Origin of the sequence: Pusillimonas noertemannii, from assembly GCF_003096595.1 — a bacterium.
GTDB lineage: Bacteria > Pseudomonadota > Gammaproteobacteria > Burkholderiales > Burkholderiaceae_B > Pusillimonas > Pusillimonas noertemannii.
Map to the genome: position 1 here is coordinate 1,017,487 of NZ_QEKO01000001.1, position 57,671 is coordinate 1,075,157.

Consider the following 57,671-nt stretch of genomic DNA (forward strand, 5'->3'; position numbering starts at 1 on the left):
ATCAAGGCCGGCGATTCTTCGCCGGCCTTGATGTTTTTACGGCGTCCTTTCTTCTGCCTTGGGCGGCCAGTGCGGCTGCCCTTATAGTGCAACGCCCTAAACGCCGTGGTCCTTGCCGGCCCGCAACAGTACCAGTACGGCGCCGCTGCCGCCGTCGCGCTCGTCGCATTCGGTGTAGGCCATTACATCGTCAAGCTGGGTCAGCCAGCGCCTTGCGGTGTCTTTCAGCACCGGCGCATTGTTTTTCGATCCGTAGCCCTTGCCATGCACGATGCGCACGCACCGCACGCCATGCTGCAGGCAAGAACGCAAGAAACCGTCCAGGCGCAGGCGCGCCTCGTCCAGATTGGCCCCGTGCAGGTCAAGGGTGGCGCTCGCGGGCCATTTTCCACGCGCCAGACCCTTCAGCAGGTCGGGTCCGTGCCCGGCTTGCACGAAATGCGAGGCGTCGGGCGCCAGAAGCGGCGAGGCGTAATGGTCTGAGACCGGGGCCGGGGCGGGGGCTTCGGTGCCTGAGGCAGCCTGCCGCCTTTCCTTCAGGATGCGATCGGGGGCAGCGGGAACGGGCGGCAGCACCGCACGGTTGGAGGGCGCCAGGGGCTGGACGGATTTGACCGCTTGGCGGAACAAGGCCTTGTCTTCGTCGGCCAGCGGGGCAGAAGCGGCGTCGGGAGCGTCTTGCACCATTTTGGGGCGCGTGCCGCCGGATTCGCGCAGCGCGTTCTTGCGGCCCGCCTTGCCGGTGCTTCCGCCGGCGCTGGCTGCATCCCGGCGCCGGGGTTCCGGCGGGGCGGAAACCGGCGCGGCCTGGGCCTGCTGGCGCAGCCGCTTCAGGTCGGCCAGGCCGGGCTTGCTACTGGTCTGCATTCTCCAGCCAGCGCTGTGCGTCGAGCGCCGCCATGCAACCGGTGCCGGCGCTGGTGATGGCCTGGCGGTAGACGTGGTCTTGCACGTCGCCGGCCGCGAACACGCCGGGCACCGATGTCATGGTGGCCAGGCCCTGCAGCCCGCTGCGGGTAACGATGTAGCCGTTCTCCATGTCGAGCTGGCCCTGGAAGATGTCGGTATTGGGCTTGTGGCCGATGGCGATGAACACGCCGCTGACGGCTATGTCGAGGGTTTCGCCATTCTGGTTGTTGCGCAGCCTGGCGCCCGTAACCCCCGAATCGTCACCCAGGACTTCTTCGAGCTCGTAGAACAGCTTGAGCTTCATGTTGCCGTTGGCGACTTTGTCCATGAGCTTGTCGACCAGGATGGGCTCGGCGCGGAATTTGTCGCGGCGGTGCACCAGGGTGACGGTGGAGCAGATATTGGAAAGATAAAGGGCTTCTTCGACGGCCGTGTTGCCGCCGCCCACGACGATGACGTCTTGTTTCTTATAGAAGAAGCCGTCGCAGGTGGCGCAGCCCGATACCCCGCGCCCCATGAAGGCCTGTTCCGAGGGCAGGCCCAGATATTGGGCCGAGGCGCCCGTGGAGATGATGAGGGCGTCGCAGGTATAGACGGCGCCCGTGTCGCCGGTAAGGGTGAAGGGGCGCTTGGAGAGATCGACGCTGGTGATGTGGTCGTGGATGAATTCGGTGTCGAAGCGCTGGGCATGGGCCTGGAAGCGCTGCATCAGGTCGGGGCCCTGCACGCCTTCGGCGTCGGCGGGCCAGTTGTCCACGTCGGTGGTGGTCATGAGCTGGCCACCCTGCTCCAGGCCGGTGATCAGGGCGGGTTTCAGGTTGGCGCGCGCCGCGTATACGGCGGCGCTGTAACCTGCCGGCCCCGAGCCGAGAATGAGTACTTTGACGTGCTTCGGTGTGGTCATTGCAGAAAATCCGTAAAAAGACATCCAGCCAATTATAATGAGTCCATGGCTAGATTACCCGCTGCTTCTTCCCGCTCTTCGCGTAACGTGCGCAACGGCCCGTCGCCGCTGCAAACCCGCCTTTCCGGGCTTGCGCGCGAAGCCCGCTGGATCCTCTTCGCCGCCCTGGCGGCATGGCTGGGCCTGGTGCTGGCAACCTGGTCGCCAGGCGATCCTGCCTGGTCCCATTCCGTCCATGCTTCGTCCATTGCCAACGGCGGAGGCATGCTGGGCGCCTACGTGTCCGACCTGCTGCTGTTCCTGTTCGGCTATTCGGCCTGGCTATGGGTGGTGCTGCTTGCCCAGCGGGTGGCGGTGGGCTTTTACCGGCTTACCAGCGTATTGCTGCCCGATTCCAAGGCTGAAACCCTGCCGCGCGTGCGCTGGGAAGTCGCCCTCGGCTTTGCCCTGCTGTTCATCGGCGCCATGGGCGTCGAGGCCATGCAGCTTACCCAAATAGGCGCCCACCTGCCCGGCGGGGCAGGGGGCGAGCTGGGCAAACTGCTGGCCGCCGGCATGGTGCAGGTCTTCGGTTCCACCGGCTGCACTTTGATGCTGCTGGTGTTCATGGCCGTAGGGGCCAGCCTGTTTTTCGGTTTTTCGTGGCTGCACGTGGCCGAGCGCCTTGGCGGCGCCATCGAAAAAAGCGTGCGTGGCCTGCTGGCGTTCAAGGCCGCGCGCGAAGACCGCCGCGTCGGCGTAGCCAAAAAGGCCGAGCGCGACGAAAGCGTGGTGGCCAAGCAAGAGCAGCTGGTGCACGAGCAGCCTGTGCGCATCGAACCTGCCATCGTCTCGGTGCCCAAGTCGGTGCGGGTCGAGAAAGAAAAGCAAAAGACTCTGTTCACCGCTCCGGCCATGACCGGTGGCGGCGGGGGCGACCTGCCGGCCATCAGCCTGCTTGATCCGGTCACCGAACAGGTCGAAACCGTTTCTCCCGAAACCATCGAGTTCACCTCGCGGCTCATTGAAAAAAAGCTGTCCGACTTCGGCGTCAAGGTGGTGGTGGTTTCGGCCCAGGCCGGCCCCGTCATTACCCGCTACGAAATCGAGCCGGCCACCGGGGTCAAGGGCAGCCAGGTGGTCAACCTGGCCAAAGACCTGGCCCGGGCCCTTAGCCTGGTCAGCATCCGCGTGGTCGAGACCATACCCGGCAAGAACCTCATGGGACTCGAGCTGCCCAACCCGCGCCGCCAGATGGTCAAGCTCTCTGAAATCGTGGGGTCGCAAACCTATTACGCCGCGCCATCGCTGCTTACCATGGCGCTGGGCAAAGACATCGCCGGCAACCCGGTGGTGGCCGACCTGGCCAAGATGCCCCACCTGCTGGTTGCCGGAACCACGGGTTCGGGCAAGTCGGTGGGCATCAACGCCATGATTCTTTCGCTGCTGTACAAGGCCGACGCCACCCAGACCCGCCTCATCCTCATCGACCCCAAGATGCTCGAAATGAGCATCTACGAAGGCATCCCGCATCTGCTGGCGCCCGTGGTCACCGACATGCGCCATGCCGCCAACGCCCTGAACTGGTGCGTGGGCGAAATGGAAAAGCGCTATCGCCTCATGAGCAAGATGGGGGTGCGCAACCTGGCCGGCTACAACACAAAAATTCGCGAAGCCATCAAGCGCGAAGAGCCCATTCCCAACCCTTTCTCGCTTACCCCCGACGCGCCCGAGCCGCTTGAAACCCTGCCCACCATCGTCGTGGTCATCGACGAGCTGGCCGATCTCATGATGGTGGTCGGCAAGAAAATCGAAGAGCTCATCGCCAGGCTGGCGCAAAAGGCGCGTGCCGCGGGCATCCACCTTATCCTGGCCACGCAGCGGCCCAGCGTCGACGTCATCACCGGCCTGATCAAGGCCAACATTCCCACCCGCATCGCCTTCCAGGTGTCGTCCAAGGTCGATTCGCGCACTATTCTCGACCAGATGGGCGCTGAAGCCCTGCTTGGCCAGGGCGACATGCTGTACATGCCGCCCGGCACTGGGCTTCCCACCCGCGTCCATGGCGCCTTCGTGCACGACGACGAAGTCCATCGCGTGGTCGAATACCTGAAGCAGCAGGGCGAGCCCAACTATGTCGAGGGCCTGCTCGAAGGCGCGCTCGAAGGCGAGACCGGCGACGGGGTAAGCAGCGTCACTGGCTTCGCCGACGCCGAGTCCGATCCTCTGTACGACCAGGCCGTCGAAGTCATTTTGAAGAACCGCCGCGCATCCATTTCCTCGGTGCAACGGCATTTGCGCATCGGGTACAACCGGGCAGCGCGTCTGCTCGAGCAGATGGAGCAGGCGGGCCTGGTGTCGGCCATGCAGGCCAACGGCAATCGTGACATTCTCGTACCCGCCGGAGAATCCTCCAATGCAGATTAAACAGCTTGTGGCGGCGGCCGCCCTGGTGCTGGCCCCGCTGGCCGCCCTGGCCGCCGACGCGCCGACCCAACTCAATCAGTTCATCGCCAACGTGGCCTCGGCTACCGGCAGTTTCAGCCAGCAGACCAGCGGGCAGGCCCAGGGGCGGCCCGAGCAGTCGGGCGAGTTTTCCTTCCAGCGGCCCGGCAAGTTCCGCTGGCACGTCAAAAAGCCGTACGAACAGCTTATCGTTTCCGACGGCGAGAAAGTGCTGCAGTACGACCCCGACCTGGCGCAAGTCACGCAGCGTTCGGTTGACCAGTCCATAGGCACTTCGCCCGCAGCCATTTTGTTCGGCTCGGGCTCGCTCGAAGAAGCCTTCGTGGTCCAGTCCCTGCCCGGCGACGACGGCCTGCAATGGCTGCGCGCCACGCCGCGCGGGGCCGACGCGGGCTTCAGCCATGTCGACATCGGTTTCCGCAACGACCTGCCGGCGCGCCTGCTGCTGCTCGATGCCTTCGGCCAGACCACCCGCATCGATCTTTCCGGCATCAAGGCCAATCCCGAGCTGCCGGCGTCCCTCTTCCAGTTCACGCCCCCGGCCGATGTAGACGTCGTCAAGATGCAGTAGGGCGCATGGCTGATCTTTTTTCACAAGAACCCGTGGCGCCGCTTGCCGAGGCATTGCGGCCCCAGGCTCTCGACGAAGTCATCGGGCAGTCGCATTTGCTGGGGCAGGGCAAGCCTCTCAGGCTGGCCTTCCAGTCGGGCAAGCCGCATTCGATGATATTGTGGGGCCCGCCGGGCGTGGGCAAGACCACGCTCGCGCGGCTCACGGCCAAGGCCTTTGATTGCGAGTTCATTGCCCTGTCGGCGGTGTTTTCCGGTGTCAAGGACATCCGCATGGCCATGGAGCAGGCCCAGCACAACCTTGCGCTGGGCAAGCACACCATACTCTTCGTCGATGAAATCCACCGTTTCAACAAGTCTCAGCAAGACGCCCTGTTGCCCTATGCCGAGTCGGGCCTGGTCACTTTCATCGGCGCAACCACCGAGAACCCGTCCTTCGAAGTGAACTCGGCCTTGCTGTCGCGCGCGCAGGTGTATGTGCTCAAGCCGCTCAGCGACGAAGAATTGCGCCAGCTCTTCGACAAGGCTGCGCAAACCGCGCTGGCTGATCTCGATTTCGACGAGCTGGCCATCGATACGCTGATCGGCTATGCCGACGGCGACGCCCGGCGCTTCCTGAACCTGCTCGAACAATGCGGCACGGCGGCGCATGCCAGCGGCACAAGCCGCATCGACGCGGCCTTCATCGAGAACGCCCTGACGCTCAATGCCCGGCGCTTCGACAAGGGCGGCGACAATTTCTACGACCAGATTTCAGCCCTGCACAAGTCGGTGCGCGGCTCGCATCCTGATGCAGCGCTTTATTGGCTGACAAGAATGCTGGATGGCGGCGCCGATCCCCGGTATTTGTCGCGGCGCATTGTCCGCATGGCCTGGGAAGACATCGGCCTTGCCGATCCAAGAGCCATGCAGATAGCCAACGATGCCGCCCTGACCTATGAGCGGCTGGGAAGCCCCGAAGGCGAGTTGGCCCTCGCGCAGGCCGTGATCTATCTTGCAGTGGCGGCCAAGAGCAATGCCGGCTACATGGCCTACAACCAGGCGCGGGCCTTCATCAAGAAGGACAAAAGCCGCGAAGTGCCCGTGCATTTGCGCAATGCTCCGACAAAGCTCATGAAGGAGCTGGGATACGGGCATGAATACCGCTACGCGCACGACGAGCCGCATGGCTATGCGGCCGGTGAAACCTACCTGCCCGAGGGCATGCCCGCGCCGGGCTGGTATCGGCCGGTGGCGCGCGGCCTTGAATCGAAAATCGCCGACAAGCTGGCTTTTCTCAAGAGCCTCGACGACGAGGCGGGCGGGAAGGGGGCCTGAGCGGGTAAAATCCAAAATGCACTTATTACAACTCATACTGGGTACATTTGAGCCCGGCAGCCCGACCTGATCGCACTGCAATCGGGCTGTGCGCTGTGATCAGATCGAAACGCCTGGCGGCTGATATTGGCTCCCCGTTTCATATAAGCGTTTTACGGGCGGGTGCCGCTTTTTATTTATTCCTCACACAATTTCAACATGCTAGACCCCAATCAGCTACGCAAAGATCTTCCCACCGTGGTCAGCGCGCTTCAACGCCGCGGCCTTTCCTTTGACGTAGAGCGGTTCAACGCGCTCGAGGCCCGGCGCAAGGCGGTCCAGGTCGAGACCGAGACCTTGCAGGCGCGCCGCAATGCGGTGTCCAAGCTGATAGGCCAGCTCAAGTCCAAGGGCGAGGACGCCACGGCCGAGATGGCCGAGTCGCAGGCCATACCGGCCCGTCTCAAGCAGCTCGAGAGCGACCTGGCCCAGGTGCAGGAAGAACTCAACGGCTGGCTGATGACCCTGCCCAATCTGCCGCACGAAAGCGTGCCGGCGGGCGAATCCGAGGTCGACAATGTCGAGGTCAGGCGCTGGCTGCCGGGCCAGGCGGGCAGCGACGGCAACCCGCCCGCGTTGGGGTTCGAACCCCGCGACCACGTCAGCCTGGGCGAGCCGCTGGGCCTTGATTTCGAGGCTGCTCGCAAGCTGTCGGGCGCCCGCTTCATGATGCTGCGCGGCCCCATCGCCCGCCTGCACCGCGCGCTGGCGCAATTCATGCTCGACCTGCAGACGGGCGAGCACGGCTATCAAGAGTGCTACACGCCCTATATCGTCAACAGCTCGACCCTGTTCGGAACGGGCCAACTGCCCAAGTTCAAGGACGACATGTTCTGGGTGACCAAGGGCGGTGACGACGAAGAGCAGCTCGATGAACAGGGCAAGCCCATCGCGCGCGAAGACCTTTACCTGATCTCCACCTCGGAAATCACACTGACGGCTTCAGTGCGCGATTCGATCGTGCCGCTGGCCGACCTGCCCCTGCGCCTTACCGCTCATACGCCGTGCTTTCGCTCCGAGGCCGGCAGCGGCGGGCGCGACATGCGCGGCATGATCCGCCAGCACCAGTTCGACAAGGTCGAGATGGTGCAGATCGTCCACCCCGACGATTCTTATCGTGCGCATGAAGAAATGGTGGCGCACGCCGAAACCGTGCTGCAGCGCCTTGGCCTGCCGTATCGCGTGGTGCTGCTGTGCGGCGGCGACATGGGCTTCGGTGCCGCCAAGACCTACGATCTCGAGGTATGGCTGCCGGCGCAAAATACCTGGCGCGAGATTTCGTCGGTATCCAATTGCGAGGCCTTCCAGGCTCGCCGCATGCAGGCGCGCTATCGCCCCGAGAAAGGCAAGCCCGAGTACCTGCATACCTTGAACGGCTCGGGCCTGGCCGTGGGCAGGGCTTTGGTTGCCGTGCTCGAGAACTACCAGCAGGAAGACGGCAGCGTGAGCGTGCCCGAGGCGCTACGGCCCTATATGGGCGGCGCGCAGCGGCTGGAACCGGCTAAGAATGCCTGAAATGGCTTGAGCGGTGGGCGTGCTTGCCTTGGTGGCGGGACGCCCATTTTTCTCGCAGGCCGGCCAGCTGTATGAGCAGCAGAAGCCAGATCAGCAGCGAGACCACCGTGGCCAGCCCCCCATTCAGGCTGCCATAGCCGGTTGCGGCGGAGGCCTGGATGTGCAGCAGATTGGCCACCGGAGGAATGCCCCCCAGCAGTTCGATGACCAGGTTGCCGGGCAGCAGGTACAGCCACGCGAATATGTGCCAGGCTTCGGCCAGCGTGATGGCGCCGTCGTGATTGGTGTCGAGCACCAGGTTGAAAGATTCGATCCACATGACAACCTCCGTTGAAGAGTTGCCCGGCACGGGGCCGGAACACACGGGGAGACGCGCAAGGCGTTGTTCCCCTCTGTGCCGCCGTGTGTCACAAACTTGTTTCAGTAACCACTATAGGCCTTCGGGCGAGAGCATTCAAGGGCTGACTCTGGCGGGCGGAACAAGCGCTCCAGGCTTGGCCGCGAATCCAGGCGGTCCCGCGACGATTCAGCGCATCGCTTGGGCCGGCTGCGCCGCGTTAACATGTGGCAATTCTTGCACGATGACACCATGAACGAGAACGCTGCTCCCGAAACCCAGCCCGATGCGCCGGTCCAGGCGTCCACTGTGGCCCATCGCCGATGGATATTGGCCGCCCTGATGCTGACCATCGCCCTGGCCGCCATGGACATCACCATCGTGGCCACTGCCGTTCCCCAGATCGTGGGCGACCTGGGCGGCTTCGAACGGTTCAGCTGGCTTTTTTCCATCTACCTGCTGGCGCAGACCGTTACCATCCCCATCTACGGAAAGCTTGCCGATCTTTACGGGCGCAAGCCGGTGCTGCTGGCAGGCACGGCCTTGTTCCTGGCCGGCTCCGCGGCCTGCGCCGCAGCCTGGGGCATGATTCCGCTGATCGTGTTCCGCGGCATCCAGGGCCTGGGCGCGGGTTCCATCATGGCCACGGTCAATACTTTGGCCGGCGACCTGTACTCCACCCGCGAACGAGCCCGAATCCAGGGCTGGCTGTCCAGCGTGTGGGGCATCGCCGCCATCCTGGGGCCCACGTTGGGCGGGGCCTTTGCCGAGTACGCCACCTGGCGCTGGGTCTTTCTCATCAACCTGCCCATCGGCCTGGCGGCCATGGGTCTTATTGCGCGTTTCCTGAACGAACAGGCGCCAGTGCGCCATCACATCATCGACTATCCAGGCGCCATCCTGATGATGATGGCCGGCTCGGCCGGCGTCTTCGGCCTGCTGCAAGGCGGCAACGCCTGGGGCTGGCTCTCAGCGCCCAGCCTGATCACCTTTGCCGTGGTGTTGATATTGGTCGTCGCCACGGTCGTGCGTGAACGCACTGCCGCCGAGCCCATTATGCCGGGCTGGGTATGGCGCCACCGCGTAATGCTGGGCTCCAACCTAGCCATGGTGGGCATGGGACTGGTCATGATGGCGCCCGGCGCCTATCTGCCCGTCTTTGCCCAGGCGGTGCTGGGCCTGGGGCCCATTGCCGCGGGGCTGGTGCTGGCCAGCATGAGCGCCGGCTGGGTGACGGCGGCGTCATGGTCGGGGCACCTGTATCTGCGCATTGGTTTTCGCGACACCGCCTTGCTGGGCGCCGCATTGATGTTCGCCGGGGTTGTGGGCTTCATCTTGCTGCCCGACAGCCCTTCGTACTGGCTGGTGGTGGCCGACCAGGTTCTTCTGGGCGCCGGCTTCGGGATGCTGTCCACGCCATTGCTGGTGGGCGTGCAATCGATCGTGCCGTGGAATCAGCGCGGCGTGGCCACCAGCACCAATATGTGGTCGCGCTACCTGGGTCAAAGCCTGGGGGCCGCCATTGCCGGCGCCATCTTCAATGGCGCCATGCGCAGCCAATTGCAGGACGCCCCAGCGTCGCTGGCCGGCACGCTGCCCGAGGTCAATGCAGTGGTAGGCGCCCTGCAATCAGGCAGCCTGGGGTCCGACGGTACGCGCTTCCTGCAGTCGGCGTTTGACGCCGCCACGCATCATGTCTATTTGGGCATGGCCTGGGCGGCGGCCCTGACCATATTATTGGTGCTGCTGGTTCCCCGGCGGCCTCAAGAGAATATGGGCGGTTCATAGGCCAGGCGGGTGCCTTGCCGATGGCGCGACCGGATGCGGCTTGTTCATCTGCAAGGCGGCGTTCGACGGTGCGCAGCCCTGTCGGTTCAACCGCGCACGAATATGTCGTCAAACTGCTTTTCCAGTCTGTCGCGCTCGTCGAGCGCTTCGTCGACGTCGATGAAACGGATGTCGTCGCGTTGCAGCGGAGAGGCCACCTTGATGTTGCTGGGAATATTGTCCAGGCTGGCCATGATCTCCTGGCCCTCGCCAAGCAGATATTCATAGAACAACCGTGCGGCATTCGGATGAGGCGCGTCACGCATTACGCCGGCCGCCGTTGCATAGGCTAGCGCCGGCGGCAGAATGACCCAATCCAGGGGGGCGCCCGAGCGCTTCAGTTGTACCGCCTTGTATTGGTACACATTCAGCGCCAAAGGCACTTCGCCGGCTACCACCAGGTTGGCCAGCAGAGAGTGTCCGGTGCGGACGGAAGCATCGTTGTGCTGCTTGATCTGGCGGAACAGATCCAGGCCCGCTTCGCCGCCCAGCGACTGCACCACTACCTGGAACCAATCATAGTCGGTGCTTTCGACGCCGAGCTTGCCCTTCCATTTTGGGTCGAGCAGATCGTTATAGGTTTTGGGCAGGTCTTGCTTGTCGAGCAGGCGGGTGTTGTAGGCCAGCACGAACATGGTGATCTGCGCCACGGCCCATTCCTTGTGCTTGGGATAGGCGCCGGGTATCAAGTCGTTCAATACGGGAAGGTCCATGCGTTGGAGCAGCTTCTCGCGCGAGAGCGCCTCCATGTTCTGTATCTGGATCTGGACCAGGTCCGCCTTGTGGGCTCCTCCTTTGGATTCGGCCATTACGCGTTGCAGGACGTTGTCGTCGCCCGAGCGCCAAGAAGTGACCTTGACGCCATATTTCTGCTCGAAGTCCTTGATCAGCTTTGCCGAATCGTTCTGGGTGAGGCTGGTGTACCAGACCAGTGAACCCTCGTTCTGGGCGGCCGTGACCAGGGCCTGCCTGTCGGTGTTTGAGGGCTCTTGAGCTTGGGATACGGCGGGCAGCCCAAGACATAGGGTTGCGCCGAGCCCCAGCAGCCATTTGCCTAATGAGCGATTCATGTTTGTCCCCTTGCGGATGGATTTGTAGTTTTGCGGTCTTGCGTACGGCGTCTAGCCAGCGTCGGGGCCAAGCCGTGCGATGGCTTCGTCGATCGTCATGACGTCGCCGAAGAAAAGCTGGAAGTTGTTCAGCGTGAAGGCGTGTTCCTCGTCGTGCCGGGTGGCCGTGGCATCGGAAAGCATGGCTACCCGATAATCCAGCATCATGGCGTCGCGCGCGGTGGAATCGCAGCATACATTGGTGGTGGTGCCCGCGATCAGCAAAGTGTCGATGCCGCGGCTGGACAGGGTTTCGTGCAGCCTGGACGAACCGGGCACCAGGGCGCTGAACATGATTTTCTTGATATACAGATCGTTTGGCTGGGTCTGCAGCTTGGAATACAACTGAAAGCCGGGCGAGTCTTCCGCCAGGCTGGCCAGGCGGCGGTCACGCACGGCCGGCAGCAGGCCATGGCGATGGTGGTTGCCCCAGTGATCCAGTGCGCCTTCGGCGGTGGTCTGTATCCATGCGACCGTGCCGCCCGCTGCACGCAGGGCATGGCTCATGCGATTGATGTTGTCGACGATGCCGCGTGCCGGTGCGGCTTCGGACGGAGAGCCTTCGGCCACGAAATGGTTTTGCATGTCGATGACGACCAGGGCCGACCGCTGAGGCTCGATGGCGTCGAGGCAAATCAGCCGCCCCTTGCGGCGCAGGACGCGTTCTTGGACAGACTTGGGAACGGCATAGGGATGCATGGTTGTCGTGTTCTCCTCCAAGGCCCCAAAAAGGAAGCTTGTTGTAATTTCTTTATATGGAACGCCGTTCTGAATTTTTGAAAAAGTCTACCAATGGGATATTTGAATGTCAACGGAAAGGTCTTCGCCAAGACGGAAGGGGTCCGCAGCAATCCCTTCTCGCCTCTGACGCCGCGGCCGGCATCAGTTCAATGCCGCTGCCGCCATCAGTTCGATACCGCCGTTTTCTCGATGTTTATCTTCTGTGCTAGAATGCTGGGCTTGACCGCAGTCAATGCCTTGGCAGGCATGTCTAGCAATAGACCCGGAGAGGTGGCAGAGTGGTCGAATGTACCTGACTCGAAATCAGGCGTACGGTAACCCCGTACCGTGGGTTCGAATCCCACCCTCTCCGCCAGTATTTGAAAGCCCTTGCAATTCACTGATTGCAGGGGCTTTTCTTTTGTCAGGCACGTTTTTCGCTGATGGGCTGTCCGGCTACCGCCAAAAAGATAAACAATAAAGGAAAAGGACATGTGTCTTGCCGCCCGATTACTGACGGCGTCGGCCCTTGCATGGGGGATTATGTGGGGAAACGCATGGGGCGCCGGCCCCTTGCGAGGCAATCCGGTCGACAGCCTGCCTGCGCCGCCCCAACATGATGCGGAACGGCCCACGGAAGCGGAGCTGCCCGAAGCCGAACCCGCCGGCGCGATTCGGTCCCAGCTCGACGAAACGATCGTTCCGCGGCATTTCAGCGTCGCTGGAAATCGTGCCATACCGCTGAGCGAACTGCGGCCCATGCTGGCGCCGCTCGTCGGTAGAAAAATGACCGTGCGTGAGTTGGTCCATGAGATGGACAAAATTACCGCGTTATATCGAAAGCGCGGCTATGTGCTTTCTTTCGCGCTATTGCAGGAGCAGGACTTTCGTGATGGGCTCGTCGTGGTGACAGTGGTCGAGGGCCACATTGCCAATGTCGACCTGCCCGATGACGCTTCCCGCAGCGTGCGCCTGAGGCTCCAGGCGCTGGCCCAGCCCCTTCTCGACGAAAAGCCGCTGACTCGGGCAACGCTTGAGCGCAGTTTGAATCTGATGCGCCAGGTGCCCGGCATACGGCTGGACCCGAAGCTCGATATGCCGCGGCGCGCGGACGGCGCCACGACACTTTTCCTGTCGCTGGCCCACAAGCGTCTTGGTCTGGCCGCCAGCGTGGCTGACCTGGGCCTGGGCTATCAGATGTTGGTGGACGTGACGGCAAACAGTCTCAGTCCTTTGGGCGAGCAGGTCAGGCTCACCGCTGCGGTTCCGCGATTCGGACGTAGCGTAAGGTATGTGTCCGGCGCCGTGGCGGTGCCTGTCGGCGTCGACGGGTTGAGCGTAGAGTTGGACGGCTATCATTATCATTCCCGACCCAAGGACGATCTGCTGGAGGCGGCGGGATGGGGCCGGCGCGTAGTGAACGAGCAAGTGCGCCTGTCGTTGAAATATCCCTTCGTGCTCGAGAATCGGCAGAGCCTTACGGGCGGTTTGGGCATCTACGCGGCCCAGAGCATCGATGAATATCAGCGCGATGCAGACAACGCCTGGCTGCAGCAGAGAGCACACTTGAGGGCGGCTTGGGCATCGCTGAGTTATCGGCAGGCAAGTCAGTCGCAAAGCAGGGAAATCTCGCTGGACATCCACAAGGGATTCGACGCCCTGGGCGCCAAGAAAAGCCTTCGAAGCAACTACGCCGTCTTCGAACCCCCGTCCTACGAACTCGATTTCTCGCGCTATGTCCTGACCCTGAAGCAGACGGTCAAGCTCGGTGGTGAAGTCGGTGTCGTCTTTTCCGCCCTCGGGCAGTACAGCCCCGATGTGCTGCCTTCAAGCGAGCAGATATCGTTCGGCGGCTGGCGCTATGGACGCGGCTATCCGCCGGGCGAGCTGGCGGGCGATAAAGGGTATGGCGTTTCACTCGAGATCAATCGGCGTTTCGCCACGGGGTGGAGCCGGCTGAAGACGGTTCAGCCTTATGTGGTCGCCGACCATGCCAGGGCTTGGTACAACGAGGACGGGCTGCGCGGCTGGAGGCGGGCGTCTCTTGCCTCAGTGGCTGTGGGCGTTCGCCTGAGCGACGAGCGGTATTTCGTGGCCGATGTGCACGTCGCTCGTCCTTTGCGGGACGGCCCCTACGGGAGTACACGCGACAACGTCCGGGTGAATTTTAATTTCTCGCTGGCTTACGACGCCTTTTAACGGCCAGCATATCGCGGACGCCAGCCGACCGGCGGCACATTAATTGCCGGCGACTGGAGTCTTTATTTCGATCCACGGCACGCATTCAAGGAGAACCTTATGCGACTCAATGATAAAGCGACGAAATTCGATATGACAGGGGCCTTTCGGCTTACGCTCCTGGCCGGAATGCTGGCTGGGGCCGCGGTTCTAAGCGCCTGTTCCAGCGGAAGCACCCGGGGCGACATGGCGCAGGCGAGCCCTCCTGCGGGGGGCGGTTCCCAGGGTGACGGAGGAAGCGGCACCGGCGGCGATGGTTCGAGCGGCACGGGTGGCGGCTCGGGGGAAACCGGGGGCAACGGCACGGGCGGCGGCAACGGTTCGGGCCAGGACGGCGGCAACGGCGCCACGCAAAGCGGCGCCTTGGAAACGTCGTTGGGTAATGTGGGGCAGGCGGCGGACAACGTCGTTGACACCGAGGCTTCCACTGCCCTGGCCGGAACAGGCGGTGTTCTCGACGGGGTGACAGACCCTGCGACTTCAGCCATTACAGTCGTTACGCAGGCCGTCGGGGAGGGCACGGGTACAGGCCAACCGGCCGACGGCCTGCTGACGCGCGTGGGCACTGCAGTTTCCAGCGCGGGCACCGATGTCGGCGACACGGGGATTGGTGGAAACGTCGGGACTGGTGCGGGTGCCTTGCTTGAGGGGGCAGGCGATACGGTAAGCAGTGCCGGTGATCTGCTCAACGAGAACCCCGACAATCCCCAGCCCCTCAATACCACGCTTGACCATGCCACAGGCTCTGTTACGGCGCTGACCGAGGCCTTGGGATCCGACGGAGGGCTATTGAAGCCCATAGGAACGACGGCGGCAGAGTTGGGCGTGGCCTCGGGCGACCCCAATCCTGTGCTGCAGCCTGCCCTGGGCAATACGGGGCAGGCGGTAGACAACATAGCCAGTACGAATCTGGCCGGGTCGCTGGGGAATACGGGCAGGTCCCTGGATACCGTGGTTGCGCCTGTAACCGACTCTGTCGGCCACGCGGGCCAGGCCGTCGGCGACGGCATTGGCATAGGACCGACCGCCAACGGCGTGCTGGCCAAGGCGGGAGGGGCACTTGAGACGGCGGGCGGCCATGCCGGTTCTTCCGGCTTGGGAGGCGCGGTGTCGAACGTAGGATCCGCTGTCGCGGCCTCAGGTGGATTGGTACATGCCGGCCCTGACTCGCAGAATCCCATTGGCCAAGTGTTGGATCACACCACCGGAGCGGTCGATTCACTGACCCGGGGCGGCGCAGGCGGGGGCTTGCTGAGCCCGGTGAGCGGCCTGCTTGGCGGCGTCGCACACAAATGAGCTGACGCCAAGACGTTGGACGGCTCACAAAACTGGAGGTTCAAGGCCTGGGTTCGATGCCGTACCCGGGCCTTTTAGCTTTGCGGTTCACAAGCCTTCCTTGAAGATACATGCGGCTGCCTCCGCTGGCTGCCTGCCTTCGCTCGCGCCCCTAGGGTGCGCTAGCCTTGCGCCTCCAGCCGGAAAAACATTGTGAAATTTCATAAAGTCGGCCCCGGATTTGTTCCGAAAACTGCCTCCAGTGCCTAGAATGGGGTAGACGAAACAAAATAATTCGACTTAAAACTCAATGTTTTATCAGGATGGTTCATATGGCCGGCAGATATTTCTGGGATCTTCGAGCATCGCTGTCGCTGGGCTCCATCGCGGTTCGCGCCGCGGGCATCGCCTTCGTACCGGTGTTGCTGCCTGCTTCCTGGACAGGCTCGGTCGATACGGCCTGGGCAGCATGTACAGGGCAGCCCGACGGCAGTTATCTATGCTCTGGCGCTTCCACCGGGGAATATGTCGCAGGCTCGGCGGGCCCATTGGTCATCATCGGCGACAGCACGCTGAAGATAAACAGCAGCGCTGCCGGCTTCGACATAGACGGCTCGGGCGGCGACATAGCCTTCTCGCAAGAAGGCGGAAGCGCCATCACGGGTACAACGGGCATCCATTCAAATAAATATGGCGCCGGTTCGAACAGGCTGACCGTCGCGGGCGACGTCACAGGCACTGACGACTACGCCATTTTTGCCTACAACGACGGCGACGCTACCGATGTGGCCGTAGAGCAGACCGCCGGAACCATTTCGGGCGTGTCGCATGGCATACGCATAGACAATTACGGAAGCGGCTCGGTCGCGGTCACCACTGCGGGAACGGTCGTCCAAAGCGGCAGCACCGGGTGGGATACCTATGGGGTGTATGCCTACAACGCGCCATCGGCTACTGACATCACGCTTACCCAAACAAGCGGTGCGGTGACGGGCCATTATTTTGGCATCTACGGAAACAACCAAGGCACTGGCTCCACCACCATCAGCGTCGCCGGGGACGTGACGGCCACTGGCCGGGTCGGCGTTGCCGGCTATAACGGCAGCGCGGCAAAAGACATACGCATCAACCAGGCGGCCGGTACCATCACCAGCCCCGAGACCGGCATACTTGCAGACAACAGCGGCACCGGAGCCATCCATATCGCCTCGTCCGGCATTGTCAGCAGCGAAAGCGTGGGCATTCTTGCATTGCATTGGGGGACAGGCGTCACGTCCATTGCCGTCAATGGCGAGGTGCATGGGGACGCGGGCGCGGGCATTATGACCGTAAGTGCAAATGACGTCACGATCGACATCGCGCCTTCCGCGACGGTAAGCACAGTGTCGGGGCTGGCGATCAATGATGCCGGATCCGGAAATGCGCACGTGACGAGCGCGGGGAAAGTCACGGGCGACACCAGCCTTGGGCTTGGCGACGACGTCTTCGATTTATCGGGCGGAACCTACACCGGCAGTATCTTCGGCGACGATCGAGACGCCGCCCAGAGCAATGACGGCCTGGTCAATTACGAAGGCAACGACACCTTCACCTGGACCGGCGGCGCGCTGTCCGGCGGGTTCCATGGCCAGGACGGTTCCGACACTGCCACGGTAAGCGCCGTCGCCTATGACGGCAGCCAGTTCCTGGACGGCGGCGATGACAACTCGGTCGCCGATGGCATGATCGATACGCTGATCCTGCAGGGCATCAATGCAAGCACGGCGGGAAACCGCCTCGCCAACTGGGAAATCGTCAGGCTGGATGGCGGCACGCTGGCCATCAACGACGGCGCCTGGAAGGTCGGCATGGCCCATGAAGACGGTACCGGCGTCTTCCTGCGCAACGGTTCGGGGCTTGATGGCATGGCCGCGCTTGCCTTGGACGGCAGGCTCAATATCGATGCCACCTCGGCCTTCATCGCGCAGGGCGGCGGCGCAGGCAGCTACTCGGTCAGCGGCCGCGTGGACAATGCGGGCATGATCACCCTGCAAGACGCCGCGGCGGGCGATGTCATGACGATTGGCGGAAACTATGCCGGCGCGGATGGCAGCCTGCAGATAGACACCGTCCTGGGCGACGACGGCTCCAAGACCGACCGGCTGCATATTGGCGGCGACACGGCCGGCACCACGCGCTTGCAGGTGAACAATGTGGGCGGAACCGGGGCAGCCACCGCCGAAGGCATCCGGGTCATTGGTGTCGACGGCCGCTCAGATGGCAGTTTTTCTCTTGTCGGGGGCGACTACATGGTCAATGACAAGCCTGCCATCGTTGCCGGTGCCTATGCGTACCAGCTCCACCAGGGCGGTGTGTCGACCCCCGGCGACGGCGACTGGTACCTGCGTTCGCAATTGGTCTCGCCCGAGACTGACGAGCAGGAACCGGCCGGGCCGACCACCCCCCCAGCACCCTTGTATCAGGCTGGGGTGCCCTCATACGAAGCCTATCCGCAAGCGTTGCTGGCCCTGAACAGCGTGCCCACCCTGCAGCAGCGTGTCGGCAATCGTTTCTGGACCGGCGCGGGCCATCGCCTGGCTGGCGGCATTGATGCGACCGGCTTTTCGCAGGCTTCGACCAACGGTGCCGCCATGATCGAAGGCAATGGCGTCTGGGGCCGCATGGAAGGTGCCTATCACGACGTCAAGCCGCGTTCGTCAACCTCGGACACGTCCTACGACCAGAACGTCTTCAGAATGCAGGTCGGCGTGGACCGGGAACTGAAGGCTTCCGACAACGGCAAGCTGATCGGCGGCCTGGCTGTTCATTACGCCCACGGCAAGACCCATACTCGGTCTCCCCATGGCAATGGCGACATCGCCACCGATGGCTACGGCGTTGGCGCAACCCTCACCTGGTACGACACAAAGGGCTTTTATCTTGACGGACAGGCACGCCTCAGCTGGTACGACAGCGATCTGTACTCCAAGCTTGCCCGCAGGAATCTGGTTCAAGGCAACAAGGGCTTCGGCTACGCTTCGTCCATCGAGGGCGGCCAGCGCATTGCGCTGGATCCGGCGTGGTCCATTACGCCCCAGGCTCAACTGGTGTATTCAAATGTGGATTTCGACACCTTCACGGACCCGTTCGGCGCCCGTATCAGCAATGGCCGGGGGGAAAGCCTTCAAGGCCGCCTGGGCGTAAGCCTGGATTACGAAAGCGCGCATGCCCGGGCCAATAGCGCGCCGGTCCGTACCCATGTATACGGCGTGGCCAACCTTCATTACGAATTTCTGGACGGGACAAATGTGCATGTCGCCGGCCAGAATTTCGCCAGCCGCAACGAGCGCTTATGGGCCAGCGTGGGCGTGGGCGGTTCCTACAACTGGAATGGCGACAAATACTCGCTCTACGGCGAAGGCCTGGTCAACACCAGCCTGCAGCGATTCGGCGACAGCTATTCGGTGATAGGAAGAGTGGGCTTTCGAATGAGGTGGTAGTGGGCGGGGGCGCCGCCCTTTCTGGTGCCCCGCGCCCGTCGCCGGTTCGCGCCTTACCGTGACGCGCCCGACGGGCCGCGGCTTGCGCCGCGGCCTTGCGGCTGCGGTCAGAACTTGAGGTTCATGCCCAGCCAGTAGCGGCGGCCGTCTTCGACATAGCCGAAGTCTTCATAGAACACTTCCTTGTCGAATATGTTGTAGATGCCGGCGTAAAGTGTCACGCGCTTGTTCAAGTCGTATGAACCGCCAAGGTCGACGAAGGTCGATGAAGGCGCGGTGGTGGAGCTTGCCGAGATGCCCTGAGTGGGGTCGCTTTCTCTGCCGCGGTAGGTAACACGCAGCCACCCGTTGACCTTCTCCACAGGTTTCCAGTCCAGGCCCAGGTTGAACATGTGCCTGGGCATCTGATTCAGCGGGTTGCCCGCGTATTCGCCGGTCTTCTGCTTGGAATAGGTGTAGCTGCTGTTGAGCGACAGCGTGTCGGTCAGCGGCGTGGAAATCATCGCTTCGACGCCTCGCGTGACGGCATCGTCCACGTTGGTATAGGTGGTGGGCAGGCGGCCCCATTGATTGGCCGGTCCGCATTCGGGGCAGGGCACCCGGGTTATCTTGTCGGTGAACTCGTTGTCGAACAGGGTGATGCCGGCCAGCATGCCATTGCCGCCGTTGTACATCAGGCCGATTTCCTTGGTCAGCGTTTTTTCAGGTTGCAGGTCGGGGTTGCCGTACATATTGCCGCCGCGGCTGGTGGCGCCCCAGTCGGGCAGGGTCTGGCGCATAGAGGGGGCGCGGAAGCCCGTCGATACGCCGCCCTTGAGCGTCCAGTTGTCGTCCATGTGCCAGACGCCATACAGGCGAGGGCTCCAGTGCTGGCCCGCGGTCTTGTCCTTGTCCAGGCGCAGGCCGGCTGTCAGCGCGAACGACTCGGTAACCTGCCATTCATTTTCGGCGTAGAAGGCGTATTGCCAGCGGTCGGCCGTGGAGCGGTCGGAAATCCGGTTGGTGGTCGTGTCCTTGAGCTTTTCCTCGCTGTAGAAGGCGCCCACCGTCAGTATGTGCGACTCCAGCACCGGCATGCTCCAGCTCGTGTTGAGCGTGGTGTTGGTAATCGTCATGTCGCGGGAGACGTTCTTGGTTTCTTCCCGCTGGGCATAGGAATTCGAGGTACCGAACGACCAGCGGCCGTTGTGGGTCAGCGAATAGTGCTCGCGATCGAAGGTGCGATGGCTGGGATCGTCGTCCGGGGCCAGGGTGCGGCCGGGCGTCGAGCGGTACAGTTGCCTCGAGGCGCCTCCTTCCAGAATGATGTCATGGTCGCGATTGGGCGTAAGTGCCAGCTTGGCGGTTACGCCGCGGTTGGTGTGGCGGTTGTAGCCTTGCTCGACGTCGTCTTCGCCGCGGTATGAATACACGCCATATACGCTAAGGCCCAGGAGATCTTCCTTGATGGGGCCGGCCACGTAGAAGTTGCCCTGGTAGATATTCCCGGACCGTGAATGGGCCTGCAGGGTCGAGTCGAGCCTGACAGCGCCGCCCCATGTGTTGGGTACTTTGCGCGTGATGATGTTGATGACCCCGCCCATGGCGTCCGAGCCGTACAGCGAGGACATGGGGCCGCGCACAACTTCGATGCGTTCGATGGCCTCCAGCGGGGGAACCCAGCTCTGGTCGGTGCCCGTGCTGCCGTTGGTCTGTGTTTCACGGGTGCTTACCCGCTTGCCGTCGACTAGGATCAGGGTGTAGTTGGCCGACATGCCGCGCAGCGTGATGTCCGAAGTATTGTTGTCCGAGCGGGTCATGATGACGCCGGGCACGTCCCGCAGCGCATCGGTCAGGTCGCGATAGGCGCCTTGCTCCAGCTTCTCGCGGGGAATGACGGATATCGAGGCCGGTGCGTCGATGATATCCTGTTCAAAGCCCGAAGCGGTTACGACAACGGTATTCAGCGTGGTTACCGAGTTGTCCGCGGCGGTCTGGGCCAGTGCGGGGGAGACTGCGGTTCCGAGGGTCAGGGCACATAAAGTGCCACCCAGATCGGGTGGCCCTTGAATGCCGGCTCGCGGGACGAGCCAGAAGTATCCAGCGACATCAAAACTTCCTTCTTATTGCCAATGAATCAAAATGAGAATGATTATTAAATCATAGCCTCTGCGAGGAGGTTGAAGGGAAGTTCCTCGACGATTGTATTTACTTGCTTCGAGATACACGCTTTTTAAGCGATGTTTTTCTCGTAAGCTATTGTTTTTAGATGGCTTACATTTTCCTGAAGAGAGGAATTGCCCGCTTATGAAACCAGGCGGAAGTTGTAGCGTCTTGGCAACATCATGGGCGGGACGCTCTGCGTTTACACTAACGCATGTGGCCGGCCTAGCCATGCATGCACGGAACGCGCCGGCCGATATAGACTAATTGGGGATACAAAATGCTCGATGGCAAACGCGCTGTAATTACTGGGTCGACCAGCGGAATCGGCTTGGGAATAGCCCGCGAACTGGCTTCAAACGGGGCCGACGTGGTGATCAACGGTTTTGGCGACCCCCAGGCCATCGAAAAAGAGCGGGTCAACATCGAGCTCGAATTCGCCGTCAAGGCGCACTATATCAATGCCGACCTCAGCCGCGCCGACGCCACGCGCGCCTTCATCGACGAGGCGGCCCGGCTTCTGGGCGGCATCGACATCCTGGTCAACAATGCGGGCGTGCAACACACCGATCTGATAGAAGACTTCCCCGTCGAGCGCTGGGACGCCATCATCGCGCTGAACCTGTCGGCGGTCTTTCACGGCACGGCCGCGGCGCTGCCCTACATGAAGAAGCAGGGCTGGGGGCGCATCATCAATATCGCCTCGGCCCACGGGCTGGTTGCCTCGGCGGCCAAGTCGGCCTATGTGGCCGCCAAGCATGGGGTGGTGGGCCTGACCAAGGTCACGGCCCTTGAAAACGCCGGCAATGGCGTTACGGCCAATGCAATATGCCCCGGATGGGTGCGCACGCCGCTGGTTGAAAAGCAGATAGAGGCGATCGCGCAGGCGCAGAACATGGGCGTCGACGAGGCGGCCAAGAGCCTGCTGGGCGAAAAACAGCCTTCGCTGCAGTTCGTCACGCCCAAGCAGATCGGCGGCATGGCGGTGTTCCTGGCTTCAGAGGCGGCCGAGCAGATTACCGGCGCCTCGATGTCGATGGACGGGGGCTGGACGGCACGCTGAGCGCGCTTTTGACGCACCCACCGCTTTCCGTATAAGGTTGCCCATTGCCGAGTGTGCGCGGCCCCTTGCTCGGGGCACGCGCCTTTTGACGACTTATCGATCAAGGTATTGAAAATGCTGCTGCTATTGTCCCCCGCCAAAAAGCTCGACTACGACTCTCCGGTCAGAACCACGCTGCATACGCAGCCGCTGTTCGTGAAGCAGGCGGCGGCCCTCATCGACGTGCTCAAGGAAAAATCGGCCAGCGAAATCGCCGGCCTGATGAAGCTGAGCGATGCGCTGGCCAGGCTCAATACAGAACGCTACGCCGCCTGGAAGCCCAAGTTCACGCAGACCAACTCGCGCCAGGCTGCGCTGGCGTTCAATGGCGACGTTTACGAAGGGCTCGAAGCGCCTTCGCTTTCCGACGAGCAGCTGCAGTGGGCGCAAGAGCACGTGGCCATACTCAGCGGCCTGTACGGCGTGCTGCGGCCCCTTGACCTGATGCAGCCTTATCGCCTTGAAATGGGCACGCGGCTGGCTACAAGCAAGGGCAAGACGCTGTACGACTACTGGGGCTCGCAGATCGCCCAGTACCTCAACAAGCGCCTGGAAGGGCAGGCCGAGCCGCTGGTGCTCAATCTTGCCTCCGAAGAATACTTCAAGGCGGTCGACCTGGGCGTGCTCAAGGCCAAGGTCATCCAGTGCGTGTTCCAGGACTATAAAAACGATCAATGGAAGGTCATCAGCTTCCACGCCAAGCGTGCGCGCGGCCTGATGGCGCGCTACGTCATCGAAAACGAGATCGACGATCCCGCCGCCCTGGCGGGCTTCAATTCCGAAGGCTACGCTCACGACGCCAAGTCGTCGACCGATTCGCGCCTGGTGTTTCGACGCAAGCAGGTTTCTTAGACGGGCTAGGACAGGCGGGCGGGAGCCCGCCCTTTCGGAAGTGGATGCATGAACGTAGCAACACGCGTATTTCTGCTGTTTTCGGCCGGTTATTTTGTTTCCTATATATTCCGTGGGCTGAATATCGGTTTCGCCCCATTCCTGACGCAGGAAATGGGCTTGACGGCGGCCGACCTGGGCGGGCTCACCAGCCTTTACTTCCTGGGCTTCGCCGTGACTCAGATTCCGGCCGGCGCCGCGCTGGACACCTGGGGGCCGCGCAGGGTCACCGCCGTGCTGATGCTGATCGCGGCGCTCGGCTCGCTGTTGTTCGGCCTGGCTGACGGCCTGGTCTCCATGATGGCGGGCCGCGTCCTGATAGGTGTCGGGGTGGCGGTGTGCATGGGGGCAGGTCTGCAGGCCCTGGCACAGCATTTCCCGGTTCACCGCATCCCGGTGCTCAATGGCGCCTTGATCGCCATCGGCGGCCTGGGGGGCGCTGTCGTGGGCACGCCGCTCGCCTTGCTGTTGCAGGCGGCCTCCTGGCGAACCATCAGTGTCGGGCTGGCCGCTTTTACAATGGTCGTGGCCGCGATGATCTGGTTCTGGGCTTCCGATGCGGGGGCCGTGCCCAGGAAGAAAGAACGTCCCTCGGTGTGGGCGCAGTTTCGGGGCACATGGGAGCTGCTTTGCAGCGCGGGTTTCTGGAAGCTGTCCCTGTTTCCGTCGGTATGCGGCGGCATGTTCTACGCGGTGCAATCCCTGTGGATGAAGCCCTATCTGCTCGACGTCAATCAGGCGGGCCAGGCGCAGACCGACGCCCTGGTCTCGCTGCTGGGCCTGGCCGCCGTGTGCGGAAGCCTGGTCTCGGGCGGGCTGGCGCGCCGCTTTGAACGCCTGGGCATGAGCCTGACCGTCTTCAACGGCGTTTGCCTGGGCGCATTCGTGGGCGTCCAGGCGTTGATCCTGCTCGATGCGCCCATTCCAAAGACCATCCTATGGACCTGTTTCGGGCTTTTCGGCGCCTGTTGCGTGCTGATTTTTGCGATTTTCGTAACGCGTTATCCCCCCGCCATGTGGGGCCGGGCCAACACCACATTCAATATGCTGGTGTTCTTCATGATATTTGCGGTGCAGAACGTCATCGGCCTGATCGTGGAGAGGTGGGAGCCCATCGAGCCGGGGGTCTATCCGGCCCAGGCCCACTTGACCGCCTGGTCTTGCCTGCTGGCCGTCCAGATTGCCTGCGGCATATGGTACTTCTGGCCGACACCGAGGCGAGCCGCCGTTCGTCCGGCGGCGCTTCAGGGGGCTGAGGGCAGAGGCTGAGGCCCGGGCCGGCCCCGCTCAGGAGCCGCCGGCTTGGCTCGCGGCCGCCACGGACCTGGGCAGTTGATGGCCGGAAGGGGGGCTGGAGTCGCCGGCCGAGGGTGATTCCAGGGCCCGCATTTCTTGGCGTATAAGCTGCGCCGCCGCCATCATCTGCCTTAAGGGGTAGGCCAGCGTGGCCAGCTCGCCCTCGGTTTCAAGCGAGGCGGGCGGCTCGGCGTCGTGATCTTGCAGCAGTGCATCGACCGTTTCCAGCGCCTGCCGGATACCCGCGGGCACTTGCGCCAATGTGGCCAGTTGAGGAACGGCCGCGCCGATCTGGGATGTGAGCACATGGTTCTGGATCAGCAGGTTGTTCAGTTCAGGCACGTTCTTCTGACGCCGCGCGGGTTCGGCCGCCATGCGATAGAAGGCCGCGGCGTAGTTGCTGAAGGCAATGTACACATTCTTGCGCGCCAGGCGCCAGGCCATGTCGGCCTCGAGCTGGTCGGCATCCAGCGACTCCTGGGTGTCCGGGCCCCTGCCGCGCAGCGCCCGCAGCAGGTCGGCATAATGCAGGCCCGCCTTGTAGTAGCGGTGGTTGGCGGTTCGCAGCGCGCTGGCCAGCGAGCCCATGTAGTTGTGCTCCCACCAGGGCAGTATGTAGCTGCCCAGCAGGGCGATGGCGCAGCCTATCACGGTGTCGAGCAGGCGCTCGCCGATCAGGGCGTTAGAGGCCGGGGCAAGCAGGTGAAAGGCCAGCAGCACCATGATGGTCTTGAAGATGGCCGTGCCCATGAAGCTGACCTGGATCAAGCTGTAGCCCAGGATGCAGCAGGCTATCAGGGCTGCCAGCAGAATATCCGTATTGTTGGTAAGCATGAAAAGGCCCAACGTAAGCAGGCAGCCTACGACGGTGCCCACCAGGCGCAGGCCGTTGCGCTGCCGCGTCAGGGCGAAGCCGGGCTTCATGATGACAATGACGGTCAGGATGACCCAGTAGCCGTGCAGCTCGATCGGCGGGCCCCATGGCTGGCGTGCCAGCCCATAGTTAAGCAGCGCCACCACGCACAACACCAGCAGCACGGCGATGGCCACCCGCAAGGCATAGCGAAAGTGCGGAGAATCCAGGCGCAGGTTCGAGGTGATCATGCCGAAGCGCAGTTCGCTGCTGCGCGAAAGAAAGCGGCCCAGCGCCTTGTCCAGCCGCTGGTCGACAAGCTGGGTATCCGCGCCGGGGTGCGTGTGGGCGGCCATGCGGTCGACGATACGCGAACCGTTGCGCAGGCGCCTTAGCACCTGTACCAGCAGTGCGTAGACCTCGGGGTTGGCTTCGGCGAAGCCGCTTTGCCGGTATTGATCGAGTTCGAATTCAATTGCGCGCAACTCGGCCTTGGCGCTGTGGCGGCTTAGCACGGCCTGGTTGCGCGCCGTGCACAAGGCGATTTGCTGCAGGTTGTCTGAAAGCTTGACCAGGGTGTCGCGCGCGAAGACCAGCACGTCGCTGTCGCCCAACTCGCGCCGCAGGGTGGCGTAGTCGGTATGGGTGGCGATCAGGCTGTCCAGCAGCGAGACCATGTCTATGAACAGGTTCAGGGCTCTCATGCGCTGACCGTCGCCCCGCCGGCCGCCCTTGGGCAGTTCGCGCAGTACGGTGTTGCGGGCCGCCTGCTGCTTGTCGATCATCTCGGATTGGGCGCGGATGAGATCGCGATACGAAGTATCCAGGTCGGTATGGACATCGTAGAAGCGCGAACGCGCATCGATGTAGTCGGCGGTTGCGAACAGGGCCGCCGACAGGGCCTGCTGCTCTTCGCGCAGCCAGAAGACGCGGCGCACCAAGGTACTGTAGGCAAAGTAAAAGAGGCCCCCGGCAAGCGAATACAGGACATGCAGCAGCAACTGCTGTCCGCTTAGCGGCGCGCGCATGGTCAGCGTCATGATCAGCAGGCAGGCGAAGGCCATCAACCCCCCCTGCGGCCCATAGACTGTAAGCATCGAGAAGGCGAAGCTCATCAGCGGTATGGCCACCCACAACGCCAGGGGGTGGCTGGAAACCAGGCCCGTAAGCGCCACGGTGAGAGTACCCAGCAGCACCGCGCCCAGCATTGTGTTAACACTGTATCGACGGGGGCTGCCCGGCTGGTCGATGACCGCAACGCAGGCTGCGCCGATGGAGGCGATCATGCCGATGTCGTATGTTTGCCACAGAGCGCCGGTGAACAGGGCCGGCAGCATGACGCCTATTGCCTGTCGCAGCCCTCCGAAGAAATAATGGCTGTGGAAAAAGCGTTGCAGTTGCGGGATGCGCGATGCCATGAGGGCCGTATGAGAGGTAAGAGTCGCTATTTGCCCTATCTTACCTTGCGGCAAACAGGCGCGGGAAAAGAGACGGGCCTGGAATAATAGAACGCGCCTGCGGCCCAGGCGCTGTCGTTTCCATGCGGATTGCGCGGCAAGAAAATTACATCTTCGTTGCGCCAAGGGTTTGAAAGCTTGTCTCGGCTATGACTTGTAGTGGCCTTGGTCCGAATTTGCCGGCAACGTTCGCTTATCGCGTTTCCTATTCCCGGCTGTTCCATATTGGCAGGTTCTTCCGCCTTTCACTGCTGCTTGCGGTGGGGGCGAGTACGTTCGCGCCCTCCGCGATGCCTGGCCATCGGTCCGCTTACGCGGGCCGTTTTTCATTACGCATCCCCCGCAAATTGAAACTTCCGTGTGCGGCTAGGCTGCGTTCCTTCACCCTCGACCCGGATGCATAGCATGCAAAGCAAATTGGCCGCCTTTCTGGAAAGCCAGCGCCGTGGCGCGCAGTGGGATTTCCTTCTTCGGTCGCTGGTCCTCGAAGCGTCGGTGGCCCTGGGGCCCGAGCAGGCGCGCGGCCTGTTGGTCAAGGCGGGCATGAGGGCGGGCCAGGAAATCGCGCTGCCAGAATGCGACTCGCTTGCACAGATGGAGGCCGCAGCCAATCGCTGCTGGCGGCGCCTGAGCCTGGGGGTCGTCAGTTTCATCGAGCGCAGCGATTGCCTCGAGATCGTGCATGAAGGCATACCCTCCGACGAGCGCGCATCCGAGAGCGGCCTGGCGGATTTTCTCGCCGGCTTGTATCAGCAATGGTTCGTGTCGCTTGGCGCCGGAGAGCGGCTGCAGGTCAAGCCATGCGAAAACCCGGACCGCAAGACGCTTTTGTATCGGCTGGCGGCAGAGAAGCCAGTGATGGCTGCCGGCGCCGTGGCGGCGACTTGCTCTGAAGAGCAGTGATGGTGATGACAGAACCGGATGACGTCAGCAAGCTTTTTGCGCTTTTCGAGGGCGCCACGGCCAAACGGTACCACGCCGTGCATGTGCATAAGGCGGATCAGCAGCGCGAGACGCTCGGGCGCAGGCCCTTGTTCAAGCCGGTGCGCCCCGCGGTGGCCGAACCTTCACCCGAACCGGTCGACCTCGCTTCGGACAGCCTGAAGTCCCTGTTCAAGAGGCTTGAGCGCCTCAGCGAGCCGATTGCTCCGGCCAAGCCCTCCGCCGCACATGCCGGGCAGCCCGCCGGCTCCATACGTTCACTCTTCGATCGCTTGTGCCCGCCCTGAGCCCGTGGTCCCGCATGGCCCGTGGGGGACCACCGTCCGCTGTCCGCGACACTTTTCCTACTACGGCCTCGTTCTGGATTGCCATGTCTTGTGCAATGCAGTAAAGTAGTGTACTTGGCCGGGTGCAACATCCTTACCCCGGCCTTGTGGGCACTATCGTTCGGGCCATCCGCCCGTTTTTTGCGCCTGTATCACTTAGCCAAGGGCCGCGTCACAAGCGTGTGTTGCCGTGGCATCCGTTTCTACCTCCCGCGTTCACATGAACGCTCGTACGGTATTTCGACGAGTGGGCATCGGTACGGCACGGTGTCTGGGTGGAGTGGCTCCGTGAGCCATCAAGCCTCAGCACATCATGCCGCGCTTCGGTGCAGCTCAGGCCCTTGGGGCCAATCGAGATGTCCGTGCCGGTTACGAAAGGACTACAACATGGAACTCAATGGCGCCGACATCGTCGTACGATGCCTGGCCGAACAGGGTGTTGAGCACGTTTTTGGCTACCCTGGCGGCGCAGTGCTGTACATCTACGATGCCATCTATCAACAAGATTCCTTCAAGCATATTCTGGTTCGCCACGAGCAGGCCGCCGTGCATGCGGCCGACGCCTATTCGCGCTCGTCGAACAAGGTCGGAGTTGCGCTGGTCACCAGCGGACCGGGGCTGACCAACGCCGTTACCGGCATCGCAACGGCCTACATGGATTCCATCCCGATGGTCATCCTTAGCGGCCAGGTGCCCACTGCGGCCATCGGCTCCGACGCCTTCCAGGAATGCGACACAGTGGGCATTACCCGTCCCTGCGTAAAGCACAATTTCCTCGTGCGCGACGTCAAGGACCTGGCCGAGACCATGCGCCGGGCCTTCTATATCGCGCAAACAGGCCGGCCCGGCCCCGTGCTGGTCGACATCCCCAAGGACATCACCGTCGCCAAGTGCAAGTTCACCGCCAAGAAGGGCGAGGTGTCCATGCGCTCGTACATGCCCGTCGTCAAGGGGCACCACGGCCAGATCAAGAAAGCGGTGCAGATGCTGCTGGCGGCCGAGCGCCCCATGATCTATTCGGGCGGCGGCGTGGTGCTGTCCGATGCGGCCGAAGAGCTGCGCCAGCTCGTGGAGCTGGTCGGCGCGCCCTGCACCAACACCCTGATGGGCCTGGGCGCCTTCCCCGCCGACGACAAGCGCTTCGTGGGCATGCCCGGCATGCATGGCACGTACGAAGCCAACATGGCCATGCAGAACTGCGACGTGCTGGTGGCTGTGGGCGCGCGCTTCGATGATCGCGTCATCGGCAATCCGCGCCATTTTGCGCAGAACCAGCGCAAGATCATCCACATCGACATCGACCCTTCGTCCATCTCGAAGCGCGTGCGTGTCGACGTGCCCATCGTGGGCAACGTCAAGGACGTGCTGCAAGATCTCAATGCCCTGTACATGCAGAGCGCCGTCGAGACCGAGCCCAACAAGGCCGCGCTGGCCAAGTGGTGGCAGCAGGTGGAAACCTGGCGCGGCAAGCAGTGCCTGAACTACGCCGGCTCCGACACCCTGATCAAGCCGCAGTATGTGGTCGAGACGCTTTGCGAAGTAACGGGCGGCAATGCCTTCGTTACGTCCGACGTGGGCCAGCACCAGATGTGGGCGGCCCAGTACTACCGCTTCAACCAGCCGCGCCGCTGGATCAACTCGGGCGGCCTGGGCACCATGGGCGTGGGCCTGCCCTACGCCATGGGCGTGCAGATGGCCAACCCCGATGCCGACGTCGCCGTCATTACGGGCGAGGGTTCCATACAGATGAACATCCAGGAGCTCTCTACCTGCAAGCAGTACCATCTGTCGCCCAAGGTTCTGTGCCTTAACAACCGCTACCTTGGCATGGTGCGGCAGTGGCAGCAGATCGATTATGGTTCGCGCTATTCCGAATCGTACGTCGACGCGCTGCCCGACTTCGTCAAGCTGGCCGAAAGCTACGGCCACGTGGGTGTTCGCATCGAAAGCCCCGGCGACGTCGAGCCAGCCCTGCGCGAGGCCTTCGGCAAGTACAAAGATCGCCTGGTCTTCCTCGACTTCATCACCGACCAGACCGAGAACGTGTGGCCCATGGTCAAGGCCGGCCGCGGCCTGACCGAAATGCTGCTTGGCGCCGAAGATCTATAAGGACAGAACAATGAAACACGTGATTTCCATCCTTCTGGAGAACGAGCCAGGCGCCCTGTCGCGCGTGGTGGGGCTGTTCTCGGCGCGCGCCTACAACATCGAAACCCTTACCGTCGCGCCCACCGAAGACGCGACCTTGTCCCGCATGACCATTGTCACCGAAGGGTCCGAGGACGTCATCGAGCAGATTACCAAGCACCTGAACCGCCTTATCGATGTGGTCAAGGTGGTCGACCTTTCTGAAGGCCCGCACATCGAGCGCGAGCTGATGATGATCAAGGTCAGGGCGGTGGGCAAAGAGCGCGACGAAATGAAGCGCATGGCCGATATTTTCCGCGGCCGCATCATCGACGTAAGCGACAAGGCCTACACCATCGAGCTTACCGGCGACCAGGACAAGATCGAGGCGTTTATCGGCGCCCTCGACCGCAGCGCCATCCTGGAAACCGTGCGCACCGGGGTCTCGGGCATCGGCCGCGGCGAACGAGTTTTGAAATTGTAATTAAAATCACGGGTCTGGCAGCGGTATACAGCCCGAACTCAACCAATCGGGGCCGCCTTGCGCGGCCCGCCAAAAATACGCTTAGTTTGGAGCATTTCAATGAAAGTTTTCTATGACAAAGACTGCGACCTGTCCCTGATCAAGGGCAAGACGGTTGCCATCATCGGCTACGGTTCGCAGGGTCATGCGCACGCGCTCAACCTGCACGAGTCGGGCGTGAACGTGGTGGTCGGCCTGCGCAAGGGCGGCGCTTCATGGAGCAAGGCCGAGAACGCCGGCCTGAAAGTGCTGGAAGTGGCCGAGGCCGTCAAGGCCGCCGACCTGGTCATGATGCTTCTGCCCGACGAAAACATCGCCGACGTCTACCGCAAGCACGTTCATGACAACCTGAAGGCCGGCAGCGCGCTGGCGTTCGCCCATGGCTTCAACGTGCACTACGGCCAGGTGCAGCCGCGCAACGACGTCGACGTCATCATGATCGCGCCCAAGGCTCCCGGCCATACGGTTCGCGGCACCTACAGCCAGGGTGGCGGCGTGCCCCACCTGATCGCCGTCCATCAAGACGTCAACGGCAAGGCCCGCGACCTGGCCCTGTCGTACGCCATGGCCAACGGCGGCGGCCGCGCCGGCATCATCGAGACCAACTTCCGCGAAGAAACCGAAACCGACCTGTTCGGCGAGCAGGCCGTGCTGTGCGGCGGCACCGTCGAACTCATCAAGGCCGGCTTCGAAACGCTGGTCGAGGCCGGATACGCGCCCGAGATGGCCTACTTCGAGTGCCTGCACGAGCTCAAGCTCATCGTCGACCTGATCTACGAAGGCGGCATCGCCAACATGAACTACTCCATCTCGAACAATGCCGAGTATGGCGAGTATGTCACGGGCCCCCGCATCGTCACCGACGAAACCAAGAAGGCCATGCGCCAGGTCCTGACCGACATCCAGACCGGCGAGTACGCCAAGAGCTTCATCCTGGAAAACGCCGCCGGCGCGCCCAGCATCACTTCCCGCCGCCGCCTCAATGCCGAATCGCAAATCGAGCAGGTCGGCGGCAAGCTGCGCGCCATGATGCCCTGGATCGCGGCCAACAAGCTGGTTGACCAGACCAAGAACTGATTGGTTTTTCCAGTCGTTCCCTCACACCCCGCAGGCCGGAGCAGCGCTTCCGGCTCCAGCGGGGTGTTTTTTTGCTATTCTTTAACACGATGAACAAACCTTCCTATCCTCATCCCATCATCGCCCGCGAGGGCTGGCCTTTCCTGGCGGGCATCGTCGTCATATCGATCATCGTCACGGTCTGGTCCGGATGGGCCAGCCTGCCGTTCTGGCTGCTGTCGGTGTTCGTGCTGCAGTTCTTTCGCGACCCGGCGCGCGTCGCGCCCGATGGGGAACTCAATGTGCTCAGCCCGGCCGACGGCCGCGTCGTGGTCGTCCAGGAAACCCAGGATCCCTACCACGGCAATCGCGATGCACTGAAAATCAGCGTCTTCATGAACGTCTTCAACGTGCATTCGAACCGCTCGCCGGTCGATGCCGAGGTGCTGTCCACCGAATATTTCGCAGGCAAGTTTTTCAATGCGGCGCTTGACAAGGCTTCGCTCGAAAACGAGCGCAACGCCATGGTGCTGCGCACCAGGCAAGGCCATATCGTCACCGCCGTTCAGGTTGCTGGCCTGGTGGCCAAGCGCATACTTTGCTATGCCAAGACCGGAGATTCCCTGCATCATGGGCAGCGCTACGGCTTCATCCGCTTCGGTTCGCGAGTCGACGTCTACCTGCCCCCCGGTTCGCGGCCCCGCGTGGCCATTGGCGACAAGGTAAGCGCCACCAGCACGGTTCTTGCTGAGCTGCCGGCGGCGGCCGAAAACACGCCCGGCTGATTCCCGTGAGCCCGGGCTGCGATCGGCGGCATATTAAACTGGCCATAGGCGAAGGATGCGGGTTCTTCGCACATGGCCCGAAGGAAAGACACCATGCCCCATTTTTCTGATGAAAACAGGCGTCGGCGCAGCATCTACCTGCTGCCCAATGTCTTTACCACGGCCAATCTCTTTGCGGGCTTCTACGCCGTGGTCCAGGCCATAAACGGGCGCTTCGAGGTCGCGGCCATCGCCATTTTCGTGGCCATGATCTTCGACGGCATGGACGGCCGGGTGGCCCGGCTTACCAACACCCAGTCGGCCTTCGGCGAACAATACGATTCGCTGTCCGACATGACCTCGTTCGGCATAGCCCCGGCACTGGTCATGTACCAATGGACCCTGCAGGACCTGGGGCGCTGGGGCTGGCTGGCGGCCTTCATCTACGTGGTGGGCGCCGCGCTGCGGCTGGCCCGCTTCAATACCAACATCGCGGTGGTCGACAAGCGTTTCTTCCAGGGCCTGCCCAGCCCCGCGGCGGCCGCGCTGCTGGCAGGCTTCATCTGGGTGGCCATCGACAACCGCCTTCAATTGGGCACGGCCACGATTTCCTGGTGCGCCTTCGTCATCACGGTGTATGCCGGCATTGCCATGGTTACCAATACACCCTTCTACAGCGGAAAGTCGTTCGCCCTGGGGCACAGCGTGCCGTTCTGGGTGATGCTGGTGCTGGTGGCGGTGTTTGTCTTTGTGTCCAGCGACCCGCCCCTGATGCTGTTCGGGCTGTTCGTGATCTATGGCCTGTCGGGCTGGGGCATTATGCTGTGGCGTTGGCGCAGGGCCCGCCAGCTAAGCCGCATGCGCCATGAAGGCGTTGCCGAGGCGGCGCCTTTTCCCGAGCCGCCGGCGCCGCATACCATTGCCCCTCCGCGCGACGACGAGCACGGCCCGCGCCTTTGATCGCTGCGCAAGGCCCTGCTGCACGTGAAAGGCCTGGCCATGCGCTAGACGGGGCCGGGCATGAAAAAGCGCCGGCAAGGCCTTGCCGGCGCTTTCGGCTTAGAAAAAGGGCAGGAAATCGTCCCGCTCGTACATGGGGTCGGGGCCGGGATGAAAACGCGTGACGCGCTCGCCGTCCGTGCCGAAATACACATGCATCAGCGAGTTCCAGACACCGCTCTGCTGGTATCGGTAGCTCCAGACGATCTGTATGGAAGAGGGCAGGCCCACGCCGCCTTGCTCGGCCGGGGGGCCGAACTCGCAAAGCACCTGCTCGGGCGTCCAGCTGCCTTCGCCCAGTTTCTTGAAATGCTGGTCGGTAAGCAGCTGCGAGATTTCGCCGACCCGCCCCTGGGCGTCTACGTCGGTGCCCCAGGCAAACTGGCCGAAGGGCTGGCCGCTCCAGATGACGCGCTGGCCGCCATTGGGCAGGGGGCACGAGTAATTGGGGCGGCCGAACTCGGACTGGACCTGCGCAAGAGGCGTGCCGGGCGGCACGCTTTTGAAGGTGGTGCAGCCGTAAAGCAGGGCAAGGGGCAACAGGGCGGCCAGTGCGAAGCGGCGCAAGCAGGGGGGAATCATGACGTGCACCAAATCCGTTATAATGCCAAAGTCTTAAGATTACCTCATGCCACAAGGGCATGGTGTGACTCTTTCGATTCAATTGTTATTGTTCATCCATTCACGTCCGGGCACCTCGGCCCTGACGCATGTTAACGAGGCTAAAAATGTCTGTTGCTGACATCAAAAAATCCGACATCGTCGCGCAATTTCAGCGCGCGCAAGGCGACACAGGTTCCCCCGAAGTGCAAGTAGCTCTGCTTACGGCACGCATCAACGAACTGACCGGTCACTTCAAGGCTCACATGAAGGATCACCATTCACGCCGCGGCTTGCTGCGCATGGTCAGCCGTCGCCGCAAACTGCTCGACTACCTCAAGGGCCGCAACCCCGACGCATATCGCGCTCTGATCGAAAAGCTCGGTCTGCGTAAGTGATACCCGGGGCGAGCTCCCCACTATGTACGACCGTGCACACTGCGACCATCGTCGCCGTGTGCACGGTTTTTTTATTGTAAGGATATTCCGTAATGTTTAATAAAGTGACCAAAACCTTCCAGTATGGTCAGCATACGGTGGTTCTCGAAACCGGTGAAATCGCGCGCCAGGCATCCGGCGCCGTGCTGGCTTCGATCGGAGACACTGTTGTACTGGCGACTGTGGTTGCGGCGAAGCAGGCCAAGCCGGGCCAAGACTTTTTCCCTCTTACCGTCGACTACGTTGAAAAAACCTACGCAGCCGGCCGTATTCCCGGCGGCTTCTTCAAGCGTGAAGGCCGCCCCTCCGAAAAAGAAATCCTTACCTCGCGCCTGATCGACCGTCCGCTGCGTCCCTTGTTTCCCGAGGGCTTCTACAACGAAGTGCAGGTCATCATCCACACTGTCTCGGTCGACCCTGAAATCGATCCCGACATCGCCGCCATGGTCGGCGCCTCGGCCGCCCTGGCCATTTCGGGCATTCCCTTCAACGGCCCCATCGGCGCGGCGCGGGTCGGCTACCTGAACGGCGACTACGTGCTCAACCCCACCGCCAGCCAGCTTGCCGAATCCAAGCTCAACCTGGTGGTGGCCGGTACCGAGGCCGCCGTGCTGATGGTCGAATCCGAAGCGCAAGAGCTTTCCGAAGAAGTAATGCTGGGCGGCGTGGTGTTTGGCCACGAGCAGATGCAGGCCGCCATCAATGCCATCCACGAACTGGTCGCCGAAGCCGGCAAGCCCGAATGGGACTGGCAGCCCGCACCCCGGAACGAGATTCTGATCACCGCCATCAAGGCCGCCGCGCTTGAAGGCCTGCAGTCGGCCTACAGCATCCGCCAGAAGCAGCAGCGCACCGCGCAGCTGCGCCAGGTGTACGCCGACGTCAAGGCCAAGATGCTCGAGCACGCCACGGCGCGCGACGAAGCGGCTCCCGACAACGTCGAGATCGAAAACATTCTGTTCGACATCGAATCGCAAATCGTGCGCAGCCAGATCCTTAGCGGCGAGCCCCGCATCGACGGCCGCGACACCCGCACGGTGCGTCCCATCAGCATCCGCCTGGGCGTGCTGCCTCGTGCGCACGGCAGCGTGCTGTTCACCCGCGGCGAAACCCAGGCCTTGGTGGTCGCCACGCTGGGCACCAAGCAAGACGAGCAGATCATCGATTCCATCATGGGCGAGTCGCGCGACCGTTTCATGCTGCACTACAACTTTCCTCCGTTCTCCACCGGCGAAACCGGCCGCTTCGGCGTGCCCAAGCGCCGCGAAATCGGCCATGGCCGCCTGGCCAAGCGCGCGCTGGTCGCCCTGCTGCCCGAGCCGCAAGACTTCCAGTACACCATCCGCGTGGTGTCTGAAATTACCGAATCCAACGGCTCTTCGTCGATGGCTTCCGTATGCGGCGGTTCGCTGGCCATGATGGACGCCGGCGTGCCCATCAAGAACCACGTCGCGGGCGTGGCCATGGGCCTCATCAAAGACGGCGGCAAATTCGCCGTGCTGACCGACATCCTGGGCGACGAAGACCACCTGGGCGACATGGATTTCAAGGTGGCCGGCACCGAGCAGGGCGTTACCGCCCTGCAGATGGACATCAAGATCCAGGGCATCACCAAGGAAATCATGCAGGTCGCGCTGGCACAGGCCCGTGAAGGCCGCCTGCACATCCTGGGCAAGATGCGCGAAGCCCTCGAAGGCTCGCGCACCGAGCTGTCCGAATTCGCGCCCCGCATGCTCACCGTCAAAATCAACCCCGAGAAGATCCGCGACGTCATCGGCAAGGGCGGCGCCACCATCCGTGCCCTGACCGAAGAAACCGGCACCCAGATCGACATCGGCGACGACGGCACCATCACCATCGCCAGCGCCGACCTCGACAAGGCCCGCGAAGCCGAGCGCCGCATCAAGGAACTTACGGCCGACGTCGAAGTGGGCCAAGAGTACGAAGGCCCCGTGCTGCGCCTGCTGGATTTCGGCGCCATCGTCCAGGTGCTGCCCGGCCGCGACGGCCTGCTGCACATTTCCGAGATCGCCAACTACCGCATCAACAACATCAACGATGTATTGAAGGTAGGCCAGGTCGTGCGCATCAAGGTCATCGAGGCCGACGACAAAGGCCGTCTGCGCCTGTCCATGAAGGCCATCGGCGGCATCGAGGCACAAGGCGGCCCCACGGGTCCCGTGGCTGCCTCCGAGACAGCGGCCGACTAAGCCCTCTTGGCTCGGCTTGCATCCAGGGCTTCATAAGCCCTGCGGTCCGAGCCAGGCGACGCGGCGTGGAAACCCACAAGCCGCATTCAAGCACCCGCATTTGGAATTGCTCCAATTGCGGGTGTTTTTTCATGCGTTAATCAGCCGCCCGAAGAGCCCGAACTGCCCGAGTCCTCCGTCTGCTTGGCCGAATCCGCGTCTTTGGTGGCCGTACCGTGGCCGCTTCCTGTGCCCGTGCTTTCTGTGTCGGTGCCTTCGTTCCCGCTGAAGTCGGTCTTGTCCCCGACCTGCCCGCTCTTGGGCTTGGTTTCCCCGCTTTCAGATGTCTTGGTCCGGTCGGACCGGCTGTCTGCGCCCTGGGACTGGGGGGCGCTGCCGTCATTGCCGGTGGCGCCGTTATCGGCGGCGCTTCCTCGTTCGGCTTGGCCAGCCTCTGGAGCCGGACTGGTCTGCGCCTGGCCCGGCAGCGCCCAGGCCAATGCCAGCGTACACAGCGAAAGGGCGATGAAATGCTTCATGGTGCTCTCCTGGAAAGCTGTGCCACGCAGCGCCGGATGGCGGCTCAAGGCAGCAGCCCCCCGGGCAGCAGTTATTGTGCCCAGCACGAATACCCCCCGAAAATGCGCCCGCCGACATGGGCGGGCAAGGTTTTTGCTATGCGCTCACCAACCCATGGCGTGAACCTTCTGCGAGCGCGACGCTACGGGAATAGTTCTGGAACGAGCAGTTGATCCGGTGAACCTGCAAGGAGCGAATTATGCGATCGATACTTTTGTGGCTATTGGGTGTCCCCATTCCGATCATCATTCTGCTGGCTTTGTTCTGGCACTGAATTCTTGAGGCTTGAAAGCTGCGTCAATCATTAAAGGACACGTCATGCAAAGAACCGAACCCACCCCGGGCTACGCCTCGAACCCCTATATCCCTACGGAATCCACCCGCTCGGCCGTGTCATGGGGAGCCGTCATTGCCGGCGCCGTGATAGCGGCCGCCTTGAGCGCCATGCTTATCACCGGCGGCACCGGACTGGGATTTCTGGCCGTGTCGCCTTGGGAGAATGACGGCGCCTCCGGAACCACCCTGGCCGTCGGAACCATAATATGGCTCTTCGTCAGCCAGATCATTTCTTATGCCGTGGCCGGATACGTGGCGGGAAGGCTGCGGACCAAATGGGCGGATGCCCGCGGAGACGAAATCTACTTCAGGGATACGGCCCACGGCTTCCTGGTCTGGGCGCTGAGCTTCGTCGTGGCCCTCGCGCTGCTGGGCTCCACCGCGGCTTCCATTGTTTCGGGTACCGCGCGAGCAGGCGCCTCGATGGCCCAGACCGGCACCACCGCGCTTGCCGCAAGCGCAGCCGGCGGCGACAGCGAAGAAGGCGGATGGTCGCTGGACTATTTCGCCGATGCATTGCTGCGGCCGAACGACGTCGACCCCTCGAGGGCCCAGGGCGACGTGAAGCGCGAAGTATCCGTAATACTGGGCAGGAGCGTCGCCCAGGGCGAAATCTCGGGAGAAGACAAAACGTATTTGACCAGGATCATTGCCCAGCGGGCCGGTGTCAGCGAAGCCCAGGCGCAAGAACGCCTGGATCAGGTAACCGCCCAGGCCAAGCAGGCCGCCGACGAGTTCGAGGCCAAAGCCCGAGAGGCCGCGGACGCCGCACGCAAAGCCGCGGCCGCGCTGGCCCTTTGGATATTCGCATCGCTTCTGGTGGGGGCCTTTGTGGCCAGCCTGGCCGCCACCATGGGGGGCAGGGCCAGAGACCTATAGAGCCGATTTACAGGTTTACAGTTTGGGGGCTGCCGATATCAGGCAGCCCTTTTTGCATGCGCTCAGCACGGGTCTACCCCCGTCTTTCCCGGCCTCAACTTCTCGCGTCATGCGACTCTGACCTCTAGGCTTTTACCAAGCGAATGAAAGGCCGCTTCGATGTTCTCAAGCTTGGACGAGTGGCGAAGATCAATTAATCGGTCTACTTGAGGCATATGGACATTCAAGCGGCGCGCCAACTCGGATTTGCGAACGCCCTGGGAAACCATTTCGTTTGCAAGCAATACCTTAGCGGTGACCAAGGCAGGCAAGGTAACGCTTGGCTGTCCGCGCTTTACTTTCGATGGCGCTGGGACGATCCTCTTTTCGTCGAAATAGATTTCGATAGCCGCTTCCAGGGCGTCAAGGCCGTTGATCAGCGCTTCAGTTTCGTCTTCTGCGACAGAGATAGCCTCAGGGATGTCGGGGAATTGAACAAGGAACGTGCCGTTCGTGTCAGGAGTAAGAGTGATTGGGTAGGTCAACATTTGGTAATCCTCTTTTGGGCGATGCGCGATTGCAGACCCCGAAGGGCCTGCCGTACTTCATTTATTTGATACCGAGCTGCTTCTTGATGGTTTCGATAAGTCCCTTACCCATCTCTTTCGAACCGTGATCAGGAAAGATTGTGTCGTTTTGCCATTGAGCGTTACTCGGTAGTGGCTACTTCCGGACCTGTGTTTTTCAAACGTTGCACCTTGTTGTCTGAGCCACTTCCTGAATTCGCTGTATTTCATCGCCCCCCTTTTTAATGAACATAAGCGAAAAATACAACATAAATGTTGTATTTATCTAGTGCTTACGCAACATAAATGTTGTTTTTGGGTCGATCTGGAGATGGCGAAACTGAAACCGCCAAAGAATGGGTCAAGCCTTTCGAGGCAACCGCAAGAGGTTCACGCCGACCAGGCCAAGCCTATCACCTACGGGCGTTGAGGGAAGATCTACGACCGCCATAGGTGTGGTGCAACGTCGTACCAGCTGCTGCTGTTCTGGTGCAGTTCGTCAGAACTGTACCTTATGCCGATTGCCCGCAGCAGTATTTTGCAGGCGCAATTCTCCACAGGCTGAGTGGTTGGATTTTGCCCAATGCCCTTGGCTAACCGCTTGATTTTATTGGTGCGTCCAGCCGGAATCGAACCGGCACGATCAATGATCGAGAGATTTTAAGTCTCTTGCGTCTACCAATTCCGCCATGGACGCAAACCCTTGAGAAGCCGTTGCCTTGCGCACGGCTTTTTTGCTTGATGGCGGAAGCGGTGAGATTCGAACTCACGGACGGGTTGCCCCGTCGCCGGTTTTCAAGACCGGTCCATTCAACCACTCTGGCACGCTTCCAGCAAAGCACGCAAGTTTAACGCATGGCGAGGGTGCTTGTCATATAGACGGGCATTTGTCCTGCCGCCTCGATATTTCCACCATGCGTGCGCAAATTTCATTGTTTCAAGTGTCAAACATCATCAACTTTGTAAGATTCGGACGCCTCTGTACTTATTTCAAAGATTTTCAGTTGTTTTCCAAAAGTCGGTTGCCATAGCCCCACCCATACTTGCCCCCGATTAGGTACAGCCCCACTCGGAGAGCAAGATGAACAAAGCGTACAAGAGTATTTACAACGAAAGGACTGGTACTTTCGTTGCCGTAGCAGAGAATGTAAAGGCGCGAGGCAAGCGGTCTTCCAGCCGTGTTCGCACCGCAGGTGGAGTAGCCGCAGTGCTGGCTTCGGGCGCATTGTTGATGGGAAGCGCGCTGGCCGAGGTTGTTGTCAATGAGCCCGATAACACCATTAATTTCACCGCTTCTGGTGGCGAAATCAATTTCCAAGGTGGTGGTGGCAGCATTACTGGCGTGACCAGCATCACGGGCCTGACCGGTTTGATGGTGGGCGGCTCACTGAGCGCCACTCAGATCACGGTAGGCAGCAATGCGGCTCTCAACGCTACCAGTACGGACGCCGTAAGGGGGCAGCAGTTGTACACGACCAATCAACAACTGGGCACTGCACAATCAAATATCACAACGCTGCAGAACCAGGTTAGCAATCTTGGCACGTCGGTCGTAACTAACAGCCTCAATGTCGCGAGCGGTGCTCTCACTGCGTCAAGTGCTGGCGTCGCCATTGGTTCCAATCTCAATATGGGCACCAATAAGATTACTAATCTTGGTGACGGCATCATCGACGAGAACAGCACGGATGCGGTCAACGGCCGGCAAGTCTATGATCTCTTTTTTGAGTCTGGTACCGCTGGTGGGGTAAGGTATTTCCGCGCTAAATCGGCAGCGCCCGATTCGGAAGCGTTAGGCGAAGAGTCCATCGCAATCGGCCCCAACTCCGTGGCCGAAGGCGACAGCAGTTTTGCAGCCGGCGATGGCGCTAAAGTATTGAATGCGAGCAATGGCACCAACTCGACCGCTGCGATCGCGATCGGGAAAGACAGTGAAAGCAGCGGCGTGGGCAGTACGGCAATCGGCCAGGAAGCCACTGCTTCCGGCGGCGGCGCGATAGCGCTGGGCAGCGGTGCAAAAGGGCTCGGAGCCAGCGGAATTGCCTTGGGCACCGGCGCAGAGGCGAATGCCGAGAATAATATTTCGATCGGCAGCGCTGCCGGCTACAACGCGAATCCTGACCTTGCCGGCGACCAATCGCACAATATTGCCATTGGCGCGCAGACGGGTCAAAACGTACGTGGTCAGTTCAACGTTGCGATGGGCGACCAGGCGGGCAGCAACGTTGCGGGCAACGACAATGTTGCCTTGGGGCGTGGGGCGGGTACCAGCCTGGTGGGTGACGGGAACGTTACTATCGGCTGGAATGCGAACAGTGGCCGCTCTGCGAACCGCGCTGTCGGCATCGGACAAGAGGCCGATGCCGAGACCGAGGGCGTAGCGATCGGCTATAACGCATTGGCCGGCAATACGGGCGTGGCCTTGGGGCGTCAGACAACCGCCCTGGGAACCGGAACCGCCATCGGCCCCAACGCTCACGCGGACAGCGGTTTCGTTGCTTTGGGTTTGAACTCCTGGGCGGTGGAGGGCGACGTATCGGGCAGCAGCCGGTTTACCAACAGGTCGTTCGAGGGCAGTGCCGTTTCCGTGGGCAGTAGCCAGGCCGGCAGTGAGTTTACGCGCCGTATCGTCAACGTAGAAGATGGTGCAAACGATACCGATGCGGTAAACGTGCGCCAATTGCAGCAAGCAGTGTCTGGCATTGACCTGAGCGATATTGATTTTGCGGACGGTGTGATCAGCAATCTTCAGACTCAAATCGACCAAAACATGCTGCACTATGTCAGCATCAATGACAACGGCATCCCCAAGGGCAACAACAGCAATAACGGCGCCGACGCAGCCGCCATCGATTCGATTGCGATAGGCCCTGACGCCACAACCAAGAATAGAGACGCCGTCGCCATCGGCCATCTGGCCGGCGCTGAGGGCGATTCGGCCGTGGTGCTTGGCCATAATATTAAAGGCCTGGGCAGGAATTCCACCACTATCGGCAACTCCCAAACAGAGGCGCGTGATGAAAGCGGTGTGGCCATTGGCACGCACGTGGTGAGCCGTGATCAGAACTCTATTGTCATTGGCAGAGACTCCTATACAGACCGCCAGGCCAGTGGCCCTTCTGTTGAAAATTCGATTGTGATCGGTACTTCGTCCCGCTCGACCGCGGCCGAAGGCATCGTCATTGGGCGCAATTCGCTTGTCAATGCGCCCAAGGGCATTGCCCAAGGCAGCGAGGCACATGCGACAGCAGAGAACGCGATGGCATTTGGCACTACGTCCCGCGCCGCCGCGGTCGATTCGCAGGCGAGTGGAACACAAGCCCAGGCATACGCGGCCCGTGGCATCGCCATGGGAACCCGTGCCCGATCGGGCGACGCCGATCCCAACGTCGAGGATCTCGCCAACAATCGCGATTCCATTGCCATCGGTTCGGACTCGATCGCCGAAATGAGCAGCAGCATCGCCATGGGAAGAGAAGCCGAGGCGACAGCCAATTATGCGCAGGCCCTTGGGTACGACGCTCAAGCCAGCGGCGAGGAATCCATTGCACAGGGCCGTGGCGCCATTGCACTCGAGCAACAGGCTATTGCGCTGGGTGCCGGAGCGCGGAGCACTGCCGAGCGCGCGGTTGCATTGGGTGCCGGAGCGCGAAGCACTGCTGCTGATGCGCTTGCACTGGGGGCAGGAGCACAGGGCGCGGCTGCCAGTGCGGTTGCAGTTGGCCGGGGCGCAACCGCCGCAAACGCGCGTTCAGTCGCTCTGGGTGACGGTTCGGTAACCGATGGTGCAGTAGGCACTACAAACGCAAGCCTCAACGGTATTACCTATGGCAACTTCGCGGGCAACACGCCCGTCGCGACGGTAAGCGTGGGAACGGCGCTGGAGAAACGTACTGTCACGAACGTTGCTGCTGGCCGGATCAGCAGTACAAGCACCGACGCCATCAATGGCAGCCAGCTATACGCAACTAATGCGGTGCTGGGGAATTTGGCCAACACAACGGTAAATATTCTAGGGGGCGATGCGCAACTGGCCCCGAACGGCAGCCTGAGCATGAGCGACATCGGCGACACTGGTGAAAATACCGTACACGACGCTATCAAGTACGCTGCGCAGGGTTGGAATGTCAGTGCTGATGGCGACACTGCAACCAACGTCGCCCCCGGCGGTTCGGTGGACTTCGGCAATACCGATGAAAACATCGAGATCACGCGCACCGGCACAGGCCTATCGTTCGACCTAGCCGATGATATCGAGATCGGCAACAGCATCACCGTTGGCGACACCGTGATCGATGGCGACAGCATCACGACCAACAACCTGACGGTCGGAGGCGAGACCCGCCTGGGCGACAACTTTGTGGTGAACAATGTCGGCGATGTGACCTACAACGGCTATGAAATCGCCACCGAGAACGATGGCTTGAGCTTCGCGGGCAACACGGGCAGCGTCATAGACAAGACCTTGGGCGACGGCACGCCGCTGACCATATCGGGCGAACTGGCAGCAGGCGAGGAGGCCACCGGCGCCAATCTGCGTGTGGACAGCGCAAGCGGCCAGTTGAACCTGGTGATGGCGCAAAACCTGACCGACCTGAGCAGCATCACCATCAACAACGGCGGTCCGGTGATTCATGAAGGCGGCATCAACATGAACGACAACCGCATCACCAACCTTGCTCCCGGCGTGGATGGCACCGATGCGGTGAACGTCAATCAATTGGAGGACGTGGAGACGGCCGCCAGTCGCGGCTGGGACATCAGCGCCAATGGCGGCAATACCCAGACCGTGGCCCCCGGCGATTCGGTCAACTTCGCCGATGACGGCAACGTGGTGGTCAGCAATAGCGTGGACGCAGACGGCAACCATACGGTCGATGTCGGACTGGCCGACGACATCACCGTGGACAGCGTGGCGCTTAACGGTACGGACGGAACGGATGGCCTGACCATGCGTGGCGCCCAGGGTGCTCCGGGCTTGGACGGCGCAGACGGCATTACCCGCATCGTCTATGAAGATGCCGACGGCACTGTGCATGAAGTCGCGACCATGGACGACGGCCTGAACTTTGCCGGCAACACGGGCGATACCATCGCCAAGAAGCTGGGTGAGACGCTGACCGTCTCGGGCGGGCTGGCTGAGGGTGAGGATGCTACCGGCGCCAACCTGCGTGTGGACAGTGAAAACGGCCAGCTGAACCTGGTGATGGCGCAAGACCTGACCGACCTGAACAGCATCACCATCAACAACGGCGGCCCGGTGATTAATGAAGGCGGCATCAACATGAACGACAACCGCATCACCAATCTCGCTCCTGGCGAGGATGGCACTGATGCGGTGAACGTCGATCAGTTGGAGGCCGTCGAGACGATCGCCAACCGCGGCTGGGATCTCAGCGTTAACGACGGCGATGCAGAGAATGTGGCTCCAGGCGATGAGGTGAACTTCAGCAATACTGATGAGAACATCCGCATTTCCCAAAACGGCACCGATCTGACGTTCGATCTGAACCCAAATCTTGACCTGACTCCGGACGGCAGTCTGACGATCGGTAACACGCTGGTCAACAATGCCGGCTTGACGGTAGAAGATGGTACCAACGTGACGACAACTACGGCCGCTGGAACGACGGTGACCAACGGTAGCGACACGACCACAGTGGAGGCCACCGGTACGACGGTGACCAACGCCGCGGGCGCCATGACCACAGTGGAGGCTGGTTCTGTCTCGGTAGCCGATGCGGCCGGCAATGAAACGACTGTTGGCGGCACCCAGGTCGTAGTCGGCGGGGGCAATCCGGTCACGATCGATGGCAATGCCGGCATCATCAGCGGCCTGCAGAACCGGGACATCGACTATCCGGAGTTCGCGGACGGTTCGGGCCGCGCAGCGACCGAAGAGCAGTTGGGCATCGTCAACGACGCGGTAGGCGATCTCGCCGACACCCCGCTGACCTTCGCTGGCGATGCCGGCAGCAATGTCGAGCGCAAGCTGGGCGAGACGGTGAACCTGGTGGGAGGCGCTGCCGATGAAGCAGCACTGACCGACGGCAACATCGGTGTGGTGGCGGACGGCGCCGATACCCTCGAGATCAAGCTCAACAAAGACATCGACCTGGGCCCAGACGGCAGCGTCACCACCGGCAATACCGTCATGGACAATACCGGGCTGACGGTCAATGATACGACGGCGGGCACATTGACCAGCATCGGCTCCGGCGCGATTGCGCTTGCCGACAGTGATGGCAATGTCACCACCATTGATCCGACCAACGTGACGGTCGGCGGGGCTTTCCCGGTCACCATCAACGGCAACACCGGCGTCATCGCCGGCCTGCAGAACCAGAGCATCTTCTACGGCGGTTTTGCCGACGGTTCCGGCCGCGCGGCGACGGAAGAGCAGTTGGGCTCGATCACCAACTTCCTGGGCCTGGAGGAAGGCGCGGACGGCAGCCCCGTGTTCAACTACAACGGTCAGGACCATGCCTCGCTGGCGGACGCGCTCGATAGCATGCACTGGAATGTCGAGGCGCCGGCTCCCGACAACTCCGGCGGCGCGGGTGGCGGTTCCGGCGGTGGCTCGGGCGGTGGCTCGAACAATGCCGGCGGCAACGGCGGCGGCAACAGCACGCCCATCAACAACGGCAACACCGTGGGCTTCGTCGAAGGCGACAACATCGTCATCTCGAAGACGGAGCGGCCCAACGGCGCGGGCGCGGACATCAAGGTGTCCGTGGCCCAGGACATCAGCCTCAACTCCATCACTGCGGTTCAGGTCAACGCGGGCCAGATCCAGGCCGACGAGATCCAGATCAGCAACGGCGGCCCGATCATCAACGAGAACGGCATCGACATGTCGGGCAAGCCCATCACCAATGTGGCGGCGGGTGTGAATGAAACCGACGCGGTGAATGTGGGCCAGCTGCAGCAGGCCACGGGCAATCTGCAAGGCCAGGTCAACAGCCTGCGCAACGATGTGCGCCGCCTGGACAACAAGCTCAGCGCCGGCGTGGCGGCGGCGATGGCCACCGCGGCGCTGCCCCAGGCTTATCTGCCCGGCAAGAACATGATGGCCATGGCGGGCGGTACCTGGAACGGCGAGTCGGGCATGGCGATTGGTTTCTCGGGCATTACCGACAACGGCAAATGGATCTACAAGTTGTCGGGCAACGCCACGTCGCGCGGCGACTACGGCGGCGCCGTGGGCGTCGGGTACCAGTGGTAGGAAGGCCGGAAGCCAAGGGCGCATCGGCCGGAACGATGCTGATGCGCCGCACTTATCTTGAAGGAATCTAGATCATGAGTACAAAATTGATTGGGGCCGTGGCTCTGCTCAGCCTGGCTGTCGCCGGCTGCGGAACGTTGAGCAAGGTGGACGCGAATGGGCATAGCGACAGCCCGGTGTTCCCCGAGGTGGACAAGACGACGTTCCATACCGGCTCGTATCCGAACGTCGACAATCTGCGCCAGGTGCAGGAGGGCGTCACGCGCGACCAGCTCTACGACCTGCTGGGCCGCCCCCATTTCTCCGAAGGCTTCCGGGTGCGTGAATGGGACTACCTGTTCCACTTCAATACACCCCAGGGCCTTAAAACCTGCCAGTTCAAGGTGCTGTTCGACAAGGACCTGATCGGACGCAGCTTCCATTGGGCGCCTGCCGAATGCGCCGATATTCTGAAAACCAAAAAGCCCATGAAGCCGTTCTCGCTTTCGGGGGACGTGGGCTTTGCCTTTGGCAGCGCGGTGCTGACGGCGGCGGGCCAGGCTACGGTGCGCGACATTGCCGGACAATTGAAACAGATGCCCGAAGTGCGGGGGATCACCGTTTCGGGCCATACGGACCGAATCGGCGACGCGGCGTCCAATCAGCGCCTGTCGCAGCAGCGGGCCGAGGCGGTGCGGCGCGCCCTTGCCGCCGAAGGCATTCCGGCGAGCTCGATACAAGCGCAAGGTTTCGGCAAGGACAGGCCGGTGGTGCAGTGCGACCAGCAAAATCGCACTGACCTCATCGCCTGCCTCGCGCCCAACCGCCGTGTCGACATCGACGTTCAGGGCCAGCGCTAGCCTCCTTCAGTCCTTCAGGCCGCCAGGGTGCTCCTGGCGCGCCTTTTTCTTTCTTGAAAGCGATGAATACTCTATTGAAGTTGGCGGCCGTGTCGTTTGCGGCAAGCCTGGCCGCATGCCAGCACACTGCACCCAGCCAGATTCCCGAGCCCGTCGATCCGGTGCCGCCCGTGGTCGGAAGCCAAGGCGCATCAGCCGCGCCGGCGGCTGTCCCCCGAGTGGCGCCGCAGCCACGACCGGCCACTGTCATTACCTTGCACCTGGCGCAACAGCAGCAAGAACCTTCGCTGATCGAAGTCGATGCGGGAGGGAAAACGCCTTTGTATGCCTTGCCCCGGCCGGTGCTGATCCAGTCGGACATCGGACGGGTATCGCCCGTCGATACGCCGCAAGGCAGCTTTGTCTTGCTGGAGATGAATGAGCGGGGCATACCGAAGCTGCACAGCATTACGCAACAGGCTCGGGGCCACTACCTGCTGCTTAGCGTGCAGGGGCAGCTGGTCAGTGTCGCCCGAATAGGCGAAAGCATCCGCGACGGCCGCCTGCTGGTTCCCACGCAAAGCCTGCAGCATAGCCGGGCCATTGTCAGGGCGATGCGCGGCGGCTCCTGAAGCGCCGGTTTCCCGCGCCGGCCACCCCGCCGCCTCACGGGCGCCACCGCATCCGCACGTCTTCGTTGGCGCATTGCCGTCGCCGCATAGGCGATAATGGCATCTTGCGCAGCGGGCTTCGCCTCAAGACGAGGCGGCCCCATGATGTCAACGAATACAGGAGCCGATATGAAAGTGGTGGAAATTACAAAGGCGGGCGGTCCCGAGGTGCTGGTGCCGGGCCAGCGGCCCATGCCCGAGGCCGGGCCGGGCGAGGTGCTGATCAAGGTTTCCGCCGCGGGGGTCAATCGGCCCGACGTATTGCAACGCATGGGCGCGTATCCCCCGCCTCCGGGCGCCTCCGATCTGCCGGGCCTTGAAGTGGCGGGCGAAATCGTCTCCGGCGATGCGGCCGCGGGCGGTTTCTCGGTGGGTGACAAGGTATGCGCACTGGTGTCGGGCGGCGGGTACGCCGAATACGTCGTGGCGCCGGCGGCACAATGCCTGACCATCCCCAAAGGCTTGTCCGAGATCGAGGCGGCGGGCCTGCCTGAAACCTATTTCACCGTCTGGAGCAATGTGTTCGATCGCGGCCGCTTGGCCCAGGGCGAAACATTGCTGGTGCATGGCGGCGCCAGTGGCATCGGCACCACGGCGATTCAACTGGCCACGGCCATGGGCAACAAGGTCTACGCCACGGCCGGCAGCGACGAACGCGCGCGGGCGGCCGAAGAGCTGGGTGCGGTGCTGGGCATCAATTACCGCAATCAGGATTTTGTCGAGGAAATCCGCCGGGCAACCGATAAGAAGGGCGTGAACGTCATCCTGGACATGGTGGCCGGCGACTACATCGACCGCGACCTCAAATGCCTGGCCGACGACGGACGCATCGTCATCATCGCGGTGCTGGGGGGCGCCAAGGCAACCATAGATTGCGGCCAGATACTGCGTCGGCGCCTTACGGTCACCGGTTCCACCCTGCGCCCGCGCCCGGTGGAGTTCAAGGCCGACATCGCCCAATCGTTGCAGCGCCACGTGTGGCCGCTGCTTGAATCGGGCCGCATCAAGCCCATCGTGCACAAGACCTTTCCGCTGGAGCGGGCCTGCGACGCCCACGCCATGATGGAAGCGGGCGAACAGATCGGCAAGCTTGTTCTTACCGTGGGTTAGGCACGCTTGGCTGCATGCCCGGTATCGGGCTACAATGCCCGGTTAACTCGATATTTGTATTTTGCCCTGGAAGGCATGCTTGTGCACGGCGCAAGCATGCTTTAGGAACAGCGCAAGTGTGCTTTGGGACGACGCTCTTGCGAGGCTCTTGGCGCGCGGCCCTTGGGGCATGCGGTTTTTTGGAAATCAATGAACACAGCTTCTTTTCGCAAGCGCCTTGTCATGGGCAACTGGAAGATGCATGGCGGGCTGGAAGCCAACGCCGGGCTGCTGGCCGACCTGCGCGCCGGCGCGGGCATTCTGGCCGACTATTGCACGCTTGCCGTGTGCGTGCCTTTTCCGTATCTGGCGCAGGCGCGCTCGCAGCTTGAAAACAGCGCTGTCTCGTGGGGGGCGCAAGACGTCTCCGCGCACGACAAGGGCGCCTACACCGGCGAGGTTTCCGCCGCCATGCTGAACGACTTCGCCTGCACCTGGGTGCTGGTGGGGCATTCCGAACGCCGCGCCATGCACGCCGAGACCGACGATCTGGTCGCGGCCAAGGCCAAGGCGGCGCTGGCGGCCGGCCTGGTTCCGGTGGTCTGCGTGGGCGAAACACTTGAACAGCAGGACGCCGGCCAGACGCTTGCCGTCATCCAGCGCCAGCTGGCTCCCGTGCTGGCCCTGGGTACCCAGGCTGTTTCCCGGCTTGTGGTGGCCTACGAGCCCGTGTGGGCCATTGGCACCGGTCGAAGCGCCACACCTGCCCAGGCCCAAGACGTACACGCCGCCATTCGCGCCAGCCTGGCCTCGATCGACGCTGCGCAGGTGCGAGTGCTGTACGGCGGTAGCGTCAAGCCCGACAATGCCTCCAGCCTCTTCGCCATGCCCGACATCGACGGGGCCCTGGTGGGCGGGGCGTCGCTGGTGGCGGACGAATTTTTACGCATTGCAGCCGCATAGGCTTCGGAGTTTTTTCAAATGAATTGGTTGTCACCTTTACTTCTGGCGATTCAGGTCATCACCTCGCTCAGCATCATCGTGCTCGTTCTGTTGCAGCAGGGCAAGGGCTCCGAAATGGGCTCCGCCTTTGGCAGCGGTTCGGCGGGCAGTCTTTTTGGCGCGTCGGGCGCCGCCAACTTCCTGTCGCGCATGACCAAATGGGCCGCCATCATTTTTTTCCTGTCCACCATCGGGCTGGCCTATACGGCCCACCGCACGGGCGATTCCATTCTCGACGGCGGCCTGATGCAAGACTACCAGGCCCCCCCGCCGCCCGCCGCGGGTAGCGCGGTGCCGTCCGTGCCCGGAGGCGAAGCCGCTCCGGGCGAGCAGGCGCCCCAGGGCCAGGCGGTTCCGTCCGCTCCGGCCGAGGGCGCGTCCACGCCTCCGGCTGCCGACAGCGCTCCTGCACCGGCCCAGAATTCCCAGGTGCCCGAACAGCCGGCCCAGGTTCCCGAGGCGCCCGCGCAATCCGCGCCTTGATGCCGAGGGCGGGTAAGCGGCATTTTTGCAGTACCGCCCAACTTGCCCCTATGCACATCAAAAAACGTGCTAAAATTGCGTTCTTTGCATTTGCCGACGTGGTGGAATTGGTAGACACGCTATCTTGAGGGGGTAGTGGCGAGAGCTGTGCGAGTTCGAGTCTCGCCGTCGGCACCATAGTATTGAAATCCATTGAGTGTATATAATCAAAATCATTCAAATTCAATGGATTAGCAGGGAAGGGTAAAAGCGGTTGACTGCCTAGAATCAACTTTTCTACGCAACGCTCCCCAAAAACTCCCCGCGAAACTCCCCACACATGGCGAGCATTCAGAAAACAGCCAAAGGCTATAGGGCGCAACTCAGTATAAAGGGTGTGCGCGACAGCAAGGTGTTCCCTACCAAACGCGAAGCCGTAGACTGGGCGAACCGGCGCGAGCTAGAGCTACGCGACGACAGACCTGCGGGCGACAAGCACAGTCTACGTGATGCGCTTCGCAAGTATGCCAATGAGGTATCTCCCCACAAACGGGGAGAGCGTTGGGAACAAATCCGGCTTGCCGCCTTCGAGGGCTATTTACTTCCGCTCGATAAGGTGATGGCCGATGTGACGGCGGCTGACATTGCCCTGTTTCGTGATTCGCGCTCTAAGGCCGTAGGCGCGTCTTCTGTCCTACGAGAGCTAACGGTACTGTCTAGCGTATTCGAGGCCGCACGGCGCGAATGGGGCTGGATACAGGGCAATCCCTGCCGCGACATACGAAAGCCGCCTAGCGTCAAGCACAGAGAGCGAACTATTGCTTGGTGGGAAATAAAAAGAATGTTGCGGGAAATGGGGTACGCCAAGCATAAGCGAGTCGCCAGCACAGGCCATGCGGTGGCCGTGTGCTTTCTCGTGGCGTTACGTACAGGTATGCGGGCAGGGGAGCTATGCGGCCTAACGTGGGCGCATGTTCATGATGACTATTGCCACCTTCCAATCACGAAAAGCGGCAAGTCTCGGGATGTTCCGCTTTCATCCAAGGCGCAACGATTGTTGGCTCAGATTCGCGGGTGGGATGATGTCTTGGTATTCGGCCTAAAGACAGCCAGCCTAGATGCTTTATTTCGTAAGTATCGGTCTAGGGCGGGTCTATCTGGCTTTACATGGCACGATTCGCGCCACACAGCAGCCACAATGATGGCTAAGAAGCTTGATGTGCTGACGCTGTGTAAGGTGATGGGCTGGGCGGATACGCGCTTTGCACTCGTTTACTTTAACCCGAAGGCGTCAAGCATTGCCGCGATGCTGGGTTAGATACCGGCGTAATTCTTCGCCTGTAATCCTGCCGTCGATCACACGCAGCTTACCTTCGGCGATCCGCTTTTGCAGCGTGTTGTAGCTCACGCCAAGACGTGCGGCGGCATCCTTCAAGTGGTAGCACACCATGCCCTCGATAGCGTGGTTTGCCCCAATGCGGGCCGCTTCGATCAGCATAGACTCTAATTCGTGCCGTTCGATTGTCAGCATGTCATTTCCTCCGGATCATTCGTTCATTCATTGCGCCTCTCCATTTGCCGCCATGCTTCCTCTTCTTCGGGCGTGACGGGTGGGGTGTCGAGCATAGGCTCGACAGTGGGGTTAACCCTATGATTGGTTGCTGGTGGGGCGGCGGCGAGCATTTTCGGCCAGGCGCAGGCAATTCGGCCCAGCCACTCGTGGTAATCCATACCTAGACCCCCAGACCCAGCGCCAGCGTTAATCATTTCCTCTGTTAGGGCGTGGGGCACGACGGCAAAACTTGGCACCTTCACCGGCTCGGCGGGTTGTGGTGTCGTGTATATAGCGACGGTTCCTTCCTGCGGCTTAGGCTGTATCTGACACATATACGACCATCCCCGCTGCACTTTATTTAACTGGTCCTTGCGCACATAGCCCACCGGCTCACCCCTGCGCTGGCTCCCAAGCCGGTATGCTTCGTGCAGCATGGCTACATCCGTATCAGCGTAGTCACCGTCTAGGCCGATGGTTGTGTCGTAACCGTGGCGGTCGAGCCAGTTGGTAAATGATGTGTCGGGCAACTCCCTGCGCTGTCGGTCGGCCACTTGCATGGTCAACGCGTTTATGTGCCGGGCCAAAGTGGCAGCAAGCTCTTCCAGTGATTCGGGCGCTGCGATCCCTTGAGCAGTCAGAGCTTTGCGCAGCCTTTCGATATTCACCCCTTCGAAGTATTGGCCGTTAGGCCTGGGGCGAGAATCGTGCTTGCGGTCGGCTTCGATGGCGGTATTTTTAGGTTCCATATTTGACCTCTTCCATAATTAAGTCGCCGTTTTCCCCTGGCCCGTTTCGAGCGTGCCATTGGGCGTGATGCTCTCTACATAGCCACCTGACTTCGAGCGGCATCAAGTAGTCATCATGATGTGCGTCAACAGTCGGATTACCACATTCCTCGCACGGCTCGGGTGTCAGTCTCCCTAGCTTTATGGCGTTATGCGCCTCCGTCCTGGCTCTGTATTTGAGCGGGTATCGCTGCTTATATTCTTCTTCTCGGGCTGCGATCTTTGCGGCGTTTTCTCGCCTATATCGCCTGCTGCTTTCCTTTCGCGCTTCGGCGTTAGCGGCTCTATACTCAGGCCACAACTCCCTTTTCCTCGCTAATATTCGCCCTCTGTTGGCGCGGTGATAGGCCGCCGCACATTCTTTGCACACACTTCGGAATCCTGTACGGCTCTTCTTGTCGATGTGAAAATCCTGCGCAAGCTTGACCACTTTGCACTCTTTGCACTGAAGAATCGGCTCAATCATTCCCCATCCCCCTCAATGCGGCGGGCGTGGTCGATAGAAAGCAGAAATGCCCTAAGCGCCTTCCATTCGTGATTGCGGTATCCGCTGTCCACATACACGCGGCAATTCTCACCTTTGGCTTTGGCGAACTCTTGCGCGCTCTCCATCGTGATATACGTCGCGTAGTGTTCCCATTCCTCAAAGTATCCTGTCCGAACGTAGCCCTCTGGCTCGTCTCCCGTATCGTCGTACCGGGCCTCAAGATCGGCAGCTTCGTCGCCTTCCACGAGGTCCCCGCTGTCTGTATCAAACCAGCCAATGTTGTCGGTGCAGTCGGTATCGAGGCCGGTCACTATCCGCTTCTTCTGAACGGTAAATATCGGGTCGGCAGTACAGTGTTCGAAGGTGTCAGCAGCGATGCGCTCAGCCATCAGTCGAATATTGGCTGGTATGGCATCCTCCCGATCTTGCGATTGCAGCGCTGCGCGGCCTTCTACCCACCCTTCATACCTAGCTTCGCAATACAGCGTGCTGTTGTATTTTTCTCGATACCACGCCTCAAACTCGACGCGCTCTTGTTCGTCAGACTTGGTTGTCATGATTGACCTCTCCCTGTGCCGCATCCGCACAGCCGTTTTTTAGATGCCAATGTGGGCACCACAGCCATGGGTTGTCCGGTTCGTCCGTATCCCACACCCAGCCGTCGGTGAGCGGGTCCAAGCTCGGGGGCGCTTTCCCGCACACCGCGCAACCCGCCCACATCTGGGTCAGCAGATCCTTGTACATGGCATTCCTCGTATGATCGTGGGTTGCCGCAATGGCAAAGCTTTGGCCAGCACGGCCAGCAGTTCCAAACATTGCCGGCGTTCATGATTGTTCCTGTGCGAGTGCGGCGCGTGGTGCTTCTGGCATCGGCATCCAGTGCGTCGGCGGGCTTATGAAGCTCGTCATGCGAGGGATAGATCGACCGCTTTTTGTTCCCACAACGGTGTTCTGGCCGTCCATGCAGTGCCATGCAAACCCATCAGCGGGGCAGAATGCTGCACATACGCCAGCCTCCGGGTGGTAGACAATTACCTCCGTCCCATCCTTTGGCGCTGTCTCTATCGGCTGCCACTGCTGAGACTCCCGCAACGCATCCCTCTCAGCCAGCAAGGCGCGCGCCTCCTTCTGCGCTTTCAGTAAGGCAAAACCGCGATCAAGGGCGCTTTGTCTGGCTTCGTCTCGTTCCGCGCACAACCGACGTAATTCCTTGCTGTCACGGTGATGCTGCGAAATCAGGCCGTCGATATAGTCCGCCGCCTCTAGCATGATGGCGCTCGTAGGTGAGGCGCGTAGCCGATCGGTAAGTGACGTGCTCATATCCACTCCAATACCAGCGCAGCCACAAAGCAAGCGGCGGCGACTAGCAGAACAATCTTCGTATGTCGTTTCATAGGGAAATCCATAGGATGATGGCGATCCAGATCAGCACGATGGGCGAGATAGCCCGGCCGATTTCGATCCAGTCTTCCCGGGTAGGAACGTGCCATTCGCCTTCGTCGTCGGTGTAGGTGGGTTTGGTCATGACGATTCAAATTGGTCTACTTGCTGAATGCGCTTACCGATCCAGCGAACGTTATTGACGCACCAGCTATTGCCCAGCGCCTTGTATCGGGGGCCGTCAGGGCATTGGTCTGCTGGCTTGTTGCGCCATTGGATGCGTGTGTAGTTGCGCGGAAAGGATTGCAAGGCTTCGCATTCCTCGGGGGTAAGGCGGCGAACCTGCATGCCCAGCAGAGCCCCGTTGTGGCGCCGCGACCCGTTGTTGCTGTCCAGCGTGGCATGCACGTCATCGATGCGCACGCCGCTCTGGCTCGTTTGGAATGCCACGGCCTGATGCCCTCCGCCATTAGAGTGACTGCCTGCATGGGCCATCGCTCGCTGAGTGCCAGCCGCCTCGACGCCGACCCCGAACCCGTTCTGGCCGCTGCTTTTGCAATCGAAAGCGATGGCGGGCGCATGGGCTCCGGCAGCCAACGGATGGCACGGGTCTCCGGGTTTCGGGTTGCTCCCGTTCTCTCTGCTGGTGATCTGGGTGGTGTCGAACGCGACTGGCACCAAAGGCGTGCCTCGCCCAGTGCCATCCTCACTGGCGTCGAAGCCTTCGGCTTTCAGCGTGTGCGTGATGTCGCCGGTGATGCACACCGCCGAATTCTGCGAACACTTCAGCGGTGCACTGGTGTGCGGGTCTGGTTTCAGATGGTCGGGCTGCACGTATCCGCTGCATGCTTCGTCTGTTCCTGGAAATCCACCTGCGCCAGTGCGGCTTGCAAGGGTGCCGGCAGTTTCTTCCCCCGTGCCTCTGCTCGGCGCAGGATGCCCCGACATGCTGTGGCGCTCAAAAAGAACCGCCGCGGCACTTCTCCAGTCTCCAAGACATCCGACAACGAACACACGTCGGCGTCGCTGGGCCACTCCAAAGTACTGAGCGTCCAGAATTCTGTAGGCGAACCCATACCCGAGTTGGCCCAGCATCCCGAGGAAGGTTCCAAAATCCCGTCCTCGATTACTCGACAAGACGCCGGGGACGTTCTCCCATACCACCCATTTGGGGCGATACTTTGCAGCAATGGCGCCAAAGGTAAGCATGAGGTTGCCACGTGGGTCATCCAGTCCTTTTCTGAGTCCGGCGACACTGAATGATTGACAGGGAGTTCCTCCACACAAAAGATCGACATCTGCATCTGGCCACTCCTTGTATTTGGTCATGTCGCCCCAGTTCGGGACATTGGGATAGTGATGCGCCAGCACAGCGCAAGGGAATGGTTCGATTTCACTGAAAGCGACGGCGGACCATCCGAGGGGATTCCAGGCCACGCTAGCGGCTTCGATTCCAGAGCAGACGCTGAGAAAGCGCACAAATTCAACCCCAGCCCTTATTAGGGGCCGGGCTCCATGGTGGTGGGAATTGGGTTACTTGACTGCGAGTCGGAAGCCCTGAGTCAGCTTCGCGCCGGGTATTTCTGCCCCGTCCTTTAGTGCCTGCAACATGAGTCGCTTGTCAGGCACAGGGGCGGGTGGCGGCGGGTCCGTCAGGTAGTCGGCGGGCAGTTGGCGTTCGTCGAATATCTCGACCTTCGGCGGGTTCTTGGCTACTTTGATACTGAATAGCGGGGCGTCGATTCGCTCGATATTGCACGCCAGCATGTTGTCCAGCACGTACTTGCGTAGGGCGTCTGCTCGAGCTTGGCGGGCCTTTTTCAGGTCTTGCAGGCGCTTAATCTCCGCGTCGATGGTCGGGATATCTGCTTCCATCGTGCGGGCTACCATTTCGCAACCCTGCGCCTTCTCGGAGATTGCATCAGGCAGGCCGGACGCTTCTATGGTGTCGCTGATCGTATCCAGATCAAAGTCACCATCAGCTAGAAACATTGCCAGGGCGCGGTACTCGGATGCGAGGTTGTATAGAGCGGGTGCACTCATGTTCTATCCGGGCAGCTTATTGGGCCGCCCGGTCCTGTTGTTGGCTATTCTTAGAATTCGTCGCCAAATGGGTCGTCGGGCTCACTGCCTCCAGCGCTGGCGGGCTGGCTGCCGTAGTCGCCGCCTGTGCGCTCGTCCTTGTCTTTCAGGGAGGCGATCATGCCGCTAAGAGCTTTGGGCTGTGTGGCGCCGTCCAACACCTCTTTTGCGGTCAACTCGGTGCTTGCCTGGAATGGCGCAAAGATGTTGAACTTGTAGCCGTCTTTGCCGTCATTCTTGGTGTACAGCACCTTTTGAAGTACGAGCCCGACCGCCTTGTTATGCAGGGCAGGAAAGCCCACGACTTGCCGGGGGTTACCGTTGGCGTCTTTGATCGTGGCCTGTTTTGGCTGAAGCTCGGAGACGCCCATCACCGTCATGATGGCGTTGAGTACCTTGTATCCGTACAAAGCTTCACCACGCTCGTTGTAGGTCCATAGGGTCAGGTAGTTTGCCTGCTGGCCCTCGCGGCTCTTAAACGAAAACTCGATACCCTCCGTGCCCTTCTTGCTGGTTACAGCCTCGGCGAGCGAGAACTCGCCGATGTACTTGCCGGACTGGTCGATGTAGTTGTTGGCATTCGCCTGACGGGCGGCGGCAGGGTCTGCGGTATAGCTGCGTTGCATGGAAAGCTCCTTTAAGCGGGCTGCTCGGTTAGTTCGTAATACTCTTGGATGGCTTGGTCGACGGCGCGAAGATCGTTATCAATCGTCTCGGCGTCGAATAGGCCCATTGGGGTCTTCGTGGTATCGCTGCCGTTATTGCGGGTGGCGAACAGGTATTGACCGTCTCGAAGTTGGGTGCGAAGTACTATCGTCACCATGCCTTCAAGGGCAATTTTTTCGTCCAGCATCCGGCCAATCGTCTTGATTTTGGTGTGGCCTGACTCGCTGGTTTCGATGTGGCTCAATATATAGACGCGCACATCTTCGGGTAGAGCGGCTGCGGCGTTGATGATGTCCCAGGCGTTCTTCCCAATTTCCGTAAACTTGTTGAAGCCCGTTTCGTTCGTGCGGCGCATGAACTCGTTCGCCATCACGTACTGGAAGTCATCAAGCACGATGACCTTGCGCTTGGTCTTTTGCATGATGTTGATAATCTGCGCCGCGCTGTCCGTCTGAAAGATGTTTCCTTCCTTGCAAACCTCCTTATCGAAGCGCTTCCATGCCTTTGACTTAAAGGGCAGGGGTTTCTTCACGGCTTGGATAAGTAGTGTTTCTGCTGCCTCCATGTTGCGCAGGCTGGTTGTTTTGCCGGTTCCGGATTCCCCGAGAACCATAGTGACGATGCTCATAGTTGTTCTCCAATTCGTGCGATTCGGGCTGCTTGAGTTTTGCGACGATTCGACCGGCGCCGCCCCGGATGACTGGCTCAGGTAAGCCAGGCAG

48 protein-coding genes, 4 tRNA genes and 1 pseudogene are annotated in these 57,671 nt (G+C 61.5%); 30 read left to right on the forward strand and 23 right to left on the reverse strand.

Features of this window, described 5'->3' with window-relative positions; translation table 11 throughout:
• Nucleotides 1–96: 96 nt before the first annotated feature.
• A complete protein-coding gene (locus C7440_RS04840; RefSeq protein ID WP_116517637.1) occupies nt 97–867 on the reverse strand; it encodes a Smr/MutS family protein in 771 nt (256 codons plus the stop codon).
• The gene (gene trxB, locus C7440_RS04845; RefSeq protein WP_116517638.1) at nt 854–1,813 is read right to left on the reverse strand and encodes a thioredoxin-disulfide reductase; all 960 of its coding nucleotides are present in this window, start codon (nt 1,811–1,813) and stop codon (nt 854–856) included. The genes C7440_RS04840 and trxB overlap by 14 nt, the downstream gene beginning before the upstream one ends.
• Before the next feature lie 45 nt (nt 1,814–1,858).
• Here trxB and C7440_RS04850 point away from each other — a divergent pair, with 45 nt between their 5' ends.
• From C7440_RS04850 to serS, 4 genes are all read left to right on the forward strand, one after another.
• Nucleotides 1,859–4,219 carry a DNA translocase FtsK gene (locus C7440_RS04850; protein WP_116517639.1) on the forward strand — a complete coding sequence of 787 codons (2,361 nt, stop codon included), beginning with the start codon at nt 1,859–1,861 and terminating at the stop codon, nt 4,217–4,219.
• Nucleotides 4,209–4,829: an outer membrane lipoprotein chaperone LolA gene (lolA, locus tag C7440_RS04855; protein WP_116517640.1), complete on the forward strand. Its 621-nt coding sequence runs from the start codon at nt 4,209–4,211 to the stop codon at nt 4,827–4,829. The genes C7440_RS04850 and lolA overlap by 11 nt, the downstream gene beginning before the upstream one ends.
• A gap of 5 nt (nt 4,830–4,834) precedes the next feature.
• Nucleotides 4,835–6,145 (forward strand): replication-associated recombination protein A, encoded by a 1,311-nt coding sequence (locus tag C7440_RS04860; protein WP_116517641.1) that lies wholly within the window; start codon nt 4,835–4,837, stop codon nt 6,143–6,145.
• Nucleotides 6,146–6,343: 198 nt separating this feature from the next.
• A complete protein-coding gene (gene serS, locus C7440_RS04865) occupies nt 6,344–7,699 on the forward strand; it encodes a serine--tRNA ligase (RefSeq protein ID WP_116517974.1) in 1,356 nt (451 codons plus the stop codon).
• On the opposite strand, the gene C7440_RS04870 is transcribed toward serS, so the two are convergent.
• Nucleotides 7,686–8,018 carry a hypothetical protein gene (locus C7440_RS04870; RefSeq protein WP_116517642.1) on the reverse strand — a complete coding sequence of 111 codons (333 nt, stop codon included), beginning with the start codon at nt 8,016–8,018 and terminating at the stop codon, nt 7,686–7,688. The two genes, serS and C7440_RS04870, sit on opposite strands and share 14 nt — an antisense overlap.
• Before the next feature lie 270 nt (nt 8,019–8,288).
• On the opposite strand from C7440_RS04870, the gene C7440_RS04875 reads away from it, so the two are divergent.
• Nucleotides 8,289–9,824, forward strand: coding sequence for an MDR family MFS transporter (locus C7440_RS04875; RefSeq protein WP_243410824.1), 1,536 nt, complete (start codon nt 8,289–8,291; stop codon nt 9,822–9,824).
• Nucleotides 9,825–9,910: 86 nt separating this feature from the next.
• On the opposite strand, the gene C7440_RS04880 is transcribed toward C7440_RS04875, so the two are convergent.
• Nucleotides 9,911–10,933, reverse strand: a complete 1,023-nt coding sequence (locus C7440_RS04880) for an ABC transporter substrate-binding protein (RefSeq protein WP_116517644.1) — start codon at nt 10,931–10,933, stop codon at nt 9,911–9,913.
• 51 nt (nt 10,934–10,984) lie between these two features.
• On the reverse strand, nt 10,985–11,671 hold the full coding sequence (locus C7440_RS04885; RefSeq protein ID WP_116517645.1) for an isochorismatase family protein: 687 nt from the start codon (nt 11,669–11,671) through the stop codon (nt 10,985–10,987).
• A 306-nt stretch (nt 11,672–11,977) separates the two neighbouring features.
• Here C7440_RS04885 and C7440_RS04890 point away from each other — a divergent pair.
• From C7440_RS04890 to C7440_RS04905, 4 genes are all read left to right on the forward strand, one after another.
• Nucleotides 11,978–12,068, forward strand: a tRNA-Ser gene (locus C7440_RS04890).
• A gap of 116 nt (nt 12,069–12,184) precedes the next feature.
• Nucleotides 12,185–13,891: a ShlB/FhaC/HecB family hemolysin secretion/activation protein gene (locus tag C7440_RS04895; protein ID WP_243410825.1), complete on the forward strand. Its 1,707-nt coding sequence runs from the start codon at nt 12,185–12,187 to the stop codon at nt 13,889–13,891.
• 99 nt (nt 13,892–13,990) lie between these two features.
• Nucleotides 13,991–15,226 (forward strand): collagen-like triple helix repeat-containing protein, encoded by a 1,236-nt coding sequence (locus C7440_RS04900; RefSeq protein ID WP_116517647.1) that lies wholly within the window; start codon nt 13,991–13,993, stop codon nt 15,224–15,226.
• Nucleotides 15,227–15,537: 311 nt separating this feature from the next.
• Nucleotides 15,538–18,684: an autotransporter family protein gene (locus C7440_RS04905; RefSeq protein ID WP_116517648.1), complete on the forward strand. Its 3,147-nt coding sequence runs from the start codon at nt 15,538–15,540 to the stop codon at nt 18,682–18,684.
• Between the two features lie 107 nt (nt 18,685–18,791).
• Here C7440_RS04905 and C7440_RS04910 read toward each other — a convergent pair whose 3' ends face one another.
• A complete protein-coding gene (locus C7440_RS04910; RefSeq protein WP_116517649.1) occupies nt 18,792–20,735 on the reverse strand; it encodes a ligand-gated channel protein in 1,944 nt (647 codons plus the stop codon).
• 371 nt (nt 20,736–21,106) lie between these two features.
• On the opposite strand from C7440_RS04910, the gene C7440_RS04915 reads away from it, so the two are divergent.
• From C7440_RS04915 to C7440_RS04925, 3 genes are all read left to right on the forward strand, one after another.
• Entirely contained in the window at nt 21,107–21,889 is a 783-nt protein-coding gene (locus tag C7440_RS04915; protein WP_116517650.1) for a 3-hydroxybutyrate dehydrogenase, read from the forward strand.
• A gap of 114 nt (nt 21,890–22,003) precedes the next feature.
• Nucleotides 22,004–22,780 (forward strand): peroxide stress protein YaaA, encoded by a 777-nt coding sequence (gene yaaA / locus C7440_RS04920; protein ID WP_116517651.1) that lies wholly within the window; start codon nt 22,004–22,006, stop codon nt 22,778–22,780.
• A gap of 48 nt (nt 22,781–22,828) precedes the next feature.
• Nucleotides 22,829–24,088, forward strand: a complete 1,260-nt coding sequence (locus C7440_RS04925; RefSeq protein WP_116517652.1) for an MFS transporter — start codon at nt 22,829–22,831, stop codon at nt 24,086–24,088.
• Nucleotides 24,089–24,106: 18 nt separating this feature from the next.
• Here the strand turns inward: C7440_RS04925 and C7440_RS04930 are convergent, their stop codons facing one another.
• On the reverse strand, nt 24,107–26,386 hold the full coding sequence (locus tag C7440_RS04930) for an FUSC family protein (protein ID WP_116517653.1): 2,280 nt from the start codon (nt 26,384–26,386) through the stop codon (nt 24,107–24,109).
• Between the two features lie 444 nt (nt 26,387–26,830).
• Between C7440_RS04930 and bcsD the strand changes: the two genes are divergently transcribed.
• From bcsD to pssA, 7 genes are all read left to right on the forward strand, one after another.
• Nucleotides 26,831–27,328, forward strand: a complete 498-nt coding sequence (gene bcsD, locus C7440_RS04935) for a cellulose biosynthesis protein BcsD (RefSeq protein ID WP_165832446.1) — start codon at nt 26,831–26,833, stop codon at nt 27,326–27,328.
• Between the two features lie 5 nt (nt 27,329–27,333).
• Nucleotides 27,334–27,654 (forward strand): hypothetical protein, encoded by a 321-nt coding sequence (locus C7440_RS04940; protein ID WP_133244259.1) that lies wholly within the window; start codon nt 27,334–27,336, stop codon nt 27,652–27,654.
• Nucleotides 27,655–28,080: 426 nt separating this feature from the next.
• Nucleotides 28,081–29,802, forward strand: a complete 1,722-nt coding sequence (locus C7440_RS04945; RefSeq protein ID WP_116517656.1) for an acetolactate synthase 3 catalytic subunit — start codon at nt 28,081–28,083, stop codon at nt 29,800–29,802.
• A 10-nt stretch (nt 29,803–29,812) separates the two neighbouring features.
• A complete protein-coding gene (gene ilvN, locus C7440_RS04950) occupies nt 29,813–30,304 on the forward strand; it encodes an acetolactate synthase small subunit (protein WP_017522656.1) in 492 nt (163 codons plus the stop codon).
• 99 nt (nt 30,305–30,403) lie between these two features.
• Nucleotides 30,404–31,420: a ketol-acid reductoisomerase gene (ilvC, locus tag C7440_RS04955; RefSeq protein ID WP_017522655.1), complete on the forward strand. Its 1,017-nt coding sequence runs from the start codon at nt 30,404–30,406 to the stop codon at nt 31,418–31,420.
• Between the two features lie 89 nt (nt 31,421–31,509).
• Entirely contained in the window at nt 31,510–32,184 is a 675-nt protein-coding gene (locus tag C7440_RS04960) for a phosphatidylserine decarboxylase (protein WP_017522654.1), read from the forward strand.
• 93 nt (nt 32,185–32,277) lie between these two features.
• A complete protein-coding gene (gene pssA / locus C7440_RS04965) occupies nt 32,278–33,123 on the forward strand; it encodes a CDP-diacylglycerol--serine O-phosphatidyltransferase (protein ID WP_017522653.1) in 846 nt (281 codons plus the stop codon).
• Nucleotides 33,124–33,222: 99 nt separating this feature from the next.
• Here the strand turns inward: pssA and C7440_RS04970 are convergent, their stop codons facing one another.
• The gene (locus C7440_RS04970) at nt 33,223–33,741 is read right to left on the reverse strand and encodes a hypothetical protein (protein WP_371743454.1); all 519 of its coding nucleotides are present in this window, start codon (nt 33,739–33,741) and stop codon (nt 33,223–33,225) included.
• A gap of 149 nt (nt 33,742–33,890) precedes the next feature.
• Here C7440_RS04970 and rpsO point away from each other — a divergent pair, with 149 nt between their 5' ends.
• Both rpsO and pnp read left to right on the forward strand, forming a co-directional pair.
• The gene (gene rpsO / locus C7440_RS04975; RefSeq protein ID WP_017522651.1) at nt 33,891–34,160 is read left to right on the forward strand and encodes a 30S ribosomal protein S15; all 270 of its coding nucleotides are present in this window, start codon (nt 33,891–33,893) and stop codon (nt 34,158–34,160) included.
• Between the two features lie 92 nt (nt 34,161–34,252).
• The gene (gene pnp, locus C7440_RS04980) at nt 34,253–36,409 is read left to right on the forward strand and encodes a polyribonucleotide nucleotidyltransferase (RefSeq protein WP_116517657.1); all 2,157 of its coding nucleotides are present in this window, start codon (nt 34,253–34,255) and stop codon (nt 36,407–36,409) included.
• A 140-nt stretch (nt 36,410–36,549) separates the two neighbouring features.
• Here the strand turns inward: pnp and C7440_RS04985 are convergent, their stop codons facing one another.
• Nucleotides 36,550–36,927 carry a hypothetical protein gene (locus C7440_RS04985; protein WP_116517658.1) on the reverse strand — a complete coding sequence of 126 codons (378 nt, stop codon included), beginning with the start codon at nt 36,925–36,927 and terminating at the stop codon, nt 36,550–36,552.
• A gap of 358 nt (nt 36,928–37,285) precedes the next feature.
• On the opposite strand from C7440_RS04985, the gene C7440_RS04990 reads away from it, so the two are divergent.
• Nucleotides 37,286–38,182, forward strand: coding sequence for a hypothetical protein (locus C7440_RS04990; protein WP_116517659.1), 897 nt, complete (start codon nt 37,286–37,288; stop codon nt 38,180–38,182).
• A 107-nt stretch (nt 38,183–38,289) separates the two neighbouring features.
• Here the strand turns inward: C7440_RS04990 and C7440_RS04995 are convergent, their stop codons facing one another.
• The 4 genes and pseudogenes from C7440_RS04995 to C7440_RS05010 all read right to left on the reverse strand — a co-directional run bounded on the left by C7440_RS04995 (nt 38,290) and on the right by C7440_RS05010 (nt 39,559).
• On the reverse strand, nt 38,290–38,709 hold the full coding sequence (locus tag C7440_RS04995; RefSeq protein WP_116517660.1) for a type II toxin-antitoxin system HicB family antitoxin: 420 nt from the start codon (nt 38,707–38,709) through the stop codon (nt 38,290–38,292).
• Nucleotides 38,710–38,770: 61 nt separating this feature from the next.
• Nucleotides 38,771–38,958 (reverse strand): annotated as a pseudogene (locus tag C7440_RS20040) (type II toxin-antitoxin system HicA family toxin).
• Between the two features lie 380 nt (nt 38,959–39,338).
• A tRNA-Leu gene (locus C7440_RS05005) sits at nt 39,339–39,424 on the reverse strand.
• Nucleotides 39,425–39,469: 45 nt separating this feature from the next.
• Nucleotides 39,470–39,559 (reverse strand) — tRNA-Ser (locus C7440_RS05010).
• Nucleotides 39,560–39,808: 249 nt separating this feature from the next.
• On the opposite strand from C7440_RS05010, the gene C7440_RS05015 reads away from it, so the two are divergent.
• From C7440_RS05015 to C7440_RS05050, 8 genes are all read left to right on the forward strand, one after another.
• Entirely contained in the window at nt 39,809–45,952 is a 6,144-nt protein-coding gene (locus C7440_RS05015; RefSeq protein WP_116517661.1) for a YadA-like family protein, read from the forward strand.
• 74 nt (nt 45,953–46,026) lie between these two features.
• Nucleotides 46,027–46,791, forward strand: coding sequence for an OmpA family protein (locus C7440_RS05020; RefSeq protein WP_116517662.1), 765 nt, complete (start codon nt 46,027–46,029; stop codon nt 46,789–46,791).
• A gap of 62 nt (nt 46,792–46,853) precedes the next feature.
• Nucleotides 46,854–47,402 (forward strand): hypothetical protein, encoded by a 549-nt coding sequence (locus C7440_RS05025; protein WP_026068036.1) that lies wholly within the window; start codon nt 46,854–46,856, stop codon nt 47,400–47,402.
• A 168-nt stretch (nt 47,403–47,570) separates the two neighbouring features.
• On the forward strand, nt 47,571–48,551 hold the full coding sequence (locus tag C7440_RS05030) for an NAD(P)H-quinone oxidoreductase (RefSeq protein ID WP_017524960.1): 981 nt from the start codon (nt 47,571–47,573) through the stop codon (nt 48,549–48,551).
• Nucleotides 48,552–48,740: 189 nt separating this feature from the next.
• Complete coding sequence (tpiA, locus tag C7440_RS05035; protein ID WP_017524961.1) at nt 48,741–49,493, forward strand: triose-phosphate isomerase; 753 nt, start codon at nt 48,741–48,743, stop codon at nt 49,491–49,493.
• Between the two features lie 18 nt (nt 49,494–49,511).
• Nucleotides 49,512–50,015 carry a preprotein translocase subunit SecG gene (gene secG / locus C7440_RS05040; RefSeq protein WP_017524962.1) on the forward strand — a complete coding sequence of 168 codons (504 nt, stop codon included), beginning with the start codon at nt 49,512–49,514 and terminating at the stop codon, nt 50,013–50,015.
• A gap of 92 nt (nt 50,016–50,107) precedes the next feature.
• Nucleotides 50,108–50,192, forward strand: a tRNA-Leu gene (locus C7440_RS05045).
• Between the two features lie 142 nt (nt 50,193–50,334).
• Nucleotides 50,335–51,312, forward strand: a complete 978-nt coding sequence (locus C7440_RS05050) for a tyrosine-type recombinase/integrase (RefSeq protein ID WP_116517663.1) — start codon at nt 50,335–50,337, stop codon at nt 51,310–51,312.
• Here the strand turns inward: C7440_RS05050 and C7440_RS05055 are convergent.
• From C7440_RS05055 to C7440_RS05095, 10 genes are all read right to left on the reverse strand, one after another.
• A complete protein-coding gene (locus tag C7440_RS05055) occupies nt 51,286–51,525 on the reverse strand; it encodes a helix-turn-helix domain-containing protein (protein WP_116517664.1) in 240 nt (79 codons plus the stop codon). The two genes, C7440_RS05050 and C7440_RS05055, sit on opposite strands and share 27 nt — an antisense overlap.
• A gap of 23 nt (nt 51,526–51,548) precedes the next feature.
• On the reverse strand, nt 51,549–52,295 hold the full coding sequence (locus C7440_RS05060; protein ID WP_116517665.1) for a hypothetical protein: 747 nt from the start codon (nt 52,293–52,295) through the stop codon (nt 51,549–51,551).
• Between the two features lie 501 nt (nt 52,296–52,796).
• Nucleotides 52,797–53,378 (reverse strand): hypothetical protein, encoded by a 582-nt coding sequence (locus tag C7440_RS05070; protein ID WP_133244260.1) that lies wholly within the window; start codon nt 53,376–53,378, stop codon nt 52,797–52,799.
• Entirely contained in the window at nt 53,362–53,565 is a 204-nt protein-coding gene (locus tag C7440_RS19790) for a hypothetical protein (protein WP_135238881.1), read from the reverse strand. Before C7440_RS19790 ends, C7440_RS05070 begins: the two co-directional genes overlap by 17 nt.
• Before the next feature lie 81 nt (nt 53,566–53,646).
• Nucleotides 53,647–54,141, reverse strand: coding sequence for a hypothetical protein (locus C7440_RS05075; protein ID WP_116517667.1), 495 nt, complete (start codon nt 54,139–54,141; stop codon nt 53,647–53,649).
• 70 nt (nt 54,142–54,211) lie between these two features.
• Entirely contained in the window at nt 54,212–54,346 is a 135-nt protein-coding gene (locus tag C7440_RS20175) for a hypothetical protein (protein ID WP_257215306.1), read from the reverse strand.
• The gene (locus C7440_RS05080; protein WP_116517668.1) at nt 54,343–55,680 is read right to left on the reverse strand and encodes a DNA cytosine methyltransferase; all 1,338 of its coding nucleotides are present in this window, start codon (nt 55,678–55,680) and stop codon (nt 54,343–54,345) included. The genes C7440_RS20175 and C7440_RS05080 overlap by 4 nt, the downstream gene beginning before the upstream one ends.
• Before the next feature lie 54 nt (nt 55,681–55,734).
• Nucleotides 55,735–56,244, reverse strand: a complete 510-nt coding sequence (locus C7440_RS05085) for a siphovirus Gp157 family protein (protein ID WP_116517669.1) — start codon at nt 56,242–56,244, stop codon at nt 55,735–55,737.
• Between the two features lie 50 nt (nt 56,245–56,294).
• The gene (locus tag C7440_RS05090; protein ID WP_116517670.1) at nt 56,295–56,909 is read right to left on the reverse strand and encodes a hypothetical protein; all 615 of its coding nucleotides are present in this window, start codon (nt 56,907–56,909) and stop codon (nt 56,295–56,297) included.
• An 11-nt stretch (nt 56,910–56,920) separates the two neighbouring features.
• A complete protein-coding gene (locus C7440_RS05095; protein ID WP_116517671.1) occupies nt 56,921–57,577 on the reverse strand; it encodes an AAA family ATPase in 657 nt (218 codons plus the stop codon).
• Nucleotides 57,578–57,671 lie beyond the last annotated feature (94 nt).

Excerpts from the sequence above, each read along its gene's own strand:
- trxB (WP_116517638.1), bottom strand. The coding sequence starts at position 1,813 with ATGACCACACCGAAGCACGTCAAAGTACTCATTCTCGGCTCGGGGCCG.
- ilvC (WP_017522655.1), top strand. The coding sequence starts at position 30,404 with ATGAAAGTTTTCTATGACAAAGACTGCGACCTGTCCCTGATCAAGGGC.
- C7440_RS04995 (WP_116517660.1), bottom strand. The coding sequence starts at position 38,709 with ATGTTGACCTACCCAATCACTCTTACTCCTGACACGAACGGCACGTTC.
- C7440_RS04915 (WP_116517650.1), top strand. The coding sequence starts at position 21,107 with ATGCTCGATGGCAAACGCGCTGTAATTACTGGGTCGACCAGCGGAATC.
- C7440_RS05025 (WP_026068036.1), top strand. The coding sequence starts at position 46,854 with ATGAATACTCTATTGAAGTTGGCGGCCGTGTCGTTTGCGGCAAGCCTG.
- serS (WP_116517974.1), top strand. The coding sequence starts at position 6,344 with ATGCTAGACCCCAATCAGCTACGCAAAGATCTTCCCACCGTGGTCAGC.
- C7440_RS04895 (WP_243410825.1), top strand. The coding sequence starts at position 12,185 with ATGTGTCTTGCCGCCCGATTACTGACGGCGTCGGCCCTTGCATGGGGG.
- C7440_RS20175 (WP_257215306.1), bottom strand. The coding sequence starts at position 54,346 with ATGACCAAACCCACCTACACCGACGACGAAGGCGAATGGCACGTTCCT.
- C7440_RS04930 (WP_116517653.1), bottom strand. The coding sequence starts at position 26,386 with ATGGCATCGCGCATCCCGCAACTGCAACGCTTTTTCCACAGCCATTAT.
- C7440_RS04945 (WP_116517656.1), top strand. The coding sequence starts at position 28,081 with ATGGAACTCAATGGCGCCGACATCGTCGTACGATGCCTGGCCGAACAG.
- C7440_RS04885 (WP_116517645.1), bottom strand. The coding sequence starts at position 11,671 with ATGCATCCCTATGCCGTTCCCAAGTCTGTCCAAGAACGCGTCCTGCGC.
- C7440_RS05055 (WP_116517664.1), bottom strand. The coding sequence starts at position 51,525 with ATGCTGACAATCGAACGGCACGAATTAGAGTCTATGCTGATCGAAGCG.
- C7440_RS04880 (WP_116517644.1), bottom strand. The coding sequence starts at position 10,933 with ATGAATCGCTCATTAGGCAAATGGCTGCTGGGGCTCGGCGCAACCCTA.
- C7440_RS05075 (WP_116517667.1), bottom strand. The coding sequence starts at position 54,141 with ATGAGCACGTCACTTACCGATCGGCTACGCGCCTCACCTACGAGCGCC.
- yaaA (WP_116517651.1), top strand. The coding sequence starts at position 22,004 with ATGCTGCTGCTATTGTCCCCCGCCAAAAAGCTCGACTACGACTCTCCG.
- lolA (WP_116517640.1), top strand. The coding sequence starts at position 4,209 with ATGCAGATTAAACAGCTTGTGGCGGCGGCCGCCCTGGTGCTGGCCCCG.
- C7440_RS04840 (WP_116517637.1), bottom strand. The coding sequence starts at position 867 with ATGCAGACCAGTAGCAAGCCCGGCCTGGCCGACCTGAAGCGGCTGCGC.
- C7440_RS05050 (WP_116517663.1), top strand. The coding sequence starts at position 50,335 with ATGGCGAGCATTCAGAAAACAGCCAAAGGCTATAGGGCGCAACTCAGT.
- C7440_RS04985 (WP_116517658.1), bottom strand. The coding sequence starts at position 36,927 with ATGAAGCATTTCATCGCCCTTTCGCTGTGTACGCTGGCATTGGCCTGG.
- C7440_RS04870 (WP_116517642.1), bottom strand. The coding sequence starts at position 8,018 with ATGTGGATCGAATCTTTCAACCTGGTGCTCGACACCAATCACGACGGC.
- C7440_RS05085 (WP_116517669.1), bottom strand. The coding sequence starts at position 56,244 with ATGAGTGCACCCGCTCTATACAACCTCGCATCCGAGTACCGCGCCCTG.
- C7440_RS04905 (WP_116517648.1), top strand. The coding sequence starts at position 15,538 with ATGGCCGGCAGATATTTCTGGGATCTTCGAGCATCGCTGTCGCTGGGC.
- C7440_RS19790 (WP_135238881.1), bottom strand. The coding sequence starts at position 53,565 with ATGTACAAGGATCTGCTGACCCAGATGTGGGCGGGTTGCGCGGTGTGC.
- C7440_RS04875 (WP_243410824.1), top strand. The coding sequence starts at position 8,289 with ATGAACGAGAACGCTGCTCCCGAAACCCAGCCCGATGCGCCGGTCCAG.
- C7440_RS05020 (WP_116517662.1), top strand. The coding sequence starts at position 46,027 with ATGAGTACAAAATTGATTGGGGCCGTGGCTCTGCTCAGCCTGGCTGTC.
- C7440_RS05015 (WP_116517661.1), top strand. The coding sequence starts at position 39,809 with ATGAACAAAGCGTACAAGAGTATTTACAACGAAAGGACTGGTACTTTC.
- tpiA (WP_017524961.1), top strand. The coding sequence starts at position 48,741 with ATGAACACAGCTTCTTTTCGCAAGCGCCTTGTCATGGGCAACTGGAAG.
- C7440_RS05060 (WP_116517665.1), bottom strand. The coding sequence starts at position 52,295 with ATGGAACCTAAAAATACCGCCATCGAAGCCGACCGCAAGCACGATTCT.
- pnp (WP_116517657.1), top strand. The coding sequence starts at position 34,253 with ATGTTTAATAAAGTGACCAAAACCTTCCAGTATGGTCAGCATACGGTG.
- ilvN (WP_017522656.1), top strand. The coding sequence starts at position 29,813 with ATGAAACACGTGATTTCCATCCTTCTGGAGAACGAGCCAGGCGCCCTG.
- C7440_RS05030 (WP_017524960.1), top strand. The coding sequence starts at position 47,571 with ATGAAAGTGGTGGAAATTACAAAGGCGGGCGGTCCCGAGGTGCTGGTG.
- C7440_RS05090 (WP_116517670.1), bottom strand. The coding sequence starts at position 56,909 with ATGCAACGCAGCTATACCGCAGACCCTGCCGCCGCCCGTCAGGCGAAT.
- C7440_RS04925 (WP_116517652.1), top strand. The coding sequence starts at position 22,829 with ATGAACGTAGCAACACGCGTATTTCTGCTGTTTTCGGCCGGTTATTTT.
- C7440_RS05095 (WP_116517671.1), bottom strand. The coding sequence starts at position 57,577 with ATGAGCATCGTCACTATGGTTCTCGGGGAATCCGGAACCGGCAAAACA.
- pssA (WP_017522653.1), top strand. The coding sequence starts at position 32,278 with ATGCCCCATTTTTCTGATGAAAACAGGCGTCGGCGCAGCATCTACCTG.
- C7440_RS04850 (WP_116517639.1), top strand. The coding sequence starts at position 1,859 with ATGGCTAGATTACCCGCTGCTTCTTCCCGCTCTTCGCGTAACGTGCGC.
- C7440_RS04940 (WP_133244259.1), top strand. The coding sequence starts at position 27,334 with ATGACAGAACCGGATGACGTCAGCAAGCTTTTTGCGCTTTTCGAGGGC.
- bcsD (WP_165832446.1), top strand. The coding sequence starts at position 26,831 with ATGCAAAGCAAATTGGCCGCCTTTCTGGAAAGCCAGCGCCGTGGCGCG.
- C7440_RS04960 (WP_017522654.1), top strand. The coding sequence starts at position 31,510 with ATGAACAAACCTTCCTATCCTCATCCCATCATCGCCCGCGAGGGCTGG.
- C7440_RS04900 (WP_116517647.1), top strand. The coding sequence starts at position 13,991 with ATGCGACTCAATGATAAAGCGACGAAATTCGATATGACAGGGGCCTTT.
- C7440_RS04990 (WP_116517659.1), top strand. The coding sequence starts at position 37,286 with ATGCAAAGAACCGAACCCACCCCGGGCTACGCCTCGAACCCCTATATC.
- secG (WP_017524962.1), top strand. The coding sequence starts at position 49,512 with ATGAATTGGTTGTCACCTTTACTTCTGGCGATTCAGGTCATCACCTCG.
- rpsO (WP_017522651.1), top strand. The coding sequence starts at position 33,891 with ATGTCTGTTGCTGACATCAAAAAATCCGACATCGTCGCGCAATTTCAG.
- C7440_RS04860 (WP_116517641.1), top strand. The coding sequence starts at position 4,835 with ATGGCTGATCTTTTTTCACAAGAACCCGTGGCGCCGCTTGCCGAGGCA.
- C7440_RS05070 (WP_133244260.1), bottom strand. The coding sequence starts at position 53,378 with ATGACAACCAAGTCTGACGAACAAGAGCGCGTCGAGTTTGAGGCGTGG.